58 protein-coding genes, 5 tRNA genes and 1 pseudogene (2 of these 64 running past the window's edge) are annotated in these 55915 nt (G+C 58.5%); 32 read left to right on the forward strand and 32 right to left on the reverse strand.

Features of this window, described 5'->3' with window-relative positions:
• From EV130_RS26800 to EV130_RS26840, 9 genes are all read right to left on the reverse strand, one after another.
• Positions 1 to 755: the 5' portion of a phosphatidate cytidylyltransferase gene (locus EV130_RS26800; RefSeq protein ID WP_074061179.1), read on the reverse strand. It extends 82 nt beyond the left edge of the window; only the first 755 of its 837 coding nucleotides appear in the window; the start codon lies at positions 753 to 755; its stop codon lies off the left edge, out of view.
• 3 nt (positions 756 to 758) lie between these two features.
• Positions 759 to 1502: an isoprenyl transferase gene (locus tag EV130_RS26805; RefSeq protein ID WP_074061178.1), complete on the reverse strand. Its 744-nt coding sequence runs from the start codon at positions 1500 to 1502 to the stop codon at positions 759 to 761.
• Between the two features lie 34 nt (positions 1503 to 1536).
• Positions 1537 to 2097 carry a ribosome recycling factor gene (gene frr / locus EV130_RS26810; RefSeq protein WP_074061177.1) on the reverse strand — a complete coding sequence of 187 codons (561 nt, stop codon included), beginning with the start codon at positions 2095 to 2097 and terminating at the stop codon, positions 1537 to 1539.
• A 54-nt stretch (positions 2098 to 2151) separates the two neighbouring features.
• Complete coding sequence (gene pyrH, locus EV130_RS26815) at positions 2152 to 2874, reverse strand: UMP kinase (RefSeq protein WP_027509403.1); 723 nt, start codon at positions 2872 to 2874, stop codon at positions 2152 to 2154.
• A gap of 95 nt (positions 2875 to 2969) precedes the next feature.
• Positions 2970 to 3896: a translation elongation factor Ts gene (gene tsf, locus EV130_RS26820; RefSeq protein WP_074061176.1), complete on the reverse strand. Its 927-nt coding sequence runs from the start codon at positions 3894 to 3896 to the stop codon at positions 2970 to 2972.
• 240 nt (positions 3897 to 4136) lie between these two features.
• Positions 4137 to 4901 (reverse strand): 30S ribosomal protein S2, encoded by a 765-nt coding sequence (rpsB, locus tag EV130_RS26825; protein ID WP_022715483.1) that lies wholly within the window; start codon positions 4899 to 4901, stop codon positions 4137 to 4139.
• A gap of 186 nt (positions 4902 to 5087) precedes the next feature.
• Complete coding sequence (locus EV130_RS26830) at positions 5088 to 5732, reverse strand: metallophosphoesterase family protein (protein WP_074061175.1); 645 nt, start codon at positions 5730 to 5732, stop codon at positions 5088 to 5090.
• Between the two features lie 50 nt (positions 5733 to 5782).
• A complete protein-coding gene (locus tag EV130_RS26835) occupies positions 5783 to 6493 on the reverse strand; it encodes a pentapeptide repeat-containing protein (protein ID WP_074061174.1) in 711 nt (236 codons plus the stop codon).
• A 143-nt stretch (positions 6494 to 6636) separates the two neighbouring features.
• The gene (locus EV130_RS26840) at positions 6637 to 7476 is read right to left on the reverse strand and encodes a cell envelope integrity EipB family protein (RefSeq protein WP_074061173.1); all 840 of its coding nucleotides are present in this window, start codon (positions 7474 to 7476) and stop codon (positions 6637 to 6639) included.
• A gap of 137 nt (positions 7477 to 7613) precedes the next feature.
• On the opposite strand from EV130_RS26840, the gene EV130_RS26845 reads away from it, so the two are divergent.
• The 4 genes from EV130_RS26845 to EV130_RS26860 all read left to right on the forward strand — a co-directional run bounded on the left by EV130_RS26845 (position 7614) and on the right by EV130_RS26860 (position 10554).
• Positions 7614 to 8084: a RidA family protein gene (locus tag EV130_RS26845; protein ID WP_074061172.1), complete on the forward strand. Its 471-nt coding sequence runs from the start codon at positions 7614 to 7616 to the stop codon at positions 8082 to 8084.
• Entirely contained in the window at positions 8081 to 8800 is a 720-nt protein-coding gene (locus EV130_RS26850; RefSeq protein WP_074061171.1) for a glycerophosphodiester phosphodiesterase, read from the forward strand. Before EV130_RS26845 ends, EV130_RS26850 begins: the two co-directional genes overlap by 4 nt.
• Positions 8801 to 8878: 78 nt before the next feature.
• Entirely contained in the window at positions 8879 to 10069 is a 1191-nt protein-coding gene (locus tag EV130_RS26855) for a GNAT family N-acetyltransferase (RefSeq protein ID WP_132662231.1), read from the forward strand.
• Positions 10070 to 10122: 53 nt separating this feature from the next.
• Positions 10123 to 10554, forward strand: a complete 432-nt coding sequence (locus EV130_RS26860; protein WP_074061169.1) for an HIT family protein — start codon at positions 10123 to 10125, stop codon at positions 10552 to 10554.
• A 429-nt stretch (positions 10555 to 10983) separates the two neighbouring features.
• Here the strand turns inward: EV130_RS26860 and clpA are convergent, their stop codons facing one another.
• From clpA to EV130_RS26895, 7 genes are all read right to left on the reverse strand, one after another.
• Positions 10984 to 13470, reverse strand: a complete 2487-nt coding sequence (gene clpA, locus EV130_RS26865; protein WP_132662233.1) for an ATP-dependent Clp protease ATP-binding subunit ClpA — start codon at positions 13468 to 13470, stop codon at positions 10984 to 10986.
• Between the two features lie 10 nt (positions 13471 to 13480).
• On the reverse strand, positions 13481 to 13834 hold the full coding sequence (gene clpS, locus EV130_RS26870; protein ID WP_027509391.1) for an ATP-dependent Clp protease adapter ClpS: 354 nt from the start codon (positions 13832 to 13834) through the stop codon (positions 13481 to 13483).
• A 261-nt stretch (positions 13835 to 14095) separates the two neighbouring features.
• Complete coding sequence (locus EV130_RS26875; RefSeq protein ID WP_074061167.1) at positions 14096 to 14464, reverse strand: phasin family protein; 369 nt, start codon at positions 14462 to 14464, stop codon at positions 14096 to 14098.
• A gap of 238 nt (positions 14465 to 14702) precedes the next feature.
• Entirely contained in the window at positions 14703 to 15116 is a 414-nt protein-coding gene (locus tag EV130_RS26880; RefSeq protein ID WP_132662235.1) for a DUF3597 domain-containing protein, read from the reverse strand.
• Between the two features lie 162 nt (positions 15117 to 15278).
• Complete coding sequence (locus EV130_RS26885) at positions 15279 to 15482, reverse strand: DUF3126 family protein (protein ID WP_022715471.1); 204 nt, start codon at positions 15480 to 15482, stop codon at positions 15279 to 15281.
• Between the two features lie 136 nt (positions 15483 to 15618).
• Positions 15619 to 16452 carry a serine O-acetyltransferase gene (gene cysE, locus EV130_RS26890; RefSeq protein ID WP_074061165.1) on the reverse strand — a complete coding sequence of 278 codons (834 nt, stop codon included), beginning with the start codon at positions 16450 to 16452 and terminating at the stop codon, positions 15619 to 15621.
• A 125-nt stretch (positions 16453 to 16577) separates the two neighbouring features.
• Positions 16578 to 17363, reverse strand: coding sequence for an alpha/beta fold hydrolase (locus tag EV130_RS26895; protein ID WP_132662237.1), 786 nt, complete (start codon positions 17361 to 17363; stop codon positions 16578 to 16580).
• 159 nt (positions 17364 to 17522) lie between these two features.
• Here EV130_RS26895 and EV130_RS26900 point away from each other — a divergent pair, with 159 nt between their 5' ends.
• Together EV130_RS26900 and EV130_RS26905 are read left to right on the forward strand one after the other, a co-directional pair.
• Positions 17523 to 17768: a zinc-finger domain-containing protein gene (locus tag EV130_RS26900; protein ID WP_028739675.1), complete on the forward strand. Its 246-nt coding sequence runs from the start codon at positions 17523 to 17525 to the stop codon at positions 17766 to 17768.
• Between the two features lie 23 nt (positions 17769 to 17791).
• The gene (locus EV130_RS26905; RefSeq protein WP_074061163.1) at positions 17792 to 18940 is read left to right on the forward strand and encodes an FAD-dependent monooxygenase; all 1149 of its coding nucleotides are present in this window, start codon (positions 17792 to 17794) and stop codon (positions 18938 to 18940) included.
• On the opposite strand, the gene EV130_RS26910 is transcribed toward EV130_RS26905, so the two are convergent.
• The gene (locus EV130_RS26910) at positions 18941 to 20131 is read right to left on the reverse strand and encodes a cystathionine beta-lyase (protein WP_074061162.1); all 1191 of its coding nucleotides are present in this window, start codon (positions 20129 to 20131) and stop codon (positions 18941 to 18943) included.
• A 366-nt stretch (positions 20132 to 20497) separates the two neighbouring features.
• Between EV130_RS26910 and EV130_RS26915 the strand changes: the two genes are divergently transcribed.
• The 6 genes from EV130_RS26915 (at position 20498) to EV130_RS26940 (ending at position 25674) form a co-directional block, all read left to right on the forward strand.
• The gene (locus EV130_RS26915; RefSeq protein WP_074061161.1) at positions 20498 to 21523 is read left to right on the forward strand and encodes an amino acid ABC transporter substrate-binding protein; all 1026 of its coding nucleotides are present in this window, start codon (positions 20498 to 20500) and stop codon (positions 21521 to 21523) included.
• 98 nt (positions 21524 to 21621) lie between these two features.
• Positions 21622 to 22824 (forward strand): amino acid ABC transporter permease, encoded by a 1203-nt coding sequence (locus EV130_RS26920; protein ID WP_074061160.1) that lies wholly within the window; start codon positions 21622 to 21624, stop codon positions 22822 to 22824.
• A 1-nt stretch (position 22825) separates the two neighbouring features.
• Entirely contained in the window at positions 22826 to 23980 is a 1155-nt protein-coding gene (locus EV130_RS26925) for an amino acid ABC transporter permease (protein WP_074061159.1), read from the forward strand.
• Positions 23981 to 23996: 16 nt separating this feature from the next.
• Complete coding sequence (locus EV130_RS26930; RefSeq protein ID WP_022715463.1) at positions 23997 to 24764, forward strand: amino acid ABC transporter ATP-binding protein; 768 nt, start codon at positions 23997 to 23999, stop codon at positions 24762 to 24764.
• Between the two features lie 204 nt (positions 24765 to 24968).
• Complete coding sequence (locus EV130_RS26935) at positions 24969 to 25262, forward strand: hypothetical protein (protein ID WP_074061157.1); 294 nt, start codon at positions 24969 to 24971, stop codon at positions 25260 to 25262.
• A gap of 256 nt (positions 25263 to 25518) precedes the next feature.
• Positions 25519 to 25674 carry a hypothetical protein gene (locus EV130_RS26940; RefSeq protein WP_420493374.1) on the forward strand — a complete coding sequence of 52 codons (156 nt, stop codon included), beginning with the start codon at positions 25519 to 25521 and terminating at the stop codon, positions 25672 to 25674.
• Between the two features lie 88 nt (positions 25675 to 25762).
• Here the strand turns inward: EV130_RS26940 and EV130_RS26945 are convergent, their stop codons facing one another.
• Positions 25763 to 26467 (reverse strand): HAD family hydrolase, encoded by a 705-nt coding sequence (locus EV130_RS26945; RefSeq protein ID WP_237358540.1) that lies wholly within the window; start codon positions 26465 to 26467, stop codon positions 25763 to 25765.
• Positions 26468 to 28082: 1615 nt separating this feature from the next.
• The gene (locus EV130_RS26965) at positions 28083 to 28325 is read right to left on the reverse strand and encodes a hypothetical protein (RefSeq protein ID WP_335727725.1); all 243 of its coding nucleotides are present in this window, start codon (positions 28323 to 28325) and stop codon (positions 28083 to 28085) included.
• 575 nt (positions 28326 to 28900) lie between these two features.
• Here EV130_RS26965 and EV130_RS26970 point away from each other — a divergent pair.
• On the forward strand, positions 28901 to 29086 hold the full coding sequence (locus EV130_RS26970) for a hypothetical protein (RefSeq protein WP_074061154.1): 186 nt from the start codon (positions 28901 to 28903) through the stop codon (positions 29084 to 29086).
• Between the two features lie 827 nt (positions 29087 to 29913).
• On the opposite strand, the gene EV130_RS34040 is transcribed toward EV130_RS26970, so the two are convergent.
• The gene (locus tag EV130_RS34040; protein ID WP_342635861.1) at positions 29914 to 30297 is read right to left on the reverse strand and encodes an ATP dependent DNA ligase; all 384 of its coding nucleotides are present in this window, start codon (positions 30295 to 30297) and stop codon (positions 29914 to 29916) included.
• 138 nt (positions 30298 to 30435) lie between these two features.
• Between EV130_RS34040 and EV130_RS26980 the strand changes: the two genes are divergently transcribed.
• Entirely contained in the window at positions 30436 to 30699 is a 264-nt protein-coding gene (locus EV130_RS26980; RefSeq protein ID WP_074061153.1) for a DUF982 domain-containing protein, read from the forward strand.
• Positions 30700 to 31058: 359 nt separating this feature from the next.
• On the opposite strand, the pseudogene EV130_RS34045 reads toward EV130_RS26980, so the two are convergent.
• From EV130_RS34045 to EV130_RS26995, 3 genes and pseudogenes are all read right to left on the reverse strand, one after another.
• Positions 31059 to 31220: pseudogene (locus tag EV130_RS34045) on the reverse strand (aminoglycoside phosphotransferase family protein); the annotation flags it as partial.
• Positions 31221 to 31512: 292 nt separating this feature from the next.
• Positions 31513 to 31589 (reverse strand) — tRNA-Arg (locus EV130_RS26990).
• A 48-nt stretch (positions 31590 to 31637) separates the two neighbouring features.
• Positions 31638 to 31943 (reverse strand): ETC complex I subunit, encoded by a 306-nt coding sequence (locus tag EV130_RS26995; RefSeq protein ID WP_074061152.1) that lies wholly within the window; start codon positions 31941 to 31943, stop codon positions 31638 to 31640.
• Between the two features lie 285 nt (positions 31944 to 32228).
• On the opposite strand from EV130_RS26995, the gene EV130_RS27000 reads away from it, so the two are divergent.
• Together EV130_RS27000 and EV130_RS27005 are read left to right on the forward strand one after the other, a co-directional pair.
• Positions 32229 to 32305 (forward strand) — tRNA-Pro (locus EV130_RS27000).
• A 54-nt stretch (positions 32306 to 32359) separates the two neighbouring features.
• A complete protein-coding gene (locus EV130_RS27005) occupies positions 32360 to 32557 on the forward strand; it encodes a hypothetical protein (RefSeq protein WP_132552593.1) in 198 nt (65 codons plus the stop codon).
• 36 nt (positions 32558 to 32593) lie between these two features.
• On the opposite strand, the gene EV130_RS27010 is transcribed toward EV130_RS27005, so the two are convergent.
• The gene (locus EV130_RS27010; RefSeq protein WP_420493373.1) at positions 32594 to 33067 is read right to left on the reverse strand and encodes a DUF192 domain-containing protein; all 474 of its coding nucleotides are present in this window, start codon (positions 33065 to 33067) and stop codon (positions 32594 to 32596) included.
• 11 nt (positions 33068 to 33078) lie between these two features.
• Positions 33079 to 33657 (reverse strand): cold-shock protein, encoded by a 579-nt coding sequence (locus tag EV130_RS27015; protein ID WP_022715433.1) that lies wholly within the window; start codon positions 33655 to 33657, stop codon positions 33079 to 33081.
• Between the two features lie 194 nt (positions 33658 to 33851).
• On the opposite strand from EV130_RS27015, the gene EV130_RS27020 reads away from it, so the two are divergent.
• The 3 genes from EV130_RS27020 to EV130_RS27030 all read left to right on the forward strand — a co-directional run bounded on the left by EV130_RS27020 (position 33852) and on the right by EV130_RS27030 (position 35793).
• Positions 33852 to 34292 carry a VOC family protein gene (locus EV130_RS27020; RefSeq protein ID WP_132552594.1) on the forward strand — a complete coding sequence of 147 codons (441 nt, stop codon included), beginning with the start codon at positions 33852 to 33854 and terminating at the stop codon, positions 34290 to 34292.
• A 124-nt stretch (positions 34293 to 34416) separates the two neighbouring features.
• Complete coding sequence (locus EV130_RS27025; protein WP_425375528.1) at positions 34417 to 35520, forward strand: YcbK family protein; 1104 nt, start codon at positions 34417 to 34419, stop codon at positions 35518 to 35520.
• 198 nt (positions 35521 to 35718) lie between these two features.
• A tRNA-Glu gene (locus tag EV130_RS27030) sits at positions 35719 to 35793 on the forward strand.
• 63 nt (positions 35794 to 35856) lie between these two features.
• On the opposite strand, the gene EV130_RS27035 is transcribed toward EV130_RS27030, so the two are convergent.
• Positions 35857 to 36123 carry a site-specific integrase gene (locus EV130_RS27035; protein ID WP_074061149.1) on the reverse strand — a complete coding sequence of 89 codons (267 nt, stop codon included), beginning with the start codon at positions 36121 to 36123 and terminating at the stop codon, positions 35857 to 35859.
• 413 nt (positions 36124 to 36536) lie between these two features.
• Between EV130_RS27035 and EV130_RS27040 the strand changes: the two genes are divergently transcribed.
• The 6 genes from EV130_RS27040 (at position 36537) to EV130_RS27070 (ending at position 40452) form a co-directional block, all read left to right on the forward strand.
• Positions 36537 to 36611 (forward strand) — tRNA-Glu (locus tag EV130_RS27040).
• A gap of 340 nt (positions 36612 to 36951) precedes the next feature.
• A tRNA-Glu gene (locus tag EV130_RS27045) sits at positions 36952 to 37026 on the forward strand.
• A gap of 250 nt (positions 37027 to 37276) precedes the next feature.
• Complete coding sequence (locus EV130_RS27055; RefSeq protein ID WP_132552596.1) at positions 37277 to 37474, forward strand: hypothetical protein; 198 nt, start codon at positions 37277 to 37279, stop codon at positions 37472 to 37474.
• Positions 37475 to 37794: 320 nt separating this feature from the next.
• Complete coding sequence (locus EV130_RS27060; RefSeq protein ID WP_245520132.1) at positions 37795 to 38658, forward strand: glycosyltransferase family 2 protein; 864 nt, start codon at positions 37795 to 37797, stop codon at positions 38656 to 38658.
• A 43-nt stretch (positions 38659 to 38701) separates the two neighbouring features.
• The gene (locus tag EV130_RS27065; protein ID WP_074061146.1) at positions 38702 to 39463 is read left to right on the forward strand and encodes a class I SAM-dependent methyltransferase; all 762 of its coding nucleotides are present in this window, start codon (positions 38702 to 38704) and stop codon (positions 39461 to 39463) included.
• Between the two features lie 2 nt (positions 39464 to 39465).
• Positions 39466 to 40452 (forward strand): fatty acid desaturase family protein, encoded by a 987-nt coding sequence (locus tag EV130_RS27070; protein WP_132552597.1) that lies wholly within the window; start codon positions 39466 to 39468, stop codon positions 40450 to 40452.
• Between the two features lie 45 nt (positions 40453 to 40497).
• Here the strand turns inward: EV130_RS27070 and EV130_RS27075 are convergent, their stop codons facing one another.
• A complete protein-coding gene (locus EV130_RS27075; protein WP_132662241.1) occupies positions 40498 to 41331 on the reverse strand; it encodes a class I SAM-dependent methyltransferase in 834 nt (277 codons plus the stop codon).
• A gap of 335 nt (positions 41332 to 41666) precedes the next feature.
• Here EV130_RS27075 and EV130_RS27080 point away from each other — a divergent pair, with 335 nt between their 5' ends.
• Together EV130_RS27080 and EV130_RS27085 are read left to right on the forward strand one after the other, a co-directional pair.
• The gene (locus tag EV130_RS27080) at positions 41667 to 42848 is read left to right on the forward strand and encodes an ATP-grasp domain-containing protein (protein ID WP_245520127.1); all 1182 of its coding nucleotides are present in this window, start codon (positions 41667 to 41669) and stop codon (positions 42846 to 42848) included.
• On the forward strand, positions 42845 to 44059 hold the full coding sequence (locus EV130_RS27085; RefSeq protein ID WP_132662243.1) for a Gfo/Idh/MocA family protein: 1215 nt from the start codon (positions 42845 to 42847) through the stop codon (positions 44057 to 44059). Before EV130_RS27080 ends, EV130_RS27085 begins: the two co-directional genes overlap by 4 nt.
• A gap of 229 nt (positions 44060 to 44288) precedes the next feature.
• Here the strand turns inward: EV130_RS27085 and EV130_RS27090 are convergent, their stop codons facing one another.
• On the reverse strand, positions 44289 to 45398 hold the full coding sequence (locus tag EV130_RS27090; protein ID WP_132552601.1) for a DegT/DnrJ/EryC1/StrS family aminotransferase: 1110 nt from the start codon (positions 45396 to 45398) through the stop codon (positions 44289 to 44291).
• Positions 45399 to 45596: 198 nt separating this feature from the next.
• On the opposite strand from EV130_RS27090, the gene EV130_RS27095 reads away from it, so the two are divergent.
• Genes EV130_RS27095 through rfbA form a run of 5 tightly spaced genes read left to right on the forward strand, consistent with a single transcriptional unit; the run spans position 45597 to position 51002 of the window.
• The gene (locus EV130_RS27095) at positions 45597 to 47573 is read left to right on the forward strand and encodes a CgeB family protein (protein WP_132662245.1); all 1977 of its coding nucleotides are present in this window, start codon (positions 45597 to 45599) and stop codon (positions 47571 to 47573) included.
• Between the two features lie 19 nt (positions 47574 to 47592).
• Positions 47593 to 48171, forward strand: coding sequence for a dTDP-4-dehydrorhamnose 3,5-epimerase (gene rfbC / locus EV130_RS27100; protein ID WP_132662247.1), 579 nt, complete (start codon positions 47593 to 47595; stop codon positions 48169 to 48171).
• A 5-nt stretch (positions 48172 to 48176) separates the two neighbouring features.
• Positions 48177 to 49229 carry a dTDP-glucose 4,6-dehydratase gene (gene rfbB, locus EV130_RS27105; RefSeq protein WP_132662249.1) on the forward strand — a complete coding sequence of 351 codons (1053 nt, stop codon included), beginning with the start codon at positions 48177 to 48179 and terminating at the stop codon, positions 49227 to 49229.
• 5 nt (positions 49230 to 49234) lie between these two features.
• Positions 49235 to 50122 carry a dTDP-4-dehydrorhamnose reductase gene (gene rfbD, locus EV130_RS27110; protein WP_132662251.1) on the forward strand — a complete coding sequence of 296 codons (888 nt, stop codon included), beginning with the start codon at positions 49235 to 49237 and terminating at the stop codon, positions 50120 to 50122.
• 10 nt (positions 50123 to 50132) lie between these two features.
• Positions 50133 to 51002, forward strand: a complete 870-nt coding sequence (gene rfbA / locus EV130_RS27115) for a glucose-1-phosphate thymidylyltransferase RfbA (RefSeq protein WP_132662253.1) — start codon at positions 50133 to 50135, stop codon at positions 51000 to 51002.
• Positions 51003 to 51015: 13 nt separating this feature from the next.
• Here the strand turns inward: rfbA and recJ are convergent, their stop codons facing one another.
• The 4 genes from recJ to EV130_RS27135 all read right to left on the reverse strand — a co-directional run.
• Positions 51016 to 52818, reverse strand: coding sequence for a single-stranded-DNA-specific exonuclease RecJ (recJ, locus tag EV130_RS27120; RefSeq protein WP_425375529.1), 1803 nt, complete (start codon positions 52816 to 52818; stop codon positions 51016 to 51018).
• Positions 52819 to 52988: 170 nt separating this feature from the next.
• Complete coding sequence (locus EV130_RS27125; RefSeq protein WP_074061137.1) at positions 52989 to 54311, reverse strand: homoserine dehydrogenase; 1323 nt, start codon at positions 54309 to 54311, stop codon at positions 52989 to 52991.
• A gap of 67 nt (positions 54312 to 54378) precedes the next feature.
• The gene (locus EV130_RS27130) at positions 54379 to 55596 is read right to left on the reverse strand and encodes an LL-diaminopimelate aminotransferase (protein WP_074061136.1); all 1218 of its coding nucleotides are present in this window, start codon (positions 55594 to 55596) and stop codon (positions 54379 to 54381) included.
• Positions 55597 to 55818: 222 nt separating this feature from the next.
• Positions 55819 to 55915: the end of a hypothetical protein gene (locus tag EV130_RS27135; protein ID WP_074061135.1), read on the reverse strand. Its footprint extends 320 nt past the window's final position; the window shows 97 of its 417 coding nt (coding positions 321-417); its start codon lies beyond the right edge, outside the window — the gene reads right to left on this strand; the stop codon is at positions 55819 to 55821.

Consider the following 55915-nt stretch of genomic DNA (forward strand, 5'->3'; position numbering starts at 1 on the left):
GCAAAACAAGCGAATATCAGCCCGTCGACGCGATCCATCACCCCACCGTGTCCCGGAATGAGATGGCTGGAATCCTTCACGCCGAAGCGCCGCTTGATGAAGGATTCGAAGAGATCGCCTGCCTGGCTGCAGACGGAAAGAATGAAGGCGACGGCCGCCGCCATCAGCCAGTCAGCCTCGGGAATGAGGAAATAGGCGATCACACTGCCCGCAACCACAGCCGAAACTGCGCCGCCCAAAGCACCAGATTGGGTCTTTCCCGGCGAGATCTTCGGTGCGAGCTTTGGTCCACCGACTGCTCGGCCGACGAAATAGGCAAGGATATCGGTTGCCCAGACCACTGCGAAGACAAAAAGCATGGCTTGCAGCCCTGCAGCATCCCCGCCCCGGATTTCGGCAAGCGCGATGCCGGTCAACCCGGCATAGACGATGCCTGCCGGAAACCAGCGGCTGGCGCTCTGCGCCGCCACGAAGCCGATAGCAATCGCAAGAAAGAAGACAAGCAGGCTCAATGCAAAATCGAAGCGTCCAAGCAGGATTGCCGCCGCGATGGCCACCTGCCCCACCCAGCCTGCAGCGTTTGCGACGGGCTGTTCGGTTTGCAGCCGCGTGATCGTCGACCACTCATAGTAGATAAGCAGGCCAATCACGACCGAGAGCAGGCGGAAGGCAAAGCCGCCGTACCAGGTCGCCGCGAGCGCGATGATCGCCAGAACAACGCCGGAGATAATGCGGAGTTTCAGTTCCTGCTGCATCCCTCAGGTGCCTACTGCCGCGGCCTGCGGCGACAGGCCGCCGAATCGGCGGTCGCGTGCCGCGAACTTCTCGAGCGCGGCATAAAAGAGCTCGCGGCCGAAATCCGGCCAGAATTCCGGCACGAAGACGAACTCGGAATAAGCGGCCTGCCATAAAAGGAAGTTCGAAAGGCGCTCCTCGCCGCTGGTGCGAATGATAAGATCGGGATCGGGAATGCCGGCCGTATCCAGCCTAGCATTGATGAGCTCGGGTGTGATCTCCTGCACTCGCAACCGCCCGGCCTCGACATCCTGGGCGATGCTCGCCATGGCTCTGGCAATTTCGTCGCGCGAGCCGTAGTTGAAGGCGATGACCAGCGTCAACGCGGTATTGTCCCGCGTCGTCTCCTCGGCTTCGAGCAGGAGGTTGAGGATATCACTGCGAAGACTATGCCGGTCGCCGATGATCCTGATGCGCACATTTTGCGCATGCAGTTCGGCGAGGTCGCGCCGGATGAAGGCCTTGAGCAATCCCATGAGGTCCGAGACCTCCGCTTCCGGCCGGCGCCAGTTCTCCGAAGAAAAGGCAAAGAGCGTGAGGTACTTGATGCCGGCATCGCCTGCGGCGCGCACGGTCTCGCGAACAGCTTCCACACCTTTGCGGTGACCCATTGCGCGCGGCAGCCCTCGCTGCTTTGCCCAACGGCCGTTGCCATCCATGATGATGGCAACATGTTCTGGCATACTCAAGAATACTGGTTCCGACATTTCCCGTCCGGTCTCCAGGGGCGCAGGCAAAGCCCTAGACCTGCATGATTTCCTTTTCCTTGTCGGCAAGCAAGCGATCGATTTCGGAAATCATCTCATCCGTCATCTTCTGCACACGATCTGATTGCGCCCGGCTTTCGTCCTGGCTTATGACGCCGTCCTTTTCGGCTTTCTTAAGGCCGTCCATGCCATCGCGGCGCACATGGCGGATCGCAACCTTGCTTTTTTCGGCGTAGTCATGCGCGACCTTCACCAGCGACTTGCGACGCTCTTCGTTGAGTTCCGGCAACGGAATGCGCAGGTTCTGGCCATCGACGATCGGGTTCAGTCCGAGATTCGACTCGCGGATCGCACGTTCCGTGGCGCTCACCATCGACTTATCCCACACAGACACCGAAAGCATGCGCGGCTCAGGCACAGTGATGTTGGCGACCTGATTGAGCGGCACGCGCGAACCATAGGCTTCAACCGTCACCGGGTCCAGGATGTTGGCCGAGGCGCGGCCGGTACGCAGCGATGCGATATCGTGTTTGAATGCGGAAATGGCGCCGTCCATACGGCGCTTCAGTTCCTTGATGTCTGTAGCTTCAGTCATGCTCAATACTCCTGTCAGTCGAAGAAGCGCAGCCCTCGCAGCGCTGTCTCTCAATCAGTTGTCCGATACGATGGTCTTGAGGCCACCGCCCGTCAAGATTTCAGCAAAACCGCCTTTCTCGTGGATCGAGAAGACGATGATCGGAATGGAATTTTCGCGTGCGAGGGCGACAGCCGCGACGTCCATCACGGCAAGCCCCTTGTCGAGTACTTCCTGGTGCGTCAGCCGGTCGAAACGCGTCGCAAACGGATCCTTCTTCGGGTCGGCGGAATAGATTCCGTCCACCTGGGTGCCCTTGAAGATCGCCTCGGCGCCCATTTCGGCGGCCCGAAGCGCTGCGGCAGAATCGGTTGTAAAAAACGGATTGCCGGTGCCGCCGGCGAAGATGACCACACGGCCCATCGACAGATGGTAGAGCGTCGCGCGCTGCGAGAAGCTCTCGCAAAGCTCCGGCATGGAGATGGCCGAAAGCACGACCGTATCGATGTTCAGCTTGCGCAACGACGTCGCAAGCGCCAGCGCGTTGATCACCGTACCGAGCATGCCCATGTGGTCGCCCGTCACACGGTCGCCTCCCTTGGAGGCGACGGCCACGCCGCGGAAGATATTGCCGCCGCCGACGACGACACCGACTTCGACGCCCATCTGACGGGCTTCGGCGATATCCGATGCGATGCGGTCGGCTACCGCAACGTCGATACCGAATCCCTGGCTGCCCATGAGTGCTTCGCCGGAAGCCTTCAGTAGAACGCGTTTATAGACAGGCTCTGACGACATCTTGGCTCCTCGTATGTTGGCATGATTGCCGGATACACGAAGGGCACCGCGTTGTCACGCGATGCCCTGCCGTTTTCACATTATATGAGGTTATATCAGCCCTTGGCGGCAGCTGCGACTTCGGCCGCGAAGTCGGTTTCTTCCTTCTCGACGCCTTCGCCGAGCAGCAGGCGCGCCATGCCGGTGATCTCGATCGGCGCACCCACGGTCTTTTCAGCTTCCTTGAGTGCGGCACCGACGGTCAGGTCCGGATTGATGACGAAAGCCTGGGAAACCAGCGCGACTTCTTCGAAGAACTTGCGCATGCGGCCTTCAACCATCTTTTCGATGATGTTGTCCGGCTTGCCGGAAGCACGCGACTGCTCGATGAAGACGTTGCGTTCGCGCTCGGCGACAGCGGCGTCGACTTCTTCGGGACGGATGGCGAGCGGCGAGGTCGCAGCGATATGCATGGCGATCTGGCGGCCGATGGCGTTCAGCGCCTCCTTGTTGCCCGTCGACTTCAACGCAACCAGAACGCCCAGCTTGCCGAGGCCGTCGGAAACGGCGTTGTGGATGTAGGTGGCCACGACGCCGTCCTCGACAGAGAGCGCAACCGAGCGGCGCAGGTTCATGTTTTCGCCGATGGTGGCGATCGCGTCCTTGATCGTGTCAGCAACGGACTTGCCCGAAGCCGGATAGGTCGCAGCAGCAACGGCCTCGACAGAACCGTTGGTCGAAACGGCAACCTTCGCAATGCCCCGGACGATATCCTGGAAGGCGTCGTTACGGGCAACGAAGTCGGTTTCGGAGTTGACTTCGACCACGACGGCCTTGGTGCCTTCGCTAGCAACACCGACGAGACCTTCGGCGGCAGTGCGGCCCGACTTCTTGTCAGCCTTGGCGATGCCCTTGGCGCGCAGCCAGTCGATCGCCGCTTCCATGTCGCCATTGGTTTCAGCTAGAGCCTTCTTGCAGTCCATCATGCCTGCGCCGGTCTTTTCGCGCAGTTCCTTCACCATTGCAGCCGTAATCTCGGTCATAAGCTTCCTCTTGTCGGTTTACGGTGTCCGCAAAATGATCTGCGCCACCGGATTGAGGCACGAAATGTACCTTTATGTATGACAGCGTGATGAAGACGCGTCATAGCAGAATTCGTCGGGCGGTCCGGCCTGAACCTACCGCCCTAAAAAGGTCAAGGCCGCCGGAGCTTCGCAAAGTCTCGCGCGGCCTTTCCCAACCCAGTCAAGCTGGACGGACCTGAAGGTCCGCCCGCCAGTTTATCAGGCTTGAGCCTCGTCGAGCGTCGGCTCGATCGGAGCTTCAACGGAAGCGCCAAGGTCGCGGCCCGATGCGCTCTGCTGACGGGCGATACCGTCGATAGCGGCGCGGGAGATCAGGTCGCAGTAGAGAGCGATGGCGCGCGAGGCGTCGTCGTTGCCCGGAATCGGATAATCGATCAGGTCGGGATCGCAGTTCGAGTCGATGATTGCGACGACCGGGATCCCAAGGCGCTTGGCTTCGTCGATCGCGATCTTTTCCTTGTTGGTGTCGATGATGAACATCAGGTCCGGTGTACCGCCCATGTCCTTGATACCACCAAGAGCCTTGTCGAGCTTCTCGCGCTCGCGCTCGAGGTTCAAACGTTCCTTCTTTGTGAAGCCCTGGGCCTCGTTGGAAAGGATTTCGTCGAGCTTGCGCAGACGCTGGATGGAGTTGGAGATCGTCTTCCAGTTCGTCATCATGCCGCCGAGCCAGCGTGAATTGACGTAGTACTGGGCGGAACGCTTGGCGGAGTCAGCGATGAGCTCGGAGGCCTGACGCTTGGTACCGACGAAGAGAACGCGACCGCCACGGGCAACGGTGTCGCTGACAACCTGCAGGGCGCGCGAAAGCATCGGAACGGTCTGAGCCAGATCGATGATGTGGATGTTGTTACGATCGCCGAAAATGTACGGCTTCATCTTCGGGTTCCAGCGATGGGTCTGGTGGCCGAAGTGAACACCAGCTTCCAGAAGCTGGCGCATAGAAAAATCAGGCAATGCCATGCCTTTGACTCCTTTTCCGGTTGAACCTCCGCAAGGCGAACAGCATCCTCGTCGAAGATGCCACCGGCGGAATAATCCGGATTTCTCCCGGACCATCCCATGCCTTACGTGTGGAATGCGGCTGCCCTTACCGTCGATCCGCCGAAAATGCAAGGCGTGCGCTGAAAAAAACCGCCATGACTGCCCCTAGGCCCGCACCTGGATAAACTCGACCGGCCCGCCGGCCAGCGAATCTTCAAACACGGCGCAGGAAAGCGGACCGCCGAACACACATCCGCTGTCGATGTTCGTACGGTTGCCGACGGTCCGCGGATTCGCGTCCGACGGCGTGTGTCCATGACACAGGTGTTTTCCCCAATAGTCCGCTGAATAATCGTCGGGAACCCGAAGCCAGAGCAGGTCTTGGGAGGCTTGCATCTCCAGCGGCAAATCCGGAACAACGCCCGCATGGACAAAGATGCGGTGTCTATCGGCATACATCATCGACAGCTGACTTGCCCACAGCAGATGGCTTGCGGCCACTTTGCCCCCATAGGAAAGTTCCGTTTCAAAACCGCCGTTTTCCAACCACCAGATACGCTCGTCATCGTCAGCCCAGGCACGCACCATCATATCCTCATGGTTTCCCTTCAGGCATACCCATTGCCAGGATTTTCTGCCCGATCCGTTCATCAGGAGATCGATCACTTTCTTGCTGTCCGGGCCGCGGTCGATATAGTCGCCGATGAAAACCACCGTGCCTTCGCGTGCGTATGTCCCGATGCGATCAAGCATCTCTCTCAACGGCTCCAGGCAGCCATGGATGTCGCCAATCGCAAATGTGAAATTCATGCCGGCGCCTCTCGCTGGACATTGATTTCATTGCCGCGTAGCGAGCCCGCTCAGTCCGTCGCGCAGGGCCAGTTCTTCGGCGTCGTGAGACCGGAAGGAAGCTTGGTCGACGTGTCGCCGCAGGCCAGTTCGATCTGTGACTGCTGAAGCCCTGTTGCAGCGGAGAGATCGAGCCCCTCTATTCTGGTCAGAAACATGAAGGCGCGATCGAAATCGATCGAACCATCGAAGCTCGCGCCGCTGAGGTCGGCGCGGGAGAGATTGGCAAGCGCAAACCTGGCTCCGGTCAATACGGCCGTTTCAAAAGTTGCGCGTCCCAGCTCGGCCTTTTCGAAGTTCGCACCCGAAAGCTGTGCGCCAGTGAAATCTGCGCGCTGCAGCTCAGCGCTGATGAAAGAAGCGCGCTGCGCCGACGCATTCTGGAACACAACCCGATAGGCCTCGATCTTGTCGAACCTCGCCCCATCGGCCTTTGCGCCTTCGAGCCAAGCGCGTATCAGGGTCGCTTTCTCGAGGTTTGCCGAGGCAAGGTTCGCATTCTTGAGGCTGGTCTGCGACAGATCCGTGCCTGCGAGACTAGCTTTTTCGAAGTCACTGCCTTCAAGCATCAGGTTCTTCTTCGTACATTCGCTCCAGTCGACGCCAGCGTTGGGCCTGTCATGGCAATCGGCGGCCATCACATGACTGCCCGATAACGCGGCTGCGGCACCAACGAGTGCGACCGCAAGACCCAAACGTGCAATCCGTGACAAGTTCTTCATTATCCCACCCCCTATCGGCACTGCCCCGTCAACGGCGGCAGACTCGGGCAGGACAATGTCTGTCCTGCACTTCCATTATGCACCCAAAAAAGAGAAAAAGGGCATATCTCGTTGTCCAAGATGCGCCACAATGCCGCCAGCGGTCACTTGCAGGTGTCGGCCTTCTTATCCAGCATTTCCAGCTTCGCGAGCCTGCCGGTCAGAACGAAATCACCATAATCCATGGTGAGATCGCGCGTAATGCCGTTCTCATAGAGCTTGAAGGACATGCGATAGACCGGGAGAGCGTCCGATTTCGTATTCTCGTTGAAATAGGAAATCGTCACCGGCCAGACGGCCGTCTTGGAAAATGCGCCGGCATTGCCCGCATCCGCCTCGTCGCCGGCAACCGGCGTCATCTGCTTGCCGACCACGGTCGTCGTCGCCAGGGGCTTGTCCCCGTCATCCGAGCCATCGAAGACGCGGGCTTCAAAAAAGCGCCTGCCTGCCTTGGCATTCTCGATCACGTCGAGCATGTGCTCGGTCGGGAAGCGGCTTTCTGCGAGTTGCAATTCTTTACTCTGAGGGCGCGTCAGATCGACTGTCACGCCGTCGGGCTTGTCGTTTGCCTCGCCGTTGACTTCCTTGTCGAGTTGATCGTCCGTGAAAGACTTCGTTTCGAACGTGAAGCGGCGATCCTTCACGTTCTCGAAAGTCTTCGTCTGCTGGTCGCTGACGCGGGTGCTGTCGCCGGTGTTGATCTGCGTCACGAAGCGGAAATTGGTGGTGAAGCCGTCGCAATAGTTGCCGTTGAACTCGTAGACCATGCGCCCGTACATGCCGGCAATGCCAGAGCGCTCGGTTGCGTCCTTCAGTTCGAGATCGTAGATCGCCCGGTGGGCGACAAGACCGGAGGCGATCGCAGCGCCGGAGGCAGGCGCGGCCGCCCAGGCACCCGTTGCGACGCCGGCAAGAAGAAGGGCGGCAAGACTCGGTCGGAACATCCATTATCTCCTGTTGGACTCGGCCGCGATGTTATAAGAACGCTTTCGGCCAAATCGAGGCTCGAAACCGTCATACGCAAGATTCTAGTCCCGATGCATAATTTTTTGAAGAACTGAAACAAAAAGCGGAGACGAAAATGTCGAATGAAATCGCGGCCCGCCTGATGGAAATGGGGATAACTCTGCCGGAAGCGGCCGCACCCGCTGCCAATTATGTTCCCTATGTGATCAACGGCAACATGCTCCATATTTCCGGCCAGCTTCCGCTCGAAGGCGGAAAGGTCGTCGTGAGCGGGCATCTTGGCAGGAATGTCGACGTCCCCGCCGGTCAGCGCGCCGCCGAGCTTTGCGCCATCAACATTCTCGCTCAAGCGAAGGCGGCGCTGGGCGGCGATCTCGGCCGCATCAAACGCGTCGTCAAGCTCAACGGCTTCGTCTCCTCCACCCCGGAATTCGTCGAACAGCATCTTGTCATCAACGGCGCATCGAACCTCATCGCCGGCGTCCTCGGGGAGGCGGGAAAGCATGCCCGTGCCGCCGTCGGCATGGCGGCGCTGCCGCTCAATGCCGCCGTCGAAATAGATGCCCTCATGGAAATTGCGTCATGACCTCCGCCGCCTGGATCAAGGAACTGCCGGTCGCCCATCGCGGCTACCACGACTCCAACAAGTCCATTTGGGAAAATACGCTCACCGCCTTTGCCCGCGCCGTCGACGCCGGGTTCGCGATCGAATGCGATCTCCATTATGCATCAGATGGCGTACCGGTCATCTTTCATGACGAGAACCTCGAACGTCTCTGCAATATAAAAGGCGATATCCGCGAGCGCACCTCGAGGGAACTCGGCCTTTTGTCCGTCGGCGGCACGCCCGACAAGATCCCGACGCTCAGACAATTGCTCGATCTCGTCAAAGGCAAGGTTCCGCTCATCCTCGAACTCAAGGGCCGCGAGGCGGACGACGAGGGCTTTGCCGAAGCGGTGGTCGACGTGCTGGAAGCCTATGACGGCAAGGTCGCGCTCATGAGCTTCGACCATTGGCTGCTGCGCGACCTCAAAGCCTTGAACGCGCCCTACCCGCTCGGCCTCACCGCCGGCGGCAACAAGCCGGAAGAATTCGCGAACCATGAACGGGCTATGGAAATCGGCCTCGATTTCATCTCTTATTTCTTCGCCGATCTGCCAAACGCCTTCATCACCGGCCAGCGCGCCAAGGCCATCCCGGTCATCACCTGGACTGTCCGCGACGAGAAGGCGCGCAAGCACACATTCGAGAATGCCGATCAGATGACGTTTGAAGGTTTCGATCCCCGCGTTTCGGTTTGACGCTCGCTTTTTGGACAAGATCATGCGCAGACTGAAGGGGAGCCAATATCCTCCTCCCAAGGGCCTCGCATTTGCTCCATGACAGACGAATTATCGATCCGCGTCGAACGGTCCTTCACCGCGATTTCCACAGAAAGCTGGTCCCGGCTTTCCGGAACGTCTAAGGAAGGCAAGACGCTCGCCTATAACCCCTTCCTGTCGCACGCCTTCCTCTCCGCGCTCGAAGAGTCAAGCTCTGCCACCGCACAAACCGGCTGGCTCGGCCACCACCTGCTGCTTGAGACGGAAAGGGGCGAACTGATCGGCGCTCTGCCCGGTTATCTGAAGAGTCACAGCCAGGGCGAATACGTCTTCGACCACGGCTGGGCAGATGCGTTCGAGCGAGCCGGCGGGCGGTATTACCCGAAGCTGCAATGTTCGATCCCCTTCACGCCGGCGACCGGTCCACGTTTGCTCGTTGCCGAGGGTCTTGAACGGCGGCCGATCCAGAACGCCATTGCAGAAAGTCTGAAGGAAGTCGTCCGCCGCCTCGGCATCTCATCGGCGCACGTCACCTTCGTGCCGGAAGACGAAATCGGTGTTTTTGAGACCGAAGGCTACCTGCACCGGACCGACCAGCAGTTCCATTTCATCAACGAGGGCTACGCCAATCACGAGGAATTCCTCGAAACCCTGGCCTCGCGCAAGCGCAAGGCGTTGCGCAAGGAGCGACGCACGGCGCTCGAAAACGGCATCAGCATCGACTGGCTGACCGGCAGCGATCTCACCGAACGAATCTGGGACCAATTCTTCGCGTTCTACATGGATACCGGCGGCCGCAAATGGGGACGGCCATACCTCACCCGCAAGTTCTACTCGCTGATCGGCGAGCGTATGCCTGAAGATGTCCTGTTGGTGATGGCCAAGCGCAACGGCCGCTATGTCGCGGGAGCCATCAACTTTATCGGCGCTGATACGCTCTACGGCCGGCACTGGGGCTGCGTCGAAGAGCATCCCTTCCTGCATTTCGAGGTCTGTTATCATCAGGCGGTCGACTTCGCGCTCGCCAAGGGCCTGAAGCGCGTAGAGGCGGGCGCGCAAGGCGAACACAAGCTGGCGCGCGGTTACCTGCCGGTGACAACACATTCGGCGCATTATGTCGCCCATGCCGGCCTGCGGCGCGCGATTGCCGACTATCTGGAACGTGAACGAGAGGACGTCGAGCACATGAACGAGATACTCGCCGAGCACAGTCCGTTCCGCAAAGGCGAACGGCAGCAGGAGGATTGACGCCCGCGCCTTTGCTGCGATACCCGATCACCGGAGAACGAGGAGATTTCGAGATGACCAGCGCCGCTTACGACGACAGCAATATCTTCGCCAAGATCCTGCGCGGCGAGATCCCGTCGCACCGCATCTATGAGGACAGCCATACGGTAGCCTTCATGGACGCCATGCCGCAGGCACCCGGCCATGTCCTTGTCGTACCGAAGGCGCCGTCGCGCAATATTCTCGATGCCGACCCCACGGTCCTCGCGCAGACGATTCCCGTCGTCCAGAAGATCGCGAAGGCCGTTAAAGAGGCCTTCGACGCCGACGGCGTCCTGGTCTGCCAATTCAACGAACCGGCCGCAGGCCAGAGCGTCTTCCACTTGCACTTCCACGTCATCCCGCGCCACGAGGGCGTTGCCCTCAAGCCACATTCCGGCAAGATGGAGGACGGCGACGTGCTCGCCGCGAATGCAGAAAAGATAAAGGGCGAACTTGGGAACTAGGTTTCAAGATCTTTGCAGAGCCGTCAAATGACTGCTGCGACGTGGGAGAAAGGTTCTTCCGCCCCTTCAGTCAGTCCGGTGGAGGTTCAGGCAAGTGTCAAGCCTATGGATTTCGGCGAGCTCGCGACCCGCCAGGCGGCCACAGACTGCTGATCGCGCCAAGGCTCAAGAATGTTAACACGCTCTCGATCTAGTGGTCCGTTGAGATCGGAAAATCCTGCTGACCATTTGCGTGCCATCACAGCAACGTCGCGGCTTGTCGGCTTCGGTGCGGTTCGACTTTTCCCGAGTACCGGCAAGCCCTCGTCCTGATGTCGGCGGGTTAGCCCAGGGCAGGAACGAGGCTGGCCTGTTGGAACGGCCTTGCGGCCCCGAAAACCCAGTAATATGAAAGGCCGCATCGCTGCGGCCTTCCCACATCCGAAAAGACTATTTCCTCCGCGGGACCTTTGGCACAGCACTCGCCTTCTTTGGTACGTCCCTGATCTCGGCCTTCGCCTTCTTAACCGCCACCTTCTTGGCCTTTGCCTTCGTCTTCAGCTCGCCGTCATCCTCATCGTCAGTTTCCGGATGAACGGTTTCGGCTTCCGGCTTCGGCTTGATTGGCGCGGATTCGGGGATCGCTTCGAGGATGATGCCGGGCTTGCCGTCTTCTTTCGGGCCGACGGTGACGTTGACGACGCCGCCCTTCTTCAGCTTGCCGAAGAGGATTTCGTTCGCCAGTGGCTTCTTGATCGCATCCTGGATGACGCGGGCAAGTGGGCGGGCCCCCATCTTCTCGTCGTAACCCTTTTCCGCCAGCCAGTCGATCGCTTCCTCCTGCAGGTCGAAAGTGACGTTGCGCTCAGAAAGCTGAGCCTCCAGCTGCATGATGAACTTCTGCACGACTTTGTGGATGACGGCCGTAGGCAGCGACGCGAAGGGAATGATCGCGTCGAGACGGTTGCGGAATTCCGGCGTGAACAGGCGGGTTAGCGCCTCCTCATCCTCGCCGGTGCGCTTGGACGAGCCGAAGCCGATTGCAGCCTTGGCCATTTCCGACGCGCCCGCATTGGTCGTCATAATCAAGATGACGTTGCGGAAGTCGATCTTCTTGCCGTTATGGTCAGTCAGCGCGCCATGGTCCATGACCTGCAGCAGGATATTGTAGATATCCGGATGCGCCTTCTCGATCTCGTCGAGCAAGACCACGCAATGCGGATGCTGGTCGACGCCGTCGGTCAAAAGGCCGCCTTGGTCGAAGCCGACATAACCGGGAGGTGCGCCGAGCAGGCGAGAAACCGTGTGCCGTTCCATATATTCCGACATGTCGAAGCGCAGCATCTCGACGCCGAGCGACGAAGCAAGCTGCTTGGCCACTTCCGTCTTGCCGACGCCCGTCGGACCGGAGAAGACGTAGGCGCCGATCGGCTTGTTCGGCTCGCGGAGCCCGGCGCGCGCCAGCTTTATCGACGTCGAAAGGGCTTCGATTGCCATATCCTGGCCGTAGACTACCGAGCGCAGTTCCTGCTCCAGGTTGGCGAGAACGGCTTCATCGTCCTTGGAAACGCTCTTTGGCGGAATGCGAGCCATGGTCGCGACCGTCGCTTCGATCTCCTTTTCGGTAATCAGCTTGCGGCGCCTGGATGGCGGTAGAAGCATCTGAGCGGCACCGGTTTCATCGATGACGTCGATCGCCTTGTCAGGCAGCTTGCGGTCGGAGATATAGCGTGCCGACAGCTCGACCGCCGACTTGATGGCGTCGTTCGAGTAGCGCAGGTGGTGGTACTCTTCGAAATAAGGCTTCAGGCCTTTCATGATTTCGATCGCATCATCGATTGACGGCTCGTTGACATCGATCTTCTGGAAACGGCGAACCAGAGCCCGGTCCTTCTCGAAGAACTGGCGGTATTCCTTGTAGGTCGTCGAACCGATGCAGCGTATCGCACCGGACGAAAGCGCCGGCTTCAGAAGGTTCGACGCATCCATCGCGCCGCCAGATGTGGCGCCCGCACCAATGACGGTGTGGATCTCGTCGATGAAGAGTACGGCCCCCGGATATTCTTCGAGTTCCTTGACGACCTGCTTCAGGCGCTCTTCGAAGTCACCACGGTAACGCGTGCCGGCAAGCAGCGTGCCCATGTCGAGCGAGAAGATGGTGGCGTCGGCGAGTGCTTCGGGCACCTTGCCTTCGACGATGCGCTTGGCGAGGCCCTCAGCGATCGCTGTCTTGCCGACGCCCGGATCGCCCACATATAGCGGGTTGTTCTTGGAGCGGCGGCACAGCACCTGGATCGTACGGCTGACTTCCGAGTTACGGCCGATCAACGGATCGATCTTGCCGCTCTTGGCCTTCTCGTTGAGATTGACGCAATAGGCCTTAAGAGCATCCTGCTGCTTCTTGGCGCCGCCTTCATCCTCGCTGCCGCGCGATGCAGTCGGCTTGCTTTCGGCTTCCTCGTCGGCACCCCGGGGCGTGCGAACCTCCGACGAGCCCGGGCGCTTGCCGATTCCGTGGGAGATATAGTTGACCGCATCGTACCGGGTCATTTCCTGCTCCTGCAGGAAGTAGGCCGCATGGCTTTCGCGCTCGGCAAAGATCGCGACAAGGACATTCGCCCCCGTCACTTCTTCCCGTCCGGACGATTGAACATGGATCACGGCACGCTGGATGACGCGTTGGAAGCCGGAGGTGGGCTTGGAGTCCTCGTCATATCCGGTGACAAGATTGGAGAGTTCGTTGTCGACGTATTCGATCAGCGTCTTGCGCAGCGCGTCGAGGTCGACATTGCATGCACCCATGACAGCTGCCGCATCGGCATCGTCGATCAAGGCGAGCAGCAGATGCTCGAGCGTTGCATATTCGTGATGCCGCTCGTTGGCAAAGGTCAGTGCCTGATGGAGCGCCTTCTCAAGACTAGGCGAAAATGTTGGCACGTTGAGATCCTCACTTCTTTTCCATGACGCACTGCAGCGGATGCTGGTGCTGACGGGCGAAGTCCATCACCTGGCTTACCTTCGTCTCCGCTACCTCGTATGTAAATATCCCGCATTCGCCGACGCCGTGATTATGGACATGAAGCATGATGCGAGTGGCACTTTCACGATCCTTCTGGAAAAACCGCTCCAGGATGTGGATGACGAATTCCATGGGAGTGTAGTCGTCATTCAAAATCAGCACGCGGTAGAGATTGGGCTTCTTGGTCTTCGGCTTCGTGCGTGTGATGACCGAGGTTCCGCGATTTCCGTTGTCCCCGTTCCTTTCGCTGTCATTTTGCATCCGGATCGGCTTTGCGATCATTGTCATTCATTCCTCGGTCTATCCGGTGGTGCATGGGAGGCTGCTTTACCCGCCGGATATCTGAAACACTAACTTAGTTCATAATAGAGCGATTTTAAGCCCCTTGTTTGCGACTGCAATCACAATTCCACACGACTCGACGCAAAGACTGAAAAAGTGCCATTCGATTACTTGAGGAGCTTCTCGAAACAAAAAAGACCGGCCGCAGATGCGTTGCCGGTCTTCGTTTTTCAAGGGGTGCGCTGTTCGCACCGTCGCAATTTACGCAGCTGTGGGCGTCACCTGGGCAGCCTTGGGCGGCTTTGCGGAGGGAACCGGTACTGGCGGTTCGTAAGGCTTGTAGGCGCCCTTGGCGAGATCGGCGTACATTTCTCCCATCTTCGTCGCCTCGGCGATGAAGTTTTCGTAGGAGGACTTTATGAAGCCGGTCTGCAACTCGAAGACCGTTTCAAAGCTGCGGGCGCCCGAAAGCGTCTCGAAATGATTGACGGCGTCCTGAAAGGATTTCTTCGAAAATTCGGCAGCTTCGGTGGCGATCGCCTGGACGCCCTTGGCCGTGTCGGAATAGCTCTTCAGCATCGTGTCCATGGCTTCCTTGCTCTTCCGGCTCGTGTCGTCGAAGTTGAACATGTACGTCTCCTCCTTTTGGTGTTTGGCTAACCCGGAAGGTAGCTGCGTCGCACAAATAGTCAAGCGATTTTGTGCATTGCACAACTACCTTTGATTGCATGATGCTTTTCTAAAGCGCCCTCTGAAAAGAGCGACGTGCGTCACCAGTTGATTTTCAAAACATATATCAGGGGCCCACAACTTTAGGCTTCATCGAAAAACTCGCGAAGCCACGATGTTGAAGGTGGCGGAGGTCGCCTCAATCCATCAGATCCGCGGGAACCTTGCCGCCATTTTCAGACAGCTTCTTCATGAGCGCCTTGTGAAGGAACATGTTCATTTTGGCGGAATCGCCTGTATCTCCCGAATAACCGAGTTCCGCAGCGAGTTCCTTGCGCTCGGAAAGGCTCGCATCCATGCCGACCGCCTTCATCAGATCGACGATCGAGCGCCGCCAATCCAGCTTCTGTCCGCTCTGTTTGACGGCAGCATCGAGAATCGGAACGATATCGACGGTCGCCGGCGCGGTCTTTGGAGTTACGGATGGTGCTGCCGATGGCGCGGCCGCCGTCTGCGCAGGCACCGTTTTCGGCGCTGCCGCCGCCTCGGTCACCGGTGCTGCCTGCGCTTGGCCGCCGAAAATCGCGTTCTTGATTTTATCGAAAATACCCACGTCTTATCCTCCAGTTTAGTTCGGTTGCATTCGCAGAAACTAAAATGGGGCGGAGGACGAACTCATCCAGCGCGGAACGACGAGATAGTTGCCGGGCAGGTTGAGGACGAGCGATGCGCGTGCGGCAAGGCAAGCCGCAAGGTGCGGCCCGCCATAGGATCATCAGAGATCGACGTCGAGGATCGCCATCGAAAAGTTGTAGGAACGGTCGCCATCTTCGTCATCGACATAAACGACACCCAAGAACTCTTCGCCGAGATAAACTTCCGCAGAATCATCCTTGCGCGGGCGCGCCTTGACGACGATCTGCGGATTGAGCGTCTTCTTGAAATAAGCGTCGAGCTTCTTGAGTTCTTCAGGCTTCACACTGGGTCTCCTAGCGGTCTTCATTGGCCGCTTCTTGCACAGGAAAAGCGGGGCTGTAAAGGTTGCCGCGGCATATCCACCGCGGCTTTCCCCTCAGGACTTCGCCAGCTCTTACGTTCTGACAAATATAACCGGATCAGATATCGGCGCCAATCACCTGGTCCATGATGCGCGACGGTTCCGAACACCCCGCCTCCCCGACCACCTTCGCCGGCACTCCTGCAACCGTCGTCTTCGGCGGGACGGCCTTTAGGACGACCGAGCCGGCCGCCACACGCGAGCAATAGCCGATCTGGATATTGCCGAGAATTTTCGCGCCCGCACCGATAAGCACACCGCTGCCGATCTTCGGATGACGGTCAGCACCCTCCTTGCCCGTGCCGCCAAGCGTGACGCCATGCAGGATGGAGACGTTGTCGCCGATCACCGCCGTTTCGCCGACGACGAGGCCGGTGGCGTGATCGAGGAATATTCCCCGGCCGATGCGCGCTGCCGGATTGATGTCCGTCTGGAAGACGCTGGACGACCGGCTCTGAAGATAAAGGGCCAGATCCCGGCGCCCGTGATTGAGCAGCCAGTGGGCCAGGCGATGTGTCTGCAGCGCATGAAATCCCTTGAAATACAGCACCGCCTCCATGAAGCGCAGGCATGCGGGGTCTCGGTCGTAGACGGCCTGAATATCGACGCGCAGGATATCGCTCCATTCGGGCCAATCTTCGAGCATTCCGTCGAAGACCTGGCGAAGCAGCGTCGCCTGTATGTCGGGATGGTCGAGGCGTTCGCAGATACGATGGATGACGCATTCTTCCAGCGAACGGTGGTTGATCACCGTCGAATAAAGGAAAGCCGCCAGCACCGGATCCTTCTCGGCAGCGACACGCGCTTCTTCACGCAGGCTGTCCCAGATCGGATCCATGACCTTCAGCGGGTTTGATGACTCAAAAGAACGAACGTCAGTCTTCGCGACCATTCCAGGTCTCCTCGTTTCCGTCGGAACGACATTATATAGGGCATAATGCCCAGAACATAAATGGGTGCCGGTCCTATGCTTTATTAGGATGATTTTCCGGTAATCACGACACTGCGAGAAGGCTGTCACCAGCCAGCGACTCTCTTGTAGAACTCTAGAACCGCCTTCTTGAATACCTTGTCTCCCACCGCCAACATATGGTCACGACCCGGAATGTCCAGCGCCTGGGCATGCGGCATCAACCCCGCCAGCTCCTCTGCCGAACCTGCAATATCGTCCTTTGTTCCAACGCCGATCAAAGTGGGCGCATCGATCCGGCCCATGTCGGCCCGCGCGACGAGATCGCGCGATCCCCGGATACAGGAAGCGAGCGCCTGCCGGTCGCTCCTGGTCTGCTCGGCAAAGGCGCGAAACATGCGCCCTCGGGCATGCGTGACGTCGTCCAGCGAGGGCGCCAGCAGCGCATCGGCGATCGGATCCCAATCGCCGACGCCGTCCGTCATCCCGATACCAAGGCCACCTAGCACCAACGAACGCACGCGATGCGGATGAGCAAGCGCCGTGAAAACCGAAATCCGCGCGCCCATCGAGTAGCCCATGATATTGGCTTCCGAAATGCCTAGATGATCGAGTAGCGCCACGGCATCTTCCGCCATGATCCACGGCCTGTAGGCTTCGGCATCGTGGGGTTTGTCGCTTGCTCCATGGCCGCGATTATCCATCGCGATCACCCGATAGCCTGCATCGCCCAGCGTCTTCACCCAGCCGGGATGCACCCAGTTGACGTTGGCGGTCGAAGCAAAACCATGAATGAGCAGCACCGGTGGGCCGTTGGGATCTCCTTCGTCGAAATAAACGAGTTTCAGACCGCCGTGGCTGAAACTGGAGAATGCGGGCGTATTCAGATTCATAGTGCCGTCCCTTTTTGGCCGGACCATATTTTATCGGGCAGCGGAGGTGAACCCTCGCTGCGCCAAAAAACCATGTGCCATGCGGCGCTTTGGCTCTACACATTTGAGGCGGAGGACTATAATGTCCCCGCGCACATCTCAAAGCATTCGGAGACAGACATGGCCGGCCACAACATTCCCCACTTCCAGAACGACGGCGGACACCGCGTGATCGAAGTCGGCGTGAAGGAGTTCATGTGCACCGGCGCATCCGTGCCCTTCGACCATCCGCATATCTTCATCGACATGGGCGACGACAACGAGAAGGTCTGCTCATACTGCTCGACACTCTATCGCTTCAATGGCGCACTGAAGCCGAGCCAGACGAACCCGGCCGGTTGCGTCTTCCATGTCAAGGCTGCCTGAATATACTCAAGATCGGACATCAGATGCCGATCGCACACGCCGCCATCATCGGCGCCGGAACTGCGGGCCTTACGGCGGCTCTGGCGCTGGCTAGACGCGGCATCAGTTCAGATATTTTCGAGCAGGCATCCGTGCTTGCTGAGGTCGGCGCCGGCCTGCAAATCTCGCCGAATGCCTCGCGCATCCTCTCCAAACTCGGTGTCCTGGAAAACATCGAAAAAGTCTGGCTCGAGCCGCAGTTCATTCGCCTTTTCTCCGGCGTTACGCTTCAGCTACTTGCAGCCGTTCCGGCAGGCGACTTCGCGCGCATCCGCTGGGGAGCTCCCTACGGCGTCCTGCACCGCGCGACGCTGCAAGGCGCGCTGCTTGCGGCTGTCGCGGCAGAGCCTCTTTGCGCGATCCATCTCGGCCGAAAGATCACCCCGGGCGCGCTTCCTCAAACCACCCGCCAGCCGGACGTGACCATCGGCGCTGACGGCGTCTGGTCGAAGCTGCGGCAGTCGATCAACGGTGGTCCGTCGCCGCATTTTTCCGGCTACATTGCCTATCGCTTCACGATTGCCGGAAAGTATGCGCCGGCATTCCTTGACCACGCCAATGTCTCGGCATTCCTCGGGCCGTCGGCACATCTCGTCTGCTATCCGCTGAAGGAGGCAGATAGCCTCAATCTCGTCGCCATCACGGCCGGCAACGCTGCGCCGCAGGAGTGGGGCAACGAGCCGACGGATCAACAATTGAGGCAGCTTATATCGCGCTTTTCCGGATGGAGTGCCGATATCAAATCGCTGATCGGTGAGGCCCGGATTACCTTCTGGCCGCTCTACGAAGCGACGGAGGGCAAGTGGCAAAATGGAAGTGACACCGTCCTTATCGGCGACGCAGCTCACGCCATGACGCCTTTTGCGGCCCAGGGCGCGGCGATGGCAATCGAAGATGCCTATGAGCTCGCAGCGCTGCTTGCAGCCCATCCTGTGAAGGAAGCCCTGCTTCACTTCGAACAACAGCGTGCGCCCCGCGTCGCGAGAATTCGCAAGCGCGGCGCCTTCAATCGCTTGGCTTATCATGCTCGCGGTCCGGTCCGTATCGGCCGCGATATCGTGCTTTCGCTAAAGGCGCCGCAAAGGCTCGCTTCGGATCTCGACTGGATCTACGGCTACCGTCCGATCGACTGATCAGACGGCATTGGCGGCAGCAAGACCGCGTTCAATATCGGCCTTGATGTCTGCCACGTCTTCAAGACCGATCTGAAGCCGGACGACAGGCCCTTCCTGGGGCGCCTTGCGGATTCGGCGATCATTGAGATTGACGTGGACTGCAAGACTCTCGAACCCGCCCCAGGAATAACCCAGACCGAAGATCTGCAGGGCGTCGAGGAAGGCGTGCGCCTTCGCCTTGAATTTCTCCGGCGCATCGGCAGCGAGCACGAAGGAGAAGATGCCGCTCGCTCCCTTGAAATCACGCTTCCAGAGTTCGTGCGACGGGAAGCTGGGCAGAGCCGGATGCAGGACCCGCGCGACCTCCTCCCTGCCCTCGAGCCATTTGGCGATCGTCAGCGCGCTTTCATAGTGCCGCTCAAGCCGTACACCCATGGTGCGCAGGCCGCGCAGGATCTGGTAGGCGTCGTCTGGCGCGCCGCAAATGCCGAGCGTGATATTGGCTTCCTTCAGTTGCTCCCAATGCCTGGCATTGGCCGAAACCGTGCCCATCAGGATGTCGGAGTGGCCGGAGGGATATTTCGTCGCGGCATGGATCGAAATATCGACGCCGAAGTCAAGCGGCCGGAAAAAGACCGGCGTCGCCCAGGTATTGTCCATTGCAACGACTGCACCATGCTTGTGGGCGATCGCGGCAATTGCCGGAATGTCCTGCATTTCAAAAGTATTCGACCCTGGAGCCTCGGTGTGCACTAGCTTCGTGTTTGGCTTGAAGAGCTGCTCGACGCCGGCGCCGACCGCCGGGTCGTAGTATTCGACCTCGATGCCGAGGCGCCTCAGCATCGTGTCGCAGAAATGACGGGTCGGCGTATAGACCGAATCGACGATGAGAACATGATCGCCGGACGAGAGAAATGCGAGCAACGGCACCGTAACGGCGGCAAGGCCCGTAGGAACCAGAATCGTTCCGGCAGCCCCCTCAAGCACATTGATCGCATCACAAAGCGCATCCGTCGTCGGCGTTCCGCGGGTGCCGTAAGTATATTTCTGCGACCGCCTCTCCATCGTCCCGGCATTGGGAAAAAGTACTGTGGAGGCGTGGACGACCGGTGGGTTGATGAAACCGAAGTAGTCCGAAGGATCGTTGCCGATATGCGTCAGGCGCGTATTGATGCCCGCGCTCTGCAGTAAATTGTCTCTGTCGTTCATAATCTGGAATGGCCCTTGGCGGAATGATGAAAGCTGCACTTCTGGACCCGCCTCGCAAAACGGTCAACCCCGGGGCTCAGACTTCCAAATTCCTCCTTTCTTACTTTATCAGATATATCAGTGGATTACGCGAGATTTTTCCGCAAAGGGCTGCCCATTTCTTGCTCAAATGCCTATGAGGGCGGCGCATTTTGCCAAAATGCCAATTTCTGCCGCAATTGTGAACCGCGACACTTGACCGTGGTGATATTTGCGACTGTGATAGAACCGCTCGCGCCGGGAGGGTGTCGAGAATTGGGGGGCGAATGGTTTGCTTCAGCCGTCCCCTCCACAAAAACATAAGACAACAGATAAAGGTTGGGAAAAATGAAGATTAAGCTCCTGTCCGCCGCTGTCGGCGCAGCAGTTTTCGCACTTGGCGCCTCGGCTGCCTCGGCAGCAACTCTCGCAGACGTTAAGGCAAAGGGTTTCGTCCAGTGCGGCGTCAACAGCGGCCTCGTCGGCTTTGCTCAGCCTGACGCGTCCGGCAACTGGGCCGGCTTCGACGTCGATTTCTGCAAGGCGGTCGCTTCAGCTGTGTTCGGCGATCCGACCAAGGTCAAGTATACGCCCCTTTCCGCGAAAGACCGCTTCCCGGCCCTGCAGTCCGGCGAAGTCGACGTCTTGTCGCGTAACACGACCTGGACGATCAACCGAGATACCGCTCTCGGCTTCAACTTCCGTCCCGTCACCTATTATGACGGTCAGGGCTTCATGGTTCGCAAGGGACTGAACGTTAAGTCGGCTCTCGAGCTTTCCGGAGCTGCCGTCTGCGTTCAGGCAGGCACAACGACCGAGCTCAATCTCGCCGACTATTTCAAGGCCAATAACCTTCAGTACAACCCGGTCGTTTTCGAAAAGCTCGAGGAAGTCAACGCCGCATACGATTCCGGTCGTTGCGACGTTTACACGACCGACCAGTCCGGCCTTTATTCTCTGCGTCTGACGCTGAAGAACCCTGACGAGCACATGATCCTTCCGGAGATCATCTCCAAGGAGCCGCTCGGCCCGGCCGTCCGCCAGGGTGACGACCAGTGGTTCGATGTCGTGTCCTGGACGGCCTTCGCTCTGGTCAATGCTGAAGACTTCGGCATTACCCAGGCCAATGTCGACGAGATGAAGAACTCGCCGAACCCGGACATCAAGCGCTTCCTCGGTTCCGAAGCCGATACAAAGATCGGTACCGATCTCGGCCTCACCAACGATTGGGCTTATAATGTGATCAAAGGCGTCGGCAATTACGGCGAAGTCTTCGAGCGCAACATCGGTCAGGGCAGCCCGCTCAAGATCGAACGCGGCCTGAACGCTCTGTGGAGCAAGGGCGGCATCCAGTACGCGCCCCCGGTCCGTTGATCGCTGGCCTGGAATAGAAATACCGGAAAGGCGGGAAACCGCCTTTCCCACGTCCAAGAAAAAAGCCCAAAACGGGCACATAGGGGAATTGGCTCGGCATGACGCAAGAGGCTCTGGGCACGACACCGTTGCCTAAAACCGGCGGGACCTTCCGGTCCGCAATTTATGATCCCAAATACCGGGGTATCTTTTATCAGGTTCTCACCGTCCTCGTGATCGCTGGAGTGGTCTGGTGGATCGTCGACAACACGGTGGAGAATCTCGCACGCAGCAATACGGCCTCTGGTTTCGCCTTCCTCAGAGGTCGCGCCGGCTTCGAGGTCGGTCAGTCGTTGATTTCCTACTCCAGCGACTCGACCTACGGACGGGCCCTCGTCGTCGGTTTCCTGAATACCCTCCTGGTCGCCGTTACCGGTATCATCACCGCGACGATCATCGGCTTCATCATCGGCATAGGACGCCTGTCGCACAACTGGCTCATTGCCAAGCTGTGCACGGTCTATGTCGAAGTGTTCCGCAACATCCCGCCGCTGCTTGTCATCTTCTTTTGGTATTCCGGCGTTCTCGCCGTTCTGCCGCAGCCGCGCGATTCTGTGCATCTGCCGTTCAGCATGTTCCTGAACAATCGTGGTCTCGCCTTTCCGAAGCCGATCTTCGAACCGGGCATGTGGGCGGTTCTGATCGCCTTCGTCGTCGGCGTCATCGCCGCCGTCGCAACCGCGCGCTGGGCTCACAAGCGCCAGGCCGCGACGGGCCAGCCGTTCCACACGATCTTGGTCTCGATCGCACTGATCGCCGGCCTACCGATCTTGGCCTTCCTGCTGGCCGGGCTGCCGATGTCCTTCGACGTTCCGGTCGCCGGCAAGTTCAATCTGACGGGCGGCTCGGTTGTCGGGCCTGAATTCATGTCGCTCTTCCTGGCACTATCCTTCTATACGGCAGCCTTCATCGCCGAGATCGTCCGCGCCGGCATTCGCGGTGTAGCCAAAGGACAATCGGAGGCGGCAGGCGCTCTTGGACTGCATCCTTCCGCCATCACCCGCCTTGTCGTGGTGCCCCAGGCCTTCCGCATCATCATTCCGCCGCTGACGAGCCAGTATCTGAACCTGACGAAGAACTCGTCGCTGGCGATTGCGATCGGCTTTGCGGATCTTGTCGCCGTCGGCGGAACGACCCTCAACCAGACTGGCCAGTCTATCGAAGTCGTGCTGATCTGGATCGTCGTCTATCTAAGTCTCAGTATTCTCACGTCGCTGTTCATGAACTGGTTCAACGCTAAGATGGCACTGGTGGAGAGATAAGATGTCCGTTTCCAACTCTTCCTTTGTCAGAACGGCGATATTAGCGCCGGAACCGCCGCCGCCGGGAGAACGCGGTGCTTTCGCCTGGGTCAGACGCAACCTGCTTGCAACGCCGAGGGACATTGTCCTGACGGTGCTCGCGATCGCCCTCCTCGCCTGGGTCGTGCCTCAGATGATCGACTGGCTCTTCGTCCAGGCCGTATGGACCGGTACCGACCGAACCTTCTGTGCAACCGCCGTCCAGGGTGGCGTGCAACCAGAGAACTGGAGCGGCGCTTGCTGGGCCTTCGTCAGTGCGAAGTTCGATCAGTTCATTTTCGGCCGCTATCCGCTTGACGAGCGCTGGCGTCCGACGCTCGTCGGAATCCTCTTCGTGCTCCTGCTGGTGCCGATGCTGATCCCGTCTGTGCCGCGCAAGGGCCTGAACGCGATCCTGCTCTTCGCCGTGCTGCCGATCTTCTCGTTCTTCATGCTCTATGGCGGCTTCGGCCTCGAGATCGTCGAGACTCCCCTCTGGGGCGGTCTGCTCGTAACGCTGGTCGTGTCATTCGTCGGCATGGCGGTTTCGCTGCCATTCGGTATCGTGCTGGCGCTTGGCCGGCGATCGACAATGCCCGTCGTGAAGATGGTCTGCGTCACTTTCATCGAAGTGATCCGCGGAATACCTCTGATCACGGTGCTCTTCATGGCAAGCGTCATGCTGCCGCTCTTCCTGCCGACCGGCTGGAATGTCGACAAGCTGATGCGCGCGGTGATCGGCGTATCGATCTTCGCCTCCGCCTATATGGCAGAAGTCATTCGCGGCGGCCTGCAGGCAATCCCGAAGGGCCAGTATGAGGGAGCCGACTCCCTCGGGCTCGGCTATTGGCAGAAGATGCGGCTCGTCGTCCTGCCGCAGGCAATCAAGCTGGTCATCCCCGGGATCGTCAACACGTTCATCGGCATGTTCAAGGATACATCGCTCGTTTCGATCATCAGCATGTTCGACCTGCTTGGTATCGTCCGGCTGAACTTCACCGACGCCAATTGGGCAAGTTCGGTCACACCGTTGACGGGTCTCGTATTCGCGGGCTTCGTCTTCTGGGTCTTCTGCTTCGGCATGTCGCGCTATTCCGTGTTCATGGAACGCCACCTCGACACCGGCCACAAACGATAAGAATGAGGGAATAAACATGGCTGAACCCAAGAAAATGACCGTTTCCGCAACGGATGTAGCGGTCGAGATCATCAACATGAACAAGTGGTACGGCGATTTTCACGTGCTGCGCGACATCAATCTCAAGGTCATGCGCGGCGAGCGCATCGTCATCGCCGGCCCTTCGGGCTCCGGCAAGTCGACGATGATCCGCTGCATCAACCGTCTCGAAGAGCACCAGAAGGGCCACATCCTCGTTGACGGCACGGAACTCACGAACGACCTGAAGAAGATTGACGAAGTGCGCCGCGAAGTCGGGATGGTGTTCCAGCACTTCAATCTGTTCCCGCATCTGACGATCCTTGAAAACTGCACGCTGGCGCCGATCTGGGTGCGCAAGATGCCAAAAAAGCAAGCCGAAGAGGTCGCCATGCACTTCCTCAAGCGCGTCAAGATCCCGGAACAGGCGAACAAGTATCCCGGCCAGCTTTCAGGTGGCCAGCAGCAGCGCGTGGCGATTGCCCGCTCGCTCTGCATGAACCCGAAGATCATGCTTTTCGACGAGCCGACCTCGGCGCTCGATCCGGAAATGATCAAGGAAGTGCTGGATACGATGGTGGGTCTTGCGGAAGAAGGCATGACGATGCTCTGCGTGACCCACGAAATGGGCTTTGCCCGTCAGGTCGCAAACCGCGTCATCTTCATGGACCAGGGCCAGATCGTCGAACAGAATTCGCCCGCCGAATTCTTCGACAACCCGCAGCACGAGCGCACTAAGCTCTTCCTCAGCCAGATCTTGCATTGAGCGAAAGAACTTCGTTAAGAAAGGCCGCCGGAGAGCGCTCCGGCGGCCTTTCTTTATATCGCCAGCGAGCATCTCATCGCTCACAACCGCCGAGACCGTCTGACGGCAACGTGCGGTAAAGGAGCAGCATTCGCTCGGCCATGGAAAAGCGGAGGGGCATACCTATCTTGGATAGCATGCCGACCCACATTATGGAGCACTCCGATGAAAGCCCAATTTGCCGCAATTCTTATCGTGGGGGCATTGATCGCAGGGTGTTCGGCCACAGGCGACATTTCCGGTCCCGGATTGGAGCCCATCCCCGGCAGCATCACCTACAGCGGCCAGCCCCGCACGAAGCTGACGAAATCACCGATTGGTTCCGCATTCCCGCACACATTTTACGACAACAGGGGACGTGAGGTGGAAGAGACCTACATCATCCGTCCCGATCGCAGCCTCATGATTTCAAGGCGCGTCTTTCGCCCGTTCTTCGACTGGGGTGATGATGACCGCTAAAAAGCGCCGCAACTGGGTGTGATGGTCTTCAAACCCGCCCATTCGCCAATGCGGTTTCCAGAAATGTCGTCAAATGACGTCATGCAACGGTCTGCTTTAACTCTTGATTAGGCATCCACTTGCTTCAGCGTGAAGTTATGCGATGCTCTTTGCCTAAAAAGGGCGCCCGAAGTTGCACGGGGTCCAAAACACGGGGGCAGAGAGAATGATGGAAATTCACGGTTCACAGCATGCAAATGGCAGACCGGAGCATCCTATGAATTGCCGGACGGAAGTCGAAGCTGCGATGTTCGAAATGATCAAACGCTTGCAGCAGCACGGCTGGACGCCTGCCGAAGTGGCGCTCGCGCTCGCGGACGCTGCAGAAGACTATGTGATGCTGCTCGCCAGCAAGAACGCCGGAAGCCACTGACGGGTTCACCTCCCGCCTATCCGCCCTGAGAAGCGCATATGCATTTGCGCGCATCCAGGGCGGAAACGCGGGCCATATCCGCCCGCGATCACACGGATGCCCAAAGATGGCGCAGCCGCGGGTGCTGGCGAATGTCTGACGCAGAAGCGAACTGATTTGCATCCCACCCGGCCTGCCTCGCCACCGCCACGATTTCGGGCTGGTCGTCGAAAAAAATCGGGCGCTCGCCGGTTCCGATGTGCAATCGGGTATTAATCGTCTCGAAGAAGCGAATATCCTTCTTCGGGTATCGAATTTCCGCGCTGTAAAACATTTGGTCGAACAGCTTCGAGAAACCCAGCTCGTTCCAAAGAAACCGCGCCCGGCAATGCTCCTGACCGGTTGCCACGTAGAGCTCGACGCCACTGCCACTGCTCCTTATGGTCTCGACCAGATCAAAAACCTCCGTGTTGATATTCGAATCCTTGTCGAACCAATATCTCATGAAGTCCTTCGCATCGCCGTGATAGCCAACCTCCGGGAGAATCTCGGCAAGGGCCTCCGCGAGGTTGCGTTTGCCGGTGATACAATCAGCCATCAGCGAACTCGAACGGCCGCCCGCAACGCCAAAGAAGAGATCGCCGAATGCCGCCCGGTCAACGCCGAGATCAGCCTCGATCGTCGCGTCCCAGGGCTTGCGAAGCGACGGATCTGAATGCCAGCCATCGACCAGCACGCCATCAACATCAAAAAATATTCTCATCACCCAAAATCCTGCATCAAAGCGCTCGGGGGCGTTGAAGATTGCAACCAAAGAGCGACCATCTGCTTCTCCTTCCCACCACCTAAGCGGCCACTGACTACAAGGTGCTAAATCCCGTCTCCACCCAAAGAAGCCGCTGACCGTCCTTTGACCACGTCGCGTCTACGGACATGCCATATGGAATCGATCCGAACGCCCGCCGCACGATGCCTCTTGTCGGGAATTTCGGGCCATTCTTTCGGATCGAGTAAGAGGCGGAAATCCTTAACAGCCGGATTAAGATTGCCATTATTTATGTCCATAAAGATCGTTGCTTGCACAAAAGAAAGCGCAGACTGTTCAGCGGTGTCTCAAAGGATCATGATCGGCGCCCGCACCACGGCCTTGGGGTTCCCGGACACCGGTCTCCTCCGCAGATGAACGGTACGGCGAGTCCTTCGGCAATCAGGATTTGTCCCACATCCCGCCCGTCGACCTTCAGGACGCCGCAAGTGCGTCCGTAGTTGCATTCATCTGTTCCTTCGGTGCCGGCTCGGCAGGCACATGCCACCTTCGTGAGTTGCACGTTTGGTAGATTTACCAGCTCCTTCAGACGCGATTTTGCGCGATTGCCGAGCTCCCGTTCATCATTACATTGAGGACTGAACGTCTCAGGCGTATTGAAACCAACCAGGCGCGTCCCTGCCCGCTCTCCAAGGATGTGGACCGTATCGCCGTCTGTGACTGTGAACCTTTGCTCGACCGACCCTGTCGCAATCGGCGACGTGTCGGCCATGCCGAGAAATCGCGATGGTCCGGTCTCGAACAATGAGTAGAGAAGTCCGACGACCGCAATGGCCGCCACGATGATCATGTCGCGGACAAGTCTCCTGCCCCACCATGTGGCCTGTCGTGACAGGAAAGAACGTGTGTGATGTTGCGAACGGCGTCGATGGACAGCAGCGCGGTATGTCGGCGTCGCTCCGCGATGTCCTGCTCCGTCACGCCGGAGAATCTGGTGCAGCTTGGTCAGTTGCTTGTCGCTCAGCCGCGTCCTGCTGCCATATCTCTCCAACCTTGAGAGCACGTCCGAGAGAAAGCTCCGCTGCCATGGGCTCAGAGTCGCTTCCGCCAATGCAGTCCGAATGTTGGCTTTGAGATGTTCCGTTTCAAAGAACACGAGCGCGGCGTCGCTTGGCTTCGAATCTGAATAGTCCTGCATCTAGCAAGACGGCCCCCCGCGCTGGGTGGATTTTTTATAGTGGATCCATATCGCGCCAATGGAGCCAAGGATGGCAAGGCAATACCAACCGAATATCAGGCCGAGCACCCATTGTTCCTCGCTGTTACGAAGGCCGAACCCAGTGGCTATCAAAACAACATGAGCAATAAGAAGCCCAATCGCAACGAAGATCACCGATACAACCCCTGTTAGCAAAACCGTTATACGCAAAAACAACCGTTTCTTCCAAGATGAACCTGCGCACAGATAGGAAGCTGGTAAATGCCTGGTTACGAAACCAGTGGAGGCGACAATGTTCGAGGATTAAAAGGCGGTGGGCAGGAGGGCCATTGAGAGCCTCGATGGCGTGGATGGCATCTCGTCGGCTCTTCCACCGCCAGGTCTTATGGTAGCATTTTTGGATGAGGCACCCGGCGAATCAGTTTCACATTTCGCCCAACATGATCATCGCGATTTCGGCCTTTCATCACTATGGCGCTTGAAAGTCCATTTCACGACGTAATCGCCGTTACGCTTCATTTTGGTTTTCATCTGCACCCGAAACGCTCCGCCTAATGCCAGCTCCGCGGTTTCGAAGGCCTCGCGAGCCTCGGCAAGCGCCTTATGATAAGCTCTGTTGTCGCGCTTTGGGCTCTCGGCCAAAGCCTTGAAAACGGCAGTCAGATCAGGCTTGTCCTCATCGATCAATTATCGATTCCTCTGTCGAACGCTTGGATTTCCTGATTCATGGCCTAACCCGACATCGGTCGAAACGACCTTCCTTATAATACGTACCAAGCCTGCATGCCATGGCTGCTCGACTATGCCAGCGCCCTGAAGCGCAGATCTGCGTCGATTACACCTTTGCTTTCCCTCGCGATTATCCAGCGGTTGTCCCCAGGTTAGCAGCGGAGTCTTGTCGGGCGACATGCAAAACTGGCACGATAGCGACACCTAGAACTGGTCCCCCTTCGCGGTTGGGGAGGAACTGATGGACGCCGAAAGCCGGATCGACTTGATGTCCGCTTATCGGTGAACCCGGATCAATCGGCATCAGTCGTCGGAAACCGCCGACAACAGAAGACAGCTCCCCAACTGCCGCTTGGGGATCCCGCGAGGTTCACGATAAAACGTCCGTCTCCGGATTAAAGGCCCAGCCGAAGCGCTGGTGTGAATCGAGCGTGGGCGCACTATACAGATAGATAGTGTTGATATTCGCACGCACGATTCACTTTCTGATAAGGCAGTGCTTTTCTATAAGTGCTTCAAGAAGGAGATTTTCCATGGACACCAAGACCTACAGCGTTCACAAGAACCTCAACATCTACTGGTCGGTGGTCGATGAAGTCACTGGCCGAGAAGCGGTGGTCAACGGATTTGTCATGGACATGCTCACCGCCGAAGAGGCCGAGCAGTTGGCCGGCGCGCTGAACCGAAATGAGCAGCAAGAAGTCCTCTTGGCTGCCTGAGGCCAACGAAAGTGCAGGCCAGATGCGTCGTGCGTCATGACACCGGCTCGCCATTTGAGGCAGCCGACCTTTGGCACCAGATATCGTCGAAGGCATTTTCTCTAATCGGTGCCGCCTTCTTCCTCCGAAGCCCGTCTCCCTAATCGCTTTCGCAAGATTGACCGCTCATCCGACCTTCGGGCGCGTCCTCGGCACTCTTCGAAGATGCTCGCCGGGCCGAGGAGGCGCGTGGCCCCGAAATTGTCGACGCCTGCGGGGCTGGTTCATAGCGATCGGAGTAGCAGAGCCGTAAGCCCCCCGCAATCCACGATAGTACCCATTAAAATTTGTCCTCAGTGCTCGTGGTCTGCGATGGCCAACTTTGCAACCAACCTGGGTGCGGCGCGTTCCTTCACGTGCGAAATCTGAGGATTCATCGATGAAGACCATCCTTTCCGTTGCAGCCGCAACCTTGGCAATATCTGCCGGCGCGAGCTACGCCCAGCAGCCCACTGAGGCGCCGCCGCCACCCCCGCCAGACGGTCGTTCTGTGGCGCCTGAATCCACTCCGGCGCCCCAACCGACCCCGTCAGATGAGGGCGCCCGGCGCGATGAATTGCGCAGCGACCGGGATGACCGCCAGCCGGCGCCTCGCAGGGCCGCGCGCTTTTACATCCAGGATGGCGACGTCAAGATCAGCATCAGGTGCGCCGATGACGAACCGACAAGAGTTTGCGCCGACCTCGTGCTCCAAATGCTGGACAGATTGGAAGGCTCATCATCATCGAGAGGTGATCGTGATCGTGATCGTGATCGTGACGGTTACCGGTACCGGTAGGCATCTCAGTCTACCGTGCCATTGGCCGCCGCCTCTCGAGTGAAAGCTGTTCGGCACCCCGACAGCTGCGCGCAAACCCGACCCTTATGCTGCCTGGTGCGTGCTCGGGCCACCAAGCGGCTGCCTGCCCTTCAATTTCATGAATCTCCGCGTTGTCATCCGGATCCCGCAGTCCCTTGTATGACGACTGCCACAGCTTGCCGTCATGCGACCGCGCGCGACATTCGACCTCGGCCACCAGTCTGGCTTCACCCAAACGATATTTTGAGCGGCCGGAATATTCGACAGGTTTCTTCACCTTGAGTTTGTCGACAGCTTCGCGCAGTTCAGGCGCCGATCGTTCGTTGAAGCCGGTCTCCGCCGATCCGTCATAAAAGCACTTCTTCGCCAGGATGCATCCAGGACGTCCTGCTCGGCCTCGACCACGTGGTCATCGGTGATCTTGTACATGAAGCGAGCGTTCATGCACACCCACGCACGGCACGACTCTTGCACAGTTACTGATGTGTTTACCGCTAGGAGTTCGAGTGTAATGAACTGGCACAAATTCACAGCGTTTGCGCCGCTGATGCTGGTGATGAATGGCTCTGAAAAATACAAGTTGGTGAAGTCTCTAGGCGACGCTGCAGAAGCTTTGTTCGCATCTTGGCCACTCGATGATGGCGAGGAATACCTCGTGGCGGTTAAGACGTGTTTGGAGGCGTTGCACGGCACGACCTCCCCAGCAGAGGCGAGATCTGCGCTCATCCGAGCGGCCGAGGAAGCTGGCATTCCGGTGATCACTATCGTTCACTGAGGCTCGTGGGAACGAACCAGCACTGGTATGGTTAGAGCCAATAGAAGGGAGTCCTCCATGACGACCATTCAGCCTGAGCCGACGCCAAACCCAAAGCCCAGTCCCGTTCCTGATCGGCCGCCCGATATTCCCGAGCCCCCAATCGAAGAGCCGGACCCCGATTTGCCGCCCGAAGAAATTCCGAATCCAACCCCGCCTCCAAAGGAGTTTCCGCCGACGATGAAGTGAATTCGATCGCTCGCGAGCCATTCAAGTACGCGAAACCTTCAACTGAACGCGAAAGAGAGATGCATTATGAATTCAGATCGTTGTGGATCAGCACCATACCGGTCTTATCCCCGCGTGGTGTGATGCGCATGCTATGATGACGCACTAAGTCGCTGCACCAGTTCCCGTGCATGTTCTTCCATCCAAGCCACTTCGAGCGTTCCTTCATCAAGTACGCCCCGGCGATCCAATTCCATTTCCCATGCAGAGCCGGATGCAGCGAGATCACGCATGTGTTCCTGCATTTGCCGCACCGAAGCGCCGACGCCATCTTCGGGGGCGCTGGCGGTCACCGAGGTAGATAAGGGGACAAGGGTCCGGAATTCCTAGGCAAAAGCTCGTCAATCCGATTCTGCTTGTGACCATTGGCGATGACGGCCAGCGGAGTTCCGCTTACTATCTGTATCACGAGTGCCCGTGAGAGTTTTGAAGGATTTGGAGTTCGAACTGCCAGTAAGTATCGATTTGCCCGCCCCTATGCGAGCATTTTCATTTCCAGCGACGTTCTGTACCGGAGAGGGGTCTTCGGTATGGACAAAAATGGTTTGGCGACCCCTGCAGGATTCGAACCTGCGACCACCTGCTTAGAAGGCAGGTGCTCTATCCAGCTGAGCTAAGGGGCCGTCCGGCCGCTGCAACGGTGCAGCGGCGAGAGGCGCATGCCTGAGCGCTCAATGCGTCCAGGGCTGCGTGCGCGTATAGCGGAAATTATCAGGATAAGCGACTGTCTGGCGAGCTGGTTCCTTCGGCGCAATCACGCGGTATTCGATGCCGTTGCGCTTGGCATAGGCTTCCGCCAATTCCTGCGTCTCGAAAGTCAGCTTCACCTGCTGGCGCATATCGCCGGAGGATGTGTAGCCCATGATGGGATCGATCTTGCGCGGCTGCTCCTGATCGAATTCAAGCACCCAAAGATGCGTCTTCGCCTTGCCGGACTGCATGGCGGTCTTGGCGGGACGGTAGATCTTGGCAGACATCAGCTGCACGCCTCCGGATACGCGGGCTGTGCCCGCTAAAACTTAGCCTTCCATCCCGTCTCCGGAATGGTCTACATCGCCTCTATAACGCGAAGAGGTGAAATTTGCTTAGCCGCGAATCCCTCCACTTTCAAGAAAAAAGCCGACTGTGCGAAATGCCGGCGCTGTAAGCGAGGACCCAGTCCCCGGAAGGTTGCCGACGGAACAACAATGCCGTGTTGAAGACGGGGAAGACGCGAATTAGATATTGCGGGGCCGGGGTGAAGCGTGTATTGCCCCCTCTCACGGAGTGTAGCGCAGTCTGGTAGCGCATCTGGTTTGGGACCAGAGGGTCGGGAGTTCGAATCTCTCCACTCCGACCACCCTTTCAAAAAATGTCTTCGCAGGCGGCCAATGTCTCTGCGCAGGAGCCGTAGATGCAAGTTGAAGTCCCCTGCCCCAAGTGCGGCAAGACCCGGATGAACTTTCCGCGCCCACAGCCGCTCGATAGCGACATCATCACCTGCTATCACTGCGACTTCGAACTCGGCACGTACGGTACCATCAAGCGCAAGATGGCGCTGTTCATGGAGCGATTAATCCAGGCCAAGGCCAAACCGGTGAGAAAGCAGTGATATTACGAGAGATCGGGCGATGCCTACGGCGCACCGCTAATTTTTTCTCGTCACCGTTGCGCTTGCGACCTTGTCGCCGACCTTGATTCCGTATTTTCTGACGACGCCGGCGTTCAGCTCCACGACGTATTTCACAACACCCATCGAATCAATGATCGCCCTCGAATAGGGCACGGCATTTTCCTTGATGTGGCGAATGGTGCCGCCGCTATCGATGAATAGCATGTCGAGCGGCAAGATGGTGTTTTCCATCCACATTGTCACCCGCCGCGGCTGGCCGAAGTCGAAGATCATTCCGGCATCCTCGGCCATTTCCTTACGGAACATCAAACCGTACTGCCGCTGCTCATTGCTGGCGGCAATCTCCACCGTGAAATTCAGCATCCTGCCGGAGGCAGTCTGGATCACCAACGGCTCCTTGTCGAAATGCGGTTGCTGCTGGGCGAAGGCGGAGACGGCCAGCATGAAAAAAAGCGCCAGAAAGGCGCCTTTGATGGCATGTATCGCCATGCAGCGAGGCATCAGTGCGACCGGCTTGCCGGGCTTGGCATATCCGGGTGGATTTCGGCTGCCATCAGGCCCTTGTCGCCATCGCCGTAGCGGACGAGAACGACCTGGCCGGGGCGAAGCTCGGTCAGGCCAAAGCGGCGAAGGGTTTCCATGTGCACGAAGATGTCTTCCGTACCCTCGCCGCGCGTCAAAAAGCCGAAACCCTTCGTGCGGTTGAACCACTTCACCAGTGCCCGCTCAAGGCCACTCGTCGGAGTGACCTGCACGTGGGTGCGCACCGGCGGCAGCTGCGACGGATGGACGGCAGTCGACTGGTCCATGGAGAGAATCTTGAACGCCTGATAGCCGCGCTCGCGGCGTTGGATCAGCGCGACGATGCGCGTGCCCTCGAGGATCGTCTGGTAACCGTCGCGGCGAAGGCAGGTTACGTGCAGCAGGACATCCTGCATGCCGTTGTCGGGGACAATGAAGCCGAAGCCCTTGGCGACATCGAACCATTTGACGACACCGGTGATTTCAACGAGGTCGACGGCATCCCCGGACAGCTCGTCGATATCGGTGAATTCCTTCGATGAAATCCTATCAGCCATGTCGCCAGCCCCTCAATACGCGTCACACTGTTACGGTTAACTGATTCTTGCAATCAAGATTAACATCTTGGTAACGGATAAGCGCAAGTCCTGTTTTCGGTTATTCCCAACTGCTCATTTTAGTCGCATGTCTTGCCCGAAGCTGACCTCCTGCCACATAACGAAGCAGCTCCACATTTTAGAGAGGAAATAGAATGCGTTATCTCCACACTATGGTCCGTGTGAAGGATCTGGATGCCTCCCTGCATTTCTACTGCACACTTTTCGGCCTCAAGGAAATCCGGCGCTCCGAAAACGAAAGCGGCCGTTTTACCCTGGTTTTCCTCGCCGCAAACGACGATATCACAAATGCAGAGAAAAATGGCGCCCCCTGCCTCGAACTTACTTACAATTGGGATCCCGAGGAATATACCGGCGGACGCAACTTCGGCCACCTCGCCTACGAGGTCGACGACATTTACGCGACCTGCCAGCATTTGATGGACAACGACATCACCATCAACCGTCCGCCACGCGACGGCCGCATGGCTTTTGTTCGTTCGCCCGATGGAATTTCCATCGAAATCCTGCAGAAGAACGGCAGCCTTCCGGCGGCCGAGCCGTGGCTTTCGATGGGCAATACCGGCGCCTGGTAAGCTGAGGCTTTTGCGAGGCTTGCGGCTTTTGCGATTTCGGACCTCCGTGCCCGCTTCGCGCTTGCCGCCAGGCTGCCCCGCAGGCACTCTGCGGCCGACTCGAAGCGGAAGACGATACGGTTGAATGGTCCTCCGCGCCAACGGAGACCGTCGCTTGCTCATTCTCCAAAAGCGGATGCCCGCCGCGGCTGCACTTCTCATCGCTGTTGCCGCCCTTGCGCTCTCCGGCTGCGTCTCGAATCGCAAGGTCGTTGATTCGGCAACCGTCCTTCCTGTTGGTCCTTCAGCCGAGCAGCTTGCGGCCAACGCGCCGGGCAAGGCTGCCAAAGGCGCCTATCGCGATCCGATGGTCACGAACGTATCGGGCGCGCAGCAGCAGATGGCGGCGCAGGACCCGAATGCTGGGGCCATGCCCGCCGGCGCAGACGCCACACAGCCCCCCAATATCGCCGGCATGGTCATGCAGCCGACCCGCATCAATGCCGGCACGATGAGCATCTTCTCGGCCCAGCCGGCAATGCCGCAGAACAACCGGACCTCGACGATCATCCGGCCGGCCGGCCCCAGCGCCTATGCGCCGGTCCGGGGCGTCGATGCCGCACGCAGCAGCGTCTTCAGTGCGCCCCAGCCCGACCAGCCACCGCAGCAGGGCGAAGTGCTTCTGCCGCAGCAATCGTCCGAAAACACCGGCACGAAGCTTGCGCCCGCCTACCAGACCGCGTCGCTTTCGACCGGCAGCCTGACGGGCGGTTCGATGAACGCGCTCTATGCCGCTCCGAAACAGAACCTCGTCGGTGGTCTCGCCGGGCTCCTTGAGAAGGCGTCCCTGCCGGGTTTGACACGCGTGGCGCCGAACGGCCTGCACATCCAGAACCCAAACGTCGAGGTCGGCTGCTTCAAGCCTGCCATGCTCAATGTCATCAAGGCGGTCGAAACGCATTTCGGCAGGCCGGTCATCGTCACCTCCGGATATCGCGACCCAGGGCATAACCGGATGGTCGGCGGCGCCGAGGAATCGATGCACAAGACCTGTGACGCCGCCGACATCAAGGTCGACGGCGTCTCCAAATGGGATATCGCCGCCTATATCCGCTCGCTGCCGCGCCGCGGCGGCGTCGGCACCTACTGCCACACAGATTCGGTGCATCTCGATACCGGCAAGAGCCGCGACTGGAACTGGGGCTGCGGCGCCCGAGGCAGCCGGACACCGAACGCCAGCGCCATCTGACGGCAGCGCAATCTGCCACATCACGTTGCGGCAGCATTAGGCTATCCCTTAAAGAAACAGCCGCCAGCCTATTGATTCGTCTTAGATAATCGGCCTCTTACACAGCCTCGGATTTCCTGTCATTTTTTTGAAAGAAAACCGCAATTCCCGCTTGCGGGATTCAAAAGGCCTGACTATAAGGGCGCCACCACGAAGGAAGCGCCCTTCGTCTATCGGTTAGGACACCAGATTTTCATTCTGGGAAGAGGGGTTCGACTCCCCTAGGGCGTGCCAAACTACTTTAAAATCAATTACTTAATGTGGGCGATCCCATTTGATCCCAAAACTTAATGGGATTCACTTCACGATGCGCAGGATAGGCTTATTTACGGCTATCGTCGTTTCGCCGTGATCATTCAACGAGCGGGCGGCGTCGATCATTATCCGGCGCTGATTGATTCGGCGCATGTAATGTTCGGTCGATTTTAGATCCGTATGGCCCATTGCTTCCATGACGGCGCGTGTCTGCAAATTGGCCTCGGCCAACAGGCTGCCGAACGTGTGGCGCAAGCCGTGAAGCGTGTAACCTTTTGGCAGTCCGGCTTGCTTCGTCCAATCGGCCATGCGCGTTGTTACAAGGCCTTTCGATCCCAAAACTAAATACTTGATTTCAAAAGAAGCACGCCCCTAGGGCGTGCCATCAATCCATAGAGACAATCGGCACGTCGGACAGTAACACCACGAGTAATTATTTACTCCTTCCGCAAAAGCCGATCCCGACCTCCCGGCCCTTTCGAATATTATAGGAACAGCCTCGACGCATTTCCCAACGACTGGTTCTCTCGTTGAGTTCGCGGTCCGAGTTATGCGATTTGGCGGCATCGTACTCTGCTTGCGTTACCCGAGCTCAGCAGCGGACAAGCTGCTTCAATCGGAGTGAGAAGAGCGGTCAGGACTGCCATTTTTCTTTTCATTGTGTCTATTTGTCGGTACGCTTGAGAAAGCCGTGGAGCGTTCCTATCTGCACGCGACACAACGCGCCCTTCGTCTATCGGTTAGGACGACAGATTCTCATTCTGTAAAGAGGGGTTCGATTCCCCTAGGGCGTACCAGGTTGAATTGCATCATATAGTTATTATATGCGAGCAACCATCCAGGATTTGGCAGGCGGGAGCAAGTTTTGCAGCGGGCCTGTGCCGGGACGAACGACGCAAGCGCCGACAGTCTTGCGAGCAAGATACGCCGCCAGCAACTCGGTCCGATCGTCCGGGGCGAGGCGTACCATCATCCAAGTTTGACAAGGCCGCTTAGGATGCTTTGTCGTCCTGAGATGGATTCAACGATCGTCGTTTTCCACAAGCCTCGAAAAAATCTGGATAATCGCTAATTTTTCGCGTTTTGCCGCTTGCAGCGCACAAAGGTGCTGACTATAAGGGCGCCACCACGAAGGAAGCGCCCTTCGTCTATCGGTTAGGACACCAGATTTTCATTCTGGGAAGAGGGGTTCGACTCCCCTAGGGCGTGCCAATCTCATTTTATTATGTTTTTTCGGGTCTTTGAGGGGTTTTTATAAGGGGTTTCCCCTAACGCCTCATTTCAACCCCTAACGCACGATTCGCAGGTTCCCGCGACGCTTCATCAAATTGCGCTTTCTTCGCGCTCGTTGATCGTCTGCGCGATGTCGAACATTGCCAGTTTCTTGTTGGCGTCGCGCACATAGTCGCCTGCTCTATAATGGCCAGGATATCGGCGTGATGTGCGAGGAATAATGAAAAAAATGGCGACCGATCAGCCTGGATTTTTTTATTTCGAATGCCAGACGTGCGGCTTTGATAGCGTGCAAACGGCTGATTTCAGCGGCTCCGATGCATGCCCGTTATGCGACGGCGACAACAATCGCTATTCGCAAATGACGCAAAGGATCTGCCGCGACACCGATCGGCCAGAGGGCCGAGACGCGCGCACCGAGGCTTAAGGGATTAGGGGTTTTACGAAACGCTACGGGAACAAAACCCCTAACCCCATACAAAAAAGTGTAATGAAAACAAAAAAATTGGCTCGCCCCTAGGGCGTGCCATTCTCCCCTCAGATACAGGCATCTTCGCCGCGCCGCCCACGTGGTCAGGCCGACCCATGAAGTTCCCGCAAGCCTCGCGTAAAGTCCGCACTCTATGAGCATGGCAAGCGGGTTTGCTTCGGTCCTTCGAAGCGCCGACCACCGCTTTTGCCGGCCGAACCGACAGACGTTTCAACCGGCTTGAGTGAGGTGCCTGAAGGGAGAGCCATTTGCCGCGCGTGTCAATCTGTATACCGGCCTACAAGCCCGATTTCTTTGAGCTCGCGCTGAAGAGCGCGATCGCGCAAAGTTTCGATGACACGGAAATCATCGTCTCTGACGATTGCCCGACTGATGCGATCGCGAAAATCTGCGAGCGATACTCAGGCGTTGTTAAGTACAGCCGCAATCCGGATCCTGCCGAGTACAAAAACGTCATGCGGCTCGCCGGGCTAGCCGGCGGCGAGTACATCAAATATCTCTTCGACGACGACGTTCTCAATCCGTTCTGCATCCAGTACCTGCTCCAGGCGCTTGAAGCCACACAGAACAGAGGGACGAAACTTGCGTTTTCTCCACGATATTTCATCGACGAGCGAAACCAGATAACAAATCTCGGCAACGGATTGATGGTCGAAGGCTCTTTGAAGGTGATCGAGGGCCCTGACTTCATACGCATCACCGCCGTCAAGCATCACAATCTGCTTGGCGAGTTCTCGTCGGCGCTCCTGAGAACGGCCGATTGCTTCGATGACTCCGGCCGTTTCGGTCTTTTCAAGGTCGTGGACGGCATCATTTCTGGACCGCTCGATCTTTCGTCCTGGATTGGGCTCTCCCTCCGCGGGGCGATTGTCGGCCATCCCATGCCCCTCTCCTACTTCCGCCAGCACTCCAATTCGCAATCAAATCCGGCGGCCAACCGCTATTTCATCTACTCGATCACCTACTACGAGGAAGTGCTCAATCTGGCGATCGACAAGGGCTACCTGCAGTCCTCCGATCACCCCATCGCTTATCGGAACCTCATCAATCACTATTCCTACTGGAGAGCATTGTTTCCGGAACTGGATGAACGGATCGCTCGCATCAGGATACGTCTCTGAGTTGCATGCAGGCGCAAAAGAAATCTCAAAGGATTGAATCACAATGGACGGAATCACGGGTTCAGGGATGCAGAAGCTCATTGAAAGCGCCGCGGCGTTACGCTCCGCGCTTGTCGCGAAATCGGGGATCTACGAACTTAAACTGCGCACTCTTTTAGAACTCGCCGAGGAGTTGAAGATCGCGAAAGAGTATACGGCCAGCCTGCCCCCGATAGAAATCGGCAGCATCACGCTGGTGGACCAGGTTGTCCTGGTGCTGCTCGCCAAGATCGTGAAGCCCCGGAAGATCATCGAAATCGGCACTTACAAAGGTTTCACCACACGCCTTTTCATCGAAAACACGCCTGACGATTGCGAGGTGGTCTCAATCGACCTGCCGAAGGGCCTCACGGCGCACCTTGCCGAGACTGACGAGCGCAGCGCTTTGTCGTCCGCAGAGCAGAATGACGATTATCTCCGCAAGCGCCAGGAAATCGATGGCGAGGCCTATCTGGCGTCGATCACCGAGGCGCAAAGGAGGCGCCTGACGCTCGTCAAGGAAGACTCGACGACGATCAATTTCAAGGAGACCTTCCAGTCGGCCGAGATGATCTTCATCGATGGCGGGCATGAGCACCAGATCGTCCGCGCCGATACGGAAAACGCATTCGGCATCGTCAAGCGCGGCGTCATCGTCTGGCATGACTACAATTCTAAGATCCACGGGGACGTCAGCGAGTATTTGGCGGAGTTCTCGCAGTCGCAGGTGGTCTTCCATGTCGCAAACAGCCTTGTGGCCTTTGCGCTGGTCAACATTGAGCTCTGAACATGGGGGCGAGCGAGATCAAAATCGGCAGCCTTTTGACGAAGGACGAGTTCCGGGAACTCACGGCGTCGAACGACCCGATCGCTTGGTGCCACCTCGCACTCAGGATCGGCATCCATGCCGGCTTGCTTTTCGCGATGATCCGCGCATGGGAAGGCGGCTTTCCCGCGCTTGCCTTCGCAGCCTTTTATATCAACGCTGGCCTATGGCAGTTCGCCGGCTATGCCGGCATCGGCCATGAACTGTTTCACAAGAAGGTCTTCAGCAGGAAATTGCTGAATACACTGTTCTTCAAGCTGTTTTCCTATTTGACCTGGAACAATCCGAGCTATTTCGAAAAGAGCCATCAGTTCCACCACGCGTCCACTTTTCATGAGGATGACATCGAAATCTATCGCGATTTTCCGCTCGACTGGCTGGGTGCGTCGCGCCTCGTCCTGCTTGATTATCAGAGCCTTTGCAGGCGGATCCTCTATGCGCTCTGCAATGCCTTCGGCTACGAAGCGTACTTCGGCAAAGGCATCCGACTGAGACTGATGCCCCCCGAGCGACGCGAAGCACAATCCGACGCGATCTCCATGCTTGCGCTCAACACCAGCTGCCTGGTCTTGTTTTTCCTGGCGACACGGTCGCCTGCCCTGACCGTCATGTTTTTCATCACGCCGTTCGTCGCATCGCTCCCCAATCGCGTTTTGGCGCTTGCCCAACACATCGGTCTTGAAGACCACAAGGACGAAAGCGCGCTTCTCTTTTCAAGAACAGTCAATCTGCCGGTACCGGTCGCTTTCTTCTATGCCAACATGAATTATCACGCCGAGCACCATCTGCTGCCGTCCGTTCCCTATTACAATTTGCCGAAGCTGCACGATATCCTGAATGCCAAGCTCAAGATGGAGCGCGAGGAGAAGGAATTCGGCTATCTCTTCACCCGAGACTTCTGGAGCTCGGTCGCTGTATCGGCAAGATCGGAAGGCAAGGCCGGTGCCTGAATGAGAGGCTGAAGCGTTCTGTGCGCTCCAGGCCTCCCGGCGCAATCAGCCCTTGGGTGTCAAGACCATGAAGCGCATGACGTTTGGCCTGCCCTCGGAGCAAATGAGGTAGCGGTTGTCGTCGGTGAAATCGTTCAATTCCTGAAACTGCGTCAGATCCCTGGCTGCAGGAGCTATGAATTCGACATTGAACAGCGCTGAGGCCGAGGAGAGGAACCGTGTATATTTTTCCCAGAAATCCTCAACCCAGTTATGGATCTCGATGACGATCATCGCCTGTTTCAGGCCCTCCAAAGAAACGTCGTCAAAGATTTCGAATTCCGCACCCTCGGCGTCGACGAGAACGATTGTTTTCGACAGATCAAGGTGGCTGAGCTTTTCATAGAACCGCCTGTCTGCGGCCCCGTAAATTTGGATCCTGTCCGAGGTCGAATTCGACTCGGCATTCGATGCAATGGTGCGCTGCCCTTCCTCGCTCAACTCGAAGCAGACGGCGTTCTTCACCCTGGCCGACCGAAGCATGCCGATTGCGTAGTATCCATCGGCGGCCCCGACATCGACGAAGCTCTCAAAGCCATCCAATCTTTCGGAGAAGAGAAAATCCAATATTTCCTTCTCATAGAGGCCCAAGAGCATCGACCCGAAGTCGCCACCGCCCCACCAGTTGTTCTTCGCAAGCGAAAGTCCCTTGAACGGACCATATTTCACCACCCCGCCAAGAAGATCGTAGATCTCTGACGACACGCGTCTTCTTCGCTGAAGAATCGTTTCCGCGCGCCATTGCTCCCGCATCTCCATTGTCGCGCGGGACTGCCGTTCAAACACCTTTTGGAAGAAGATACGCTCGCCTTCAATCAGATCAGGCAGTTTTTCGTTCATTGCGCGGTGTCTCTTTTCGCAGCTGCAGTCTGCATCTCTGGCCGATGCGGAGGTTGGAATCACGGCTGAAAGCGTATGAGATGGTAACCCGCTTAACAAGGCGGCCCGACTGCTTCCCACAAACAAGGTAGCGGCCACGGAAATGAAGTCTGACGCCGTCCGGCCTCAGGCGGCAAGCCTCAGGTAACGCCCGCATCCTATGACTCTCGCCATCGCGTCCGTTTTCGCCTTTCGCATATCGAAAACGGACGACGTGCGACTGCACACCCTGTTATCGGCTGTGCCGTTCCAACAGGCCATCGTCAGCGCATCTGAGGCGTGGAGTGGATTTGAGAATGACCAAGAGAGCATTGCTCGTCGGCAGTAACTTCAGCGCAGTTCCTCTTCTGTTCGCTTTGAAAAGGCGCGGCCTGCATATTTCCGTGTGCGGAAACCGACCGGATGAACCATGCCACGCTCATGCGGATCAATCGCATTTCATTGATTACAGCGATCCGAACGCGCTGCTTTCCCTCGTCGAAAAAGGCGATTTCGACTTCATCGTGCCGACGGGCAATGACGTCGCCTACATGTCGACAACTTTCGTTGCCGGAAAACTCGGATTTCCGCGCTTCGATTCCATGGAAACCGCAACCATCATTCACACGAAGCATGCATTCCGTCGCTTTACCGAACGGAACGATATCCCTGCCCCGCGCTCGGTGCGCCTGCAGGGTGATTCGCCAATCGAGACCGGGGCGCTGCGCTATCCGCTGCTGGTGAAGCCGAGCGATAGTTTCAGCGGCCGCGGCGTCACGAAGATCTTTGACAGAGCAGAACTTGCCGCCGCCGTCGCCGATGCCAGAAGGAACTCGCGCTCTGCCGGGGTCGTCATCGAGGAGTTCATCGAAGGCAGCCTGCACAGCCATTCAGCCTTCATCAAAGATCAGGAGATCGTGTTTGACGTCTTCGTCGATGAATACTGCACGGTCTATCCCTACCAGGTCGATTCATCGAACCATCCCTCACGCCTTTTCGAAACCGTTCGCTCGAAGACGCGAGCCATCATGGCGCGCGTCGTCAAGCTGCTGGGACTACAGGACGGCCTGATCCACACGCAGTTCCTGTCGAATGGCGACGATGTCTGGATCATCGAATGCATGCGGCGCTGCCCCGGCGATCTTTATGGTTCGCTCGTAGACCAGTCTCTCGGCATCGATTATGCCGACCTCGTCATAACGCTGTTGCTCGGCGAGGCATTCTCGGTCACCCCGCGCTTCGATCCACCGCTGTTCTTCGGGCGTCACACGATCACTTCCGACACGCCGTCGACGCCGTTTTCCTTCTCGCACTCCATTCCGTCATCCGATGTCCGCATCTTGCAGCTCAAGACCACCGGCAAACCGATGAACTCGGCGCCGTTCGACAAGCTCGCCATCCTCTACGCACGCTTCGGGACGCGCGATGAGATGCTGAAGGTGACGCCGGACTTCAAGACATTCATTTCACTTCAAACGATGCAGGGAGATCTCGCATGATCCGCTCAAGACTGGGAGTACCCGAGAAGCTGCGCCTCGCTTTTTTAGGCGGTGCCGTCAATTCTGCCGTGGGTCGCGCCCATCGCGATGCAATCGAGCTTGATCAGAAATTCGATCTCGTCGCCGGTTGCTTCAGCCGCCACGACGACATCAATCGGGAGACTGCGCGGCAGTATCGCATCCTGCCGGAACATTGCCACGCCGACTTCGACACTCTGCTTGCCAAGGAGGCCGGCAATATCGACGCCCTTGTCGTGCTGACGCCGACTCAACAGCATACGAAGCAAGTCGTCGCAGCGCTCGAGGCGGGCGTCTCGGTGATCTGCGAAAAGGCCCTTGCCGGTTCGAGTGCCGAAGCCCGGATGATCGGCGCAGCCCGCGCGAACGGAGGGTTCTTGGCCGTGACCTACAACTACACGGGATATCCCATGCTTCGCGAAATCCGCAGCATGGTCGAGCACGGAATTTTCGGCGATCTGCAGCAGATCCATATCGAGATGCCGCAGGAGACCTTCCTCCGTTTCCGACGCGACGGGACGCCGATGACGCCGCAGGATTGGCGCTTGCACGACGGTATCGTGCCAACGGTCTCGCTCGATCTCGGCGTTCATGTGCATTCGCTTTTGTACTTCCTGACGCAGCGGAAGCCGGAAGAAGTGTGCGCAACCAGCCAGAGCTTCGGCAACTTTCCGCAGGTGCTCGACAATGTCCATGCGCTCGTGCGCTGCGCCGGCGGCCTGCATTGCAGTATGTGGTACGGCAAGACCGCGCTCGGGCAGCGCAACGGCCTGCGAGTGCGGCTCTACGGCTCCAAGGCGTCGATCGAATGGCACCAGGAAGTCCCCGAAGTCGCCTATTTCTACGACCGTAACGGCCGCAAGCAGATCCTCGATCGGGCCAGCCCGGACATCGTGATCGCCAATGATGCGCGCTATGAGCGCTTCAAGGCAGGCCATCCGTCAGGCTTCATCGAAGCCTTTGCGAATTACTATGCCGACCTTGCCGATTCCCTGCTGCAATGCAGGGCAAATTCCGCACGCCTGGCCCATCCCTATGTGCTCGGACTCGAGGAGGCGGAGGAAGGACTGCGGCTGCTGGAAGCAATCGAATGCTCGCGGCTCGAAAACAGATGGGTCGAGGTTGAGCCGCAAGGCATATTCCGCTCGGGTAAGGAGCGGATCGAAGTCCGGGCTCCGCAACTGGCGCTCTAGCCAAGCGCCTATGAGAATGAAAGGATGCGGCGCGTGATCTATGATAACGCCGCATCCTGATGAACAACCGTCCACGATGCGTAACCTGCAAATTTCATAGGCAGCGCCAATCCGCTGGGACGGAGCTTGCTCTGACCTCTGAAACAAACGAGCCACCGGCCTGCTATTTGCGCGATCTCGCGCCGCAGGTCTTTCAATCCGCCGCCGGGCGACAGTCGAATATCGTGCTCTAGGCCGACTCGATCAGCGTGCAGACCTTATCGACGATCTCCATCCCCATGTCCGGATAAATGGGAAGGCAAAGCACCTGTTGGGCGGCTGCAGTTGCGACCGGCAGGTTCGATTGCTGTGCGGATGGCAGACTGCGATACATCGAGAACGTCGAGATCAGCGGATAGAAGTAGCGACGCGGGTGAATGCCGTTCTCCTTCAGCCGCTCATACAGTCCATCGCGCGAAATGGGATAGCCGGGACGGACGAGGATCGGAAAATAGGAGAAGTTGGACACCGTCTCGCCGGAACGGTCCAGGCATTCGATCCCCGCGATGCCGCCAAGCCGCTCGCGATAGGCGCGGTCGATCACCTCGCGGCTTTCAAGCGCGAATTTGATGTATTTCAGCTGCAGCAGGCCGAGCGCGGCGTTGAATTCGCTCATCTTGCCGTTCGTGCCCGGCGCCACCACGGTGACTTCATCGACGTAACCGAAGTTCTTCAGCTGGTCGATCCGTGTCTTCGTCTTCGCGTCCGGGCAGATGATCGCCCCGCCTTCGAAAGTGTTGAAAACCTTCGTCGCATGGAAGCTCAGGACCGAAAGGTCGCCGTGATTGAGGATGCTTCCCCGCCCGTCCTCAACGCCGAAGGCATGGGCGGCGTCATAGATGACCTTGAGATTGTAAAGATCGGCAATCTTCTGAATCGAATCGACGTCGCAAGGGTGGCCATAGCAATGCACCGGCATGATCGCCGTCGTCTGTTGGGTGATTGCCGCCTCGATCTTTGCCGGATCGAGATTGAGCGTTACCGGATCGATATCGACGAAGACGGGTTTCACGCCGTTCCACAGAAGCGAATGCGAGGTGGCCACGAAGGAATAAGGCGTGGTGATGACCTCGCCGGTGATGCGCAGTGCCTGAAGTGCAGTCAGCAGCCCAACGGTGGCGTTGGAGAACAGGCTGATATGCTTGACGCCGAGATGGCTGCACAGTTCCTGCTCCAATTGCTGATGAAATGGTCCGCCATTGGTCAGGATGCGGTTGTTCCAGATCGCTTCCAGCGATGGAATGAATTCCTCGAGCGGCGGCAAGCTGGGCCTCGTTACAAAGATCTTTTCGTTTTTCATGACCGCCGTCCGAAGGTTGGGCATATCGCGCAAATTGGGCTTGGTCCAACATCATGCTTCAACCTGTTCCCAGGCTGACCAGCAAAAGTCCTCGCGAACAGTGTGGCGCAAGCTTCACGTCCAATAGTCGCACCCAGAAAAGACCGAATGCCGTTTCATCAATCACGGAGACGGCAGCCATGCGCGAAGGACGATGCCTTGACGATCAATCAGCCCATTTCCGCTCTGCCGGCCGACCTTCCTGATCTGGCGTCTCTCACGGAAAAAGCTGCCAGCACCGGATCGGTCATCGTCTATCAGCCCTATCTCGATCCTTCGCAACGCGGCCAGCTTGACAAAGCTGCAGTGCCGCTCGACATTTCATTCAATACGCAGGCTTCAACTCGCGAATACGAGCTCTTCCGTATCCTGCATCAACATCATGGTGCGATCGGCCTCGGCGACGACGTGTTCTGGGGGCTGCTTTCCAGCAAATTCGAGATGAAGTCCGTCACCAGCTTCCCCTCCTTCGTTACCGAGGCGGAAAAGGCCAGGGCGGAAGGTGCCGATGCGTATCTTTATAATCCGCTGATCGGCCATGCGGCAATCTACAGCAATGTCTGGGAACATTCTCTGCTCGGTGGCCATCCCGGCATGGAGCCGATCTTCCTGCACATCCAGAAGCTCGGTCTTCCAATCGCGCCGCCGCAGGACAAGACAGCCTTCATGTTCTGCAACTATTTCTGCGGCAACCGGAAATTCTGGTCCGGGTATTTCGCCTTTTGCGAACGCATTCTCGAATCGCTGGAAAACGAAGCGCGGCTCGGCACGGCGGCGGGCACCGCTTATGCAGGTGCGGCCCACTACTCACGCGATGCCAGCGCGAATATGCGTCCCTTTGTGATCGAGCGTCTGCTCGGTCTTTATGTCCAGCAGGCTGTCACCACAGGATTGAAGATCACCGCCTTCGTACCGACAGTCGCCGATTTCGAGTGGAAGTTCGGCGTCCGCCTTGGCCGTATGCTGCATAGTCTCTTCGCCGCCAAGGAGGCCTTTCTGCAAAGTCGTGACCAAGCTCTCCTGACCTCCTGGCAGGAGCGCCGCCAGCCGTTGATCAAGCAGCCGCATCTCATCTGGGGCGCCGACGACCCCCCTGCCTGGATGCCGCGCGGCCAGTTCATCGGTGGCCGCGAATTGATACGCGCCTATGCTCCGCAGGCTTCAGGTGCCTCCCCAATGAAACGGGAAGCCGTACATGCTCAAATACCCGCGGCGCCTACCGTAGCGAAGATCGAGCCGGCGCTCCGCAACGCAATGCAGCCCTTTGCGGGCGGATGGCAGAAGCACAAGGACCGTCATTGCATCTGGATCGTGACACCCGCCAATTACAATCATAGCCACGCCTTCGACGAGGTCGCGCTGGGCCTGCAGGGCGCCTTCGAGGAACTCGGCGGCTCCGCACCGATCGTTCGCGACATGGACGCTTTCGCGGGCCGTGCGCCGATCATCTACGGGGGTAATCTTCTCCCTGCCGAAATCGTTGGACATCTACCCAAGGACAGCGTCGTCATCAATCTCGAGCAAGTCTCCGAGGAAAGCATCTGGATCAATCCGCGCTACACCACGATCCTGAAGTCGCTGCCGGTTCTCGATTACAGCCCGCGCAATCGGGAAAACCTCGCAGCCAAGGGCATCGAACACGCAGGCGTGCTGGAAATCGGTTACAGCGGCTGCCTCAGCCAGATAAAGCACGCCCCCGTCAAGGATATCGACGTCCTCTTTTACGGCTCGATGAACGAGCGTCGCCACCATATCCTGAAGACTCTGGAACAGGGAGGGCTGAAGGTCGCACATCTATTCAACATCTATGGTGCGGAACGCGATGCGGCCATTGCCCGCGCCAAGATCGTCATCAACATCCATCATTATTCGAGCGGCGTCTTCGAAATCGTGCGGATTTCCTATCTGCTCGCCAACTGCGTTTGCGTGCTGAGCGAAGGCGACACCCGCGATCCGGACCTCCAGCCGTTCATCGGCGGTCTGGCGATCGAGCCCTACGACACCATGATCGAGCGCTGCCACAAGCTGATTGCAGATGCCGATGAGCGCAATACCATAGCCGCGAAGGGTTTCGCGGCTATGAAAGGACGCTCGCAGGCAGAAATGCTAATGAACCTCATGAAGGACGTTCGATGAGAACGGCAGAAAGGTAGTCATGCGTATTGAGACCACTGCCATCGAGGGCATTGTCGCGATCACGCCGCCACGCTTCGGCGATCACCGCGGCTATTTTTCCGAGGTATTCAAGGATGCCTGGTTCCGGCAAAATGTGGCCGACGTCACCTTCATCCAGGACAATGAATCGTTTTCTGCTGCGCCCGGAACCGTCCGGGGACTGCATTTCCAGATACCTCCCTTCGCACAGGCAAAGCTGGTGCGCTGCCTTGCCGGCCGTATCATGGATGTCGTCGTCGACATCCGTACCGGCTCACCGAGCTTCGGCAACTGGCTCTCCCGGGAGCTCTCGCTGGAAAACGGCACGCAGCTCTGGGTGCCGCCCGGCTTTGCGCATGGCTTCGCCACGCTCGAGCCCAACAGCATCATCAGCTACAAGGTGACCGCCCCCTACAACCCGCAGCATGACCGCGGTATCGCGTGGAACGACCCGGCTATCGGCATTCGCTGGCCGATAGACGAGAAAGCCATCGTGCTGTCCGACAAGGACAGGACGTTGCCGCGGCTGGCCGACTTGCCCAAGCTCTTTTCCTATTCAGCAAAACAACCCGAGGATTGATGAGGATGCGCATACTGGTGACGGGCGGAGCAGGCTTCATCGGATCGGCACTGGTGCGCCATCTCGTCGGCGAGATCGGCGCCGAGGTGCTGAATGTCGACAAGCTGACCTATGCCGGTAATCTGGCATCCCTGGCGCCCATCGAAGCGTCGCCTAACTACCAGTTCCTGCGCGCCGACATCTGCGATCGCGCCAAGATCCAGGAGGCATTCGCCTCCTTCCGCCCGCACATCGTCATGCATCTCGCCGCCGAAAGCCATGTCGACCGCTCGATCTCGGGAGCTGCCGATTTCATCCAGACCAACATCGTCGGGACGTTCAGCCTGCTGGATACCGCACGGCTCTATTGGGAGGGCCTTGATGCCCGTGGGAAGAGTGCCTTTCGCTTCCTGCACGTCTCGACGGACGAAGTCTACGGCTCGCTCGGCGACGAGGGTCTTTTCGAGGAGACAACCTCCTATGATCCGTCCTCGCCCTATTCGGCCTCCAAAGCCGCCAGCGACCATCTGGCAATTGCCTGGCACCGCACCTACGGTCTGCCGGTGGTCGTCTCCAACTGCTCCAACAACTACGGCCCGTATCACTTCCCGGAAAAGCTCATCCCGCTGATGATCTTGAATGCGCTTGAAGGCGAGCCGCTGCCGGTCTACGGCAACGGCGCCAATGTCCGCGACTGGCTCTACGTAGAAGACCACGCCCGCGCGCTCTACACCATCGCCTCCCGTGGCCGCCCCGGTGAGAAATACAATGTCGGCGGCCGCAATGAGCGCCGGAACATCGACGTCGTTCAGCGCATCTGCGCCATACTCGACTGCGTCTACAAGGAAAATGCCCCGCACGCGCAGCTGATCACCAACGTCACCGACCGCCCCGGACACGACGCACGCTACGCGATCGATGCCTCCAAGCTCGAAAGCGAACTCGGCTGGAAGGCTGAGGAAACCTTCGAAACCGGTATCGAGAAGACCGTACGCTGGTATCTCGAAAACGAATGGTGGTGGCGGCCGCTGCGCGAAAACGTCTATTCCGGTGAACGCCTCGGCGTCTTCAAGGGGTGATAGCGATGCGCATTGCCGTCACCGGCAAGCAGGGCCAGGTCGTCCAGTCTCTGCTCAGGCGAGGCGCTGGGAAGGGTGTCGAAATCATCGCGGTCGGGCGTCCGGAAATGGATCTTGCCGATCCCGCCAGCATTGCCGCTGCCCTTTCGATCGTAAATCCCGATGTCATTGTCTCGGCTGCCGCTTATACGGCGGTCGACAAGGCCGAGAGCGATGCCGACCTCGCTTTTGCCGTCAACGCGGCAGGTGCTGCAGCGGTTGCCGAATCTGCCGCGCGAATCGGTGTGCCCGTCGTCCACATTTCGACCGACTATGTCTTCAGTGGCGACAAGCCGTCAGCCTATACCGAAGAGGATATGACAGGGCCAATCTCCGTCTACGGGCAGTCGAAGCTTGCGGGTGAACGGGCCGTGGCGGCGGCAAACCCGAATCACGTCATCCTGCGTACCGCCTGGGTCTATTCGCCCTTCGGCGCCAATTTTCTGAAAACGATGCTGCGGCTTTCCGAGACGCGCGATCATCTCCGCGTCGTCGCCGACCAGACCGGATGCCCGACTTCTGCGCTCGACATCGCCGACGCGATCCTTGCGATCGCATCCCGTCTCGTCACGGACCCGGCACCATCGCTCCGCGGCACCTTTCACTTGACCGGCAGCGGTGAAGCGAGCTGGGCGGATTTCGCCGAGGAGATATTCGTCGAACTTCACAAACTTGGCGGCAAGAGCATTCGCGTCGAACGCATCACGACGGCGGACTATCCGACGCCGGCGAAGCGTCCGGCCAATTCACGCCTCAGCTGTGAGAAGCTCGCCACCCGATATGGACTGCGCCTGGCGGACTGGAAGCAATCCATGAGGATTGTCATGCAGGTCATTCTTAACAAAGGCTTCTAGGGAGATTTGGATGAAGGGTATTATTCTCGCCGGGGGTACTGGGACTCGTTTGCACCCGATCACCCAGGCCGTCTCGAAACAGCTGATGCCGGTCTACGACAAGCCGATGATCTACTATCCGCTGACGACGCTGATGCTTGCCGGCATCCGGGACTTCATGATCATTACCACACCGCAAGACGTCGAAGCCTTCAAGCGCCTTCTCGGCGACGGATCGCAATGGGGCATCTCGCTGACCTATGCCGTGCAGCCGAGGCCTGACGGCCTCGCGCAGGCTTTCATCATCGGTGCCGACTTCATACATGGCGACACCTCGGCACTGGTGCTCGGCGACAACATCTTCTATGGCCACGGCCTGCCGGAAATCATGAAATCCGGCACCAGCCGCCTTCAAGGCGCGACGGTCTTTGCCTATCACGTCACTGATCCGGAACGCTACGGCGTCGTCGGCTTCGACGCGAAGATGAATGCGCTGTCGATCGAAGAGAAGCCCAATGAGCCGAAATCGAACTGGGCGGTGACCGGCCTTTATTTCTACGATCAGCAGGTGGTCGACATCGCCGCCAATCTGAAGCCGTCGCCGCGCGGTGAATTGGAGATCACCGATGTCAACCGCACATATCTCGAGCGCGGACAACTCTTCGTGGAAGTGATGGGCAGAGGCTATGCCTGGCTCGACACCGGCACACCGGACAGCCTCCTCGACGCTGCAGGTTTCGTCAGCACGCTGGAGAAACGTCAGGGCTTCAAGATCGCCTGTCCCGAGGAAGTCGCCTGGCGCATGGGATATATCTCCCAGGATGAGCTTGCCAAGCTCGCCGAAAGGCTCGGCAAGAGCGCCTACGGACAATATCTGACGAAACTCTCCTCCGACTGGTGAGCCCGCTCGGTGACTACCGCGCCGGCGCTGCGTCGCAGACACGCAGCTGGATGCGTCTCGCGCCCTGATAATGCTCGGCGCCCAGCATTCCCGCGACATGCAGGCTCGCCCCGCGGGAATTGAGCAGAAGGTTGCCGAGAGAGGTGTCGGCGGCGCGGAAAGCGATGCCGTCGAGGCGGGAGCCGTCCATCGCCTCAAGCGTTACCTTCACATGTTTGTCGCCGACCATCCTTGCGTCGCGCAGACGATGCGCGGGCACCGCGAAGATCGGCTGCGAATGCCCCGAGCCGTAGGGCCCGGCCGTTTCCAGCCGGTCGATCAGTTCGATCGTGGCCCCGCTGGCGCCGATTGCGCCGTCGATCTTCAGCGTCTCATTGGCGACCAGCGCCGACACGGTTTTTTCGGCACGTTCTGTGAAGAAGTTGCGCAAGGCTCCGAGCTTTTCACGCTCGACGGTCAAGCCCGCAGCCATCGCATGACCGCCCCCCTTGAGAAGCAGGCCTTCGTCCATGGCCGCGCGCACCATCCTGCCCATGTCGAAACCGTTGATCGAACGGCCCGAGCCCGTTCCGCGACCCGACGGGTCGAAAGCGATGGCGAAAGCCGGACGCTTGAATTTCTCCTTCAGCCGCGCAGCCAACAGGCCGACGATGCCCGGATGCCACTTGTCCCGTGCGGTGACGATCACCGAAGCGCCCTCGCCGTCTCCATACTCGGCAAGCGCCTCTGCCTCGGCCTCCTGCAGCATCGCCGCTTCCATCGCCTGGCGTTCGCGATTGAGCTCGTCCAGCCGCTGGGCGATAACCTCCGCCTCGCCGGGATCGTCCAGCGTCAGAAGCCTGCTGCCAAGTGCCGCGTCGCCGATACGGCCGCCGGCATTGATGCGCGGACCGATGAGAAAGCCGAAATGGTAGGGCGTCACCGGTCCGGAAAGGCCCGCCTTGCGAAAAAGTGCCGTGAGCCCGGCATTGCTCTGGTGGCGCGCAGCGACCAGGCCCTTGACGACATAGGCACGGTTCAGACCCTTAAGCGGCACGACATCGCAGACCGTCGCAAGCGCCACGATATCGAGCCAATGCAGCAAGTCGATCCCCGTAACTCGCTTGTCGCCCGTCTCGCGCAGCAGCCGCAGCGCCGCGACCAGCACAAGGAAGACGACGCCCGCAGCGCAAAGATGCCCTTGCCCGGAAAGATCGTCCTCGCGGTTCGGGTTCACCAGAGCATGACAGTGCGGCAGATCATGTGTCACCTGGTGGTGATCAATGACGACGACGTCGATGTTCCGCTTTTCGGCAGCTCCTAGCGCTTCATGGCTGGTCGAGCCGCAATCGACGGTCACGATCAGTTGTGCGCCGTTGTCGATCAGCTGATCGATCGCCGTCGGATTGGGTCCATAGCCTTCGAAGATGCGATCGGGAATGTAGATATTGGCTCTCACGCCGAAATGCGTGAGGAAACGATACATCAGCGCCGAGGAAGCCGCGCCATCGACGTCATAGTCGCCGAAGATTGCAACGTTCTCGCCGCGCCCGATCGCCTCGACCAGACGTCTGGCCGCTTTCTCGCAATCCGTAAGCGTATAGGGGTCAGGCATCAGGCTGCGGATCGTCGGATCGAGAAATTCCAGGGCCTCGTCGACCCCGACACCCCGTCCGGCGAGTACGCGCGCAATCAAATCCGGCAGCCCGTGCACCTGGGATATGGCAAGCGCTCGGTTCTGTCCGGCCTGATCCAGGCGCGACACCCAGCGGTTATCGAGGACGGATTTCTCCACCCCCAGGAATGCCCGCTGTACCGGATCGGCGGCTATATCCACAATACCCTCTGATCGCCATCGCTTGTCACCACCCCGGGACCGGAGCGCTGTCGGCAGATTTATGTGGCTTTGGTGGAGCACACAACGATTTTGGACACGAAGGCTCGTGTTAGCTGTGGACGAGTGCCCCGGATGCCTCGCTCCTCAGTTCTTTTAAGGAAGACGGGTTCTCAATCTTCTTTGGGGCGCTCGATGCGGATCACCTGCGGATCGCCGACGAGGTAGCCCTCGCCCTTGATAGAAGCAACAGCCTTGCGCACGGAATCCTCCATCGTCGCATGGGTGACGAGGATGATGGTCTGGTGGTGCGAAGGCGCCAGATGCTGTTGCGACCGCTGCACGATGGACTCCAGCGAGATGTGGTTTTCTGCCATGCGCGTCGCGACGCTCGCAAAAACGCCGGTGCGGTCAAGCACCGTCAGGCGGATGAAATAGCCGCCTTCATGGCTCTGCATCCGAGCCTTGCGGTAGGACTCCAGCGCCTTTGCCGGATGGCCGAGAACCGGTACGCGCTGCGCGCCAGGCTGGCTTTTGGCGATGTCGGCGATATCGCCAAGCACCGAGGATGCAGTCGCATTGCCGCCGGCACCGGGGCCAACCATCAGCAGTTCGCCGAGAATGTCGGATTCGATCGCCACAGCGTTGGTGACGCCATCCACCTGGGCAATGACCGAATCGACTGGCACCATGGTCGGGTGCACGCGCTGTTCGATGCCGGTATCGGTGCGCTGCGCGACGCCGAGCAGCTTGATGCGATAGCCGAGCTCGGCCGCCGCATGGATATCCTCGATCGAAATATTCGTTATGCCTTCAAGGTAGATGTCGTCAGCCGCGATCTGGTTGCCGAAGGCAAGCGTCGTTAGGATCGAGAGCTTGTGCGCCGTATCATTGCCCTCGATGTCGAAGGCCGGATCGGCTTCGGCATAGCCGAGACGCTGTGCTTCCTTCAGGCAATCTGCAAAGGACAGCCCCTCCTTCTCCATCTTGGTCAGGATGTAGTTGCAGGTGCCGTTCATGATGCCGTAGATGCGTGAAATCGTGTTGCCCGTCAGCGATTCTCGCAGCGCCTTGATGACGGGAATGCCGCCGGCCACGGCGGCCTCGAAATTCAGCAGTGTGCCCTTTTCTTCCGCGATCGTCGCCAGCTCGACGCCGTGATAGGCAAGCAGCGCCTTGTTGGCTGTCACCACGTGGAGACCGCGTTCGAGGGCGGCGCGCACCGAACTGTTGGCCGGTCCGTTGGCGCCGCCGATGAGTTCGACGAAAACGTCGATATCTCCTTTTTCAGCCAGGTCTTCCGGCCGGTCGAACCACTCGACGCCGGCAAGATGAAGGCCGCGGTCCTTTGTCTTGTCGCGAGCCGAAACGCCCGTGATCAGGATCGGTCGCCCACACGTGGCAGCAAGCTCATTGCTGCGGCTCTGAATGATACGGACGAGCGAAGCACCGACGGTGCCAAGGCCCGCAATGCCGATTTTGAGGGCGTCTGTCATGAAACGATCCTGCGTGTTTTATGAGAGGCAGCCGCCAAAGAGCGGCTGCCGTTGAGGTGTGAAGATGTCAGCGGTGCGCATTGAGCGATATGACGTTATGCATCGTCTCGTCGGCCGTCGACAGGAACTTCTTGATGTTGCGGGCAGCCTGGCGGATTCGATGCTCGTTCTCCACGAGCGCCAGACGCACGTAATCATCGCCCTGCTCGCCGAAGCCGACGCCCGGTGCGACCGCGACATCAGCCTTTTCGACGAGTAGCTTGGAGAATTCGAGCGAACCGAGATGACGGAACTTTTCCGGGATCCTCGCCCAGGCAAACATCGTGGCTGCCGGCGGCGGCACGTCGAAACCGGCCTTGCCGAAGCTTTCGACCATGACGTCGCGCCGGCGCTTGTAGACGTTGCGGACTTCTGCGATGTCGGAACCGTCACCGTTCAAAGCATGCGTCGCCGCTACCTGGATCGGCGTGAAGGCGCCGTAGTCTAGGTAGGACTTGACGCGTGTCAGAGCCGCGATCAGCCGCTCGTTGCCGACCGCAAAACCCATGCGCCAGCCGGGCATCGAGAAGGTCTTCGACATCGAGGTGAACTCGACGGTGACATCCATGGCGCCAGGAACCTGCAGGACGGATGGCGGCGGCTCGCCATTGAAGTAGATTTCCGAATAAGCGAGGTCCGACAGCACGATGATGTCGTGCTTCTTGGCGAAGGCAACGACATCCTTGTAGAAATCGAGCGTCGCGACAAGGGCGGTCGGGTTGGACGGATAGTTCAGGACCAGCGCCAAGGGTTTCGGGATCGAGTGGCGGACGGCCCGCTCCAGCGGCTGGAAGAAGTTCTCGTCCGGCTCGACCGGGATCGAGCGGATCACGCCGCCTGCCATCAGGAAGCCGAAGGCATGGATCGGATAGGTCGGGTTCGGGCAGAGGATGACGTCACCCGGCGCGGTGATCGCCTGCGCCATGTTGGCGAAGCCTTCCTTCGAGCCGAGGGTCGCGACGACCTGCGTATCCGGATTGAGCTTCACGCCGAAACGGCGGGCGTAATAGGCGGCCTGTGCCCGGCGAAGGCCGGGAATGCCTTTGGAGGAGGAATAGCGGTGCGTGCGCGGATCCTGGACGACCTCGCATAGTTTATCGACGATCGCCTTAGGAGTGGGGAGATCCGGATTTCCCATGCCGAGATCGATGATATCGGCGCCGCCCGCTCGCGCGCTCGCTTTCAAACGGTTGACCTGTTCGAAAACGTAAGGCGGCAAACGCCGGACTTTGTGAAACTCTTCCATCTCTTTCCCCATGGAAATGCGGCCACCACGACCGCGCTCGAAGCTCGTTTGTTCCCGGCTGCCTGCGACACGAACTTCACAATCGCAAACGCCGTATTGATCAGACTTTCGTCCCGCGGCGAATCTTTGGCGAACGGCCGCGACAGACGCGTATTATCGGGAAAATTGCGTCTCCCGCCAGTTGCGGAAGGCTTTGCGTCCAAATCACCTGAAAGGCAAGACTTAATTGCCGATTGCAGAGAGCGCGTCTGTGCCGTGCTCGGCGGCAAGCTTGCGGTATTCGACCACCCGCCGCTGATACTCGGCTTCCGAAATCGTG

This window comes from Rhizobium azibense (genome assembly GCF_004342325.1).
Taxonomy (GTDB): Bacteria; Pseudomonadota; Alphaproteobacteria; order Rhizobiales; family Rhizobiaceae; genus Rhizobium; species Rhizobium etli_B.

Excerpts from the sequence above, each read along its gene's own strand:
- EV130_RS26805 (WP_074061178.1), bottom strand. The coding sequence starts at position 1,502 with ATGTCGGAACCAGTATTCTTGAGTATGCCAGAACATGTTGCCATCATC.
- frr (WP_074061177.1), bottom strand. The coding sequence starts at position 2,097 with ATGACTGAAGCTACAGACATCAAGGAACTGAAGCGCCGTATGGACGGC.
- pyrH (WP_027509403.1), bottom strand. The coding sequence starts at position 2,874 with ATGTCGTCAGAGCCTGTCTATAAACGCGTTCTACTGAAGGCTTCCGGC.
- tsf (WP_074061176.1), bottom strand. The coding sequence starts at position 3,896 with ATGACCGAGATTACGGCTGCAATGGTGAAGGAACTGCGCGAAAAGACC.
- rpsB (WP_022715483.1), bottom strand. The coding sequence starts at position 4,901 with ATGGCATTGCCTGATTTTTCTATGCGCCAGCTTCTGGAAGCTGGTGTT.
- EV130_RS26830 (WP_074061175.1), bottom strand. The coding sequence starts at position 5,732 with ATGAATTTCACATTTGCGATTGGCGACATCCATGGCTGCCTGGAGCCG.
- EV130_RS26835 (WP_074061174.1), bottom strand. The coding sequence starts at position 6,493 with ATGAAGAACTTGTCACGGATTGCACGTTTGGGTCTTGCGGTCGCACTC.
- EV130_RS26840 (WP_074061173.1), bottom strand. The coding sequence starts at position 7,476 with ATGTTCCGACCGAGTCTTGCCGCCCTTCTTCTTGCCGGCGTCGCAACG.
- EV130_RS26845 (WP_074061172.1), top strand. The coding sequence starts at position 7,614 with ATGTCGAATGAAATCGCGGCCCGCCTGATGGAAATGGGGATAACTCTG.
- EV130_RS26850 (WP_074061171.1), top strand. The coding sequence starts at position 8,081 with ATGACCTCCGCCGCCTGGATCAAGGAACTGCCGGTCGCCCATCGCGGC.
- EV130_RS26855 (WP_132662231.1), top strand. The coding sequence starts at position 8,879 with ATGACAGACGAATTATCGATCCGCGTCGAACGGTCCTTCACCGCGATT.
- EV130_RS26860 (WP_074061169.1), top strand. The coding sequence starts at position 10,123 with ATGACCAGCGCCGCTTACGACGACAGCAATATCTTCGCCAAGATCCTG.
- clpS (WP_027509391.1), bottom strand. The coding sequence starts at position 13,834 with ATGATCGCAAAGCCGATCCGGATGCAAAATGACAGCGAAAGGAACGGG.
- EV130_RS26875 (WP_074061167.1), bottom strand. The coding sequence starts at position 14,464 with ATGTTCAACTTCGACGACACGAGCCGGAAGAGCAAGGAAGCCATGGAC.
- cysE (WP_074061165.1), bottom strand. The coding sequence starts at position 16,452 with ATGGTCGCGAAGACTGACGTTCGTTCTTTTGAGTCATCAAACCCGCTG.
- EV130_RS26895 (WP_132662237.1), bottom strand. The coding sequence starts at position 17,363 with ATGAATCTGAATACGCCCGCATTCTCCAGTTTCAGCCACGGCGGTCTG.
- EV130_RS26900 (WP_028739675.1), top strand. The coding sequence starts at position 17,523 with ATGGCCGGCCACAACATTCCCCACTTCCAGAACGACGGCGGACACCGC.
- EV130_RS26905 (WP_074061163.1), top strand. The coding sequence starts at position 17,792 with ATGCCGATCGCACACGCCGCCATCATCGGCGCCGGAACTGCGGGCCTT.
- EV130_RS26910 (WP_074061162.1), bottom strand. The coding sequence starts at position 20,131 with ATGAACGACAGAGACAATTTACTGCAGAGCGCGGGCATCAATACGCGC.
- EV130_RS26915 (WP_074061161.1), top strand. The coding sequence starts at position 20,498 with ATGAAGATTAAGCTCCTGTCCGCCGCTGTCGGCGCAGCAGTTTTCGCA.
- EV130_RS26920 (WP_074061160.1), top strand. The coding sequence starts at position 21,622 with ATGACGCAAGAGGCTCTGGGCACGACACCGTTGCCTAAAACCGGCGGG.
- EV130_RS26925 (WP_074061159.1), top strand. The coding sequence starts at position 22,826 with ATGTCCGTTTCCAACTCTTCCTTTGTCAGAACGGCGATATTAGCGCCG.
- EV130_RS26930 (WP_022715463.1), top strand. The coding sequence starts at position 23,997 with ATGGCTGAACCCAAGAAAATGACCGTTTCCGCAACGGATGTAGCGGTC.
- EV130_RS26935 (WP_074061157.1), top strand. The coding sequence starts at position 24,969 with ATGAAAGCCCAATTTGCCGCAATTCTTATCGTGGGGGCATTGATCGCA.
- EV130_RS26940 (WP_420493374.1), top strand. The coding sequence starts at position 25,519 with ATGAATTGCCGGACGGAAGTCGAAGCTGCGATGTTCGAAATGATCAAA.
- EV130_RS26970 (WP_074061154.1), top strand. The coding sequence starts at position 28,901 with ATGGACACCAAGACCTACAGCGTTCACAAGAACCTCAACATCTACTGG.
- EV130_RS26980 (WP_074061153.1), top strand. The coding sequence starts at position 30,436 with ATGAACTGGCACAAATTCACAGCGTTTGCGCCGCTGATGCTGGTGATG.
- EV130_RS26995 (WP_074061152.1), bottom strand. The coding sequence starts at position 31,943 with ATGTCTGCCAAGATCTACCGTCCCGCCAAGACCGCCATGCAGTCCGGC.
- EV130_RS27005 (WP_132552593.1), top strand. The coding sequence starts at position 32,360 with ATGCAAGTTGAAGTCCCCTGCCCCAAGTGCGGCAAGACCCGGATGAAC.
- EV130_RS27010 (WP_420493373.1), bottom strand. The coding sequence starts at position 33,067 with ATGGCGATACATGCCATCAAAGGCGCCTTTCTGGCGCTTTTTTTCATG.
- EV130_RS27015 (WP_022715433.1), bottom strand. The coding sequence starts at position 33,657 with ATGGCTGATAGGATTTCATCGAAGGAATTCACCGATATCGACGAGCTG.
- EV130_RS27020 (WP_132552594.1), top strand. The coding sequence starts at position 33,852 with ATGCGTTATCTCCACACTATGGTCCGTGTGAAGGATCTGGATGCCTCC.
- EV130_RS27025 (WP_425375528.1), top strand. The coding sequence starts at position 34,417 with ATGGTCCTCCGCGCCAACGGAGACCGTCGCTTGCTCATTCTCCAAAAG.
- EV130_RS27035 (WP_074061149.1), bottom strand. The coding sequence starts at position 36,123 with ATGGCCGATTGGACGAAGCAAGCCGGACTGCCAAAAGGTTACACGCTT.
- EV130_RS27055 (WP_132552596.1), top strand. The coding sequence starts at position 37,277 with ATGGCGACCGATCAGCCTGGATTTTTTTATTTCGAATGCCAGACGTGC.
- EV130_RS27065 (WP_074061146.1), top strand. The coding sequence starts at position 38,702 with ATGGACGGAATCACGGGTTCAGGGATGCAGAAGCTCATTGAAAGCGCC.
- EV130_RS27070 (WP_132552597.1), top strand. The coding sequence starts at position 39,466 with ATGGGGGCGAGCGAGATCAAAATCGGCAGCCTTTTGACGAAGGACGAG.
- EV130_RS27075 (WP_132662241.1), bottom strand. The coding sequence starts at position 41,331 with ATGAACGAAAAACTGCCTGATCTGATTGAAGGCGAGCGTATCTTCTTC.
- EV130_RS27080 (WP_245520127.1), top strand. The coding sequence starts at position 41,667 with ATGACCAAGAGAGCATTGCTCGTCGGCAGTAACTTCAGCGCAGTTCCT.
- EV130_RS27085 (WP_132662243.1), top strand. The coding sequence starts at position 42,845 with ATGATCCGCTCAAGACTGGGAGTACCCGAGAAGCTGCGCCTCGCTTTT.
- EV130_RS27090 (WP_132552601.1), bottom strand. The coding sequence starts at position 45,398 with ATGAAAAACGAAAAGATCTTTGTAACGAGGCCCAGCTTGCCGCCGCTC.
- rfbC (WP_132662247.1), top strand. The coding sequence starts at position 47,593 with ATGCGTATTGAGACCACTGCCATCGAGGGCATTGTCGCGATCACGCCG.
- rfbB (WP_132662249.1), top strand. The coding sequence starts at position 48,177 with ATGCGCATACTGGTGACGGGCGGAGCAGGCTTCATCGGATCGGCACTG.
- rfbD (WP_132662251.1), top strand. The coding sequence starts at position 49,235 with ATGCGCATTGCCGTCACCGGCAAGCAGGGCCAGGTCGTCCAGTCTCTG.
- rfbA (WP_132662253.1), top strand. The coding sequence starts at position 50,133 with ATGAAGGGTATTATTCTCGCCGGGGGTACTGGGACTCGTTTGCACCCG.
- EV130_RS27125 (WP_074061137.1), bottom strand. The coding sequence starts at position 54,311 with ATGACAGACGCCCTCAAAATCGGCATTGCGGGCCTTGGCACCGTCGGT.
- EV130_RS27130 (WP_074061136.1), bottom strand. The coding sequence starts at position 55,596 with ATGGAAGAGTTTCACAAAGTCCGGCGTTTGCCGCCTTACGTTTTCGAA.